General features: G+C 63.9%; 59 protein-coding genes and 1 tRNA gene (1 of these 60 running past the window's edge). 37 read left to right on the forward strand and 23 right to left on the reverse strand.

All coding sequences use genetic code 11. The annotated features are described in order from the left end of the window. Nucleotides 1–155: 155 nt before the first annotated feature. The gene (locus ABIB80_RS27800) at nt 156–926 is read right to left on the reverse strand and encodes a DUF502 domain-containing protein (protein WP_007590844.1); all 771 of its coding nucleotides are present in this window, start codon (nt 924–926) and stop codon (nt 156–158) included. An 88-nt stretch (nt 927–1014) separates the two neighbouring features. After that, nucleotides 1015–2841: a glutamine--fructose-6-phosphate transaminase (isomerizing) gene (gene glmS, locus ABIB80_RS27805; protein WP_007590830.1), complete on the reverse strand. Its 1827-nt coding sequence runs from the start codon at nt 2839–2841 to the stop codon at nt 1015–1017. Between the two features lie 219 nt (nt 2842–3060). Between glmS and ABIB80_RS27810 the strand changes: the two genes are divergently transcribed. Next, nucleotides 3061–3279 carry a hypothetical protein gene (locus ABIB80_RS27810; protein WP_219684135.1) on the forward strand — a complete coding sequence of 73 codons (219 nt, stop codon included), beginning with the start codon at nt 3061–3063 and terminating at the stop codon, nt 3277–3279. A 6-nt stretch (nt 3280–3285) separates the two neighbouring features. Here the strand turns inward: ABIB80_RS27810 and glmU are convergent, their stop codons facing one another. After that, nucleotides 3286–4641 (reverse strand): bifunctional UDP-N-acetylglucosamine diphosphorylase/glucosamine-1-phosphate N-acetyltransferase GlmU, encoded by a 1356-nt coding sequence (gene glmU / locus ABIB80_RS27815; RefSeq protein ID WP_219684137.1) that lies wholly within the window; start codon nt 4639–4641, stop codon nt 3286–3288. Between the two features lie 172 nt (nt 4642–4813). On the opposite strand from glmU, the gene ABIB80_RS27820 reads away from it, so the two are divergent. Beyond that, on the forward strand, nt 4814–6169 hold the full coding sequence (locus ABIB80_RS27820; protein WP_219684139.1) for a hypothetical protein: 1356 nt from the start codon (nt 4814–4816) through the stop codon (nt 6167–6169). 110 nt (nt 6170–6279) lie between these two features. Continuing rightward, nucleotides 6280–6660: a hypothetical protein gene (locus ABIB80_RS27825; protein ID WP_007590823.1), complete on the forward strand. Its 381-nt coding sequence runs from the start codon at nt 6280–6282 to the stop codon at nt 6658–6660. Here ABIB80_RS27825 and ABIB80_RS27830 read toward each other — a convergent pair. Continuing rightward, a complete protein-coding gene (locus tag ABIB80_RS27830) occupies nt 6620–8179 on the reverse strand; it encodes a glycoside hydrolase family 17 protein (protein ID WP_007590821.1) in 1560 nt (519 codons plus the stop codon). The genes ABIB80_RS27825 and ABIB80_RS27830 overlap by 41 nt on opposite strands. Nucleotides 8180–8509: 330 nt before the next feature. Between ABIB80_RS27830 and ABIB80_RS27835 the strand changes: the two genes are divergently transcribed. Together ABIB80_RS27835 and ABIB80_RS27840 are read left to right on the forward strand one after the other, a co-directional pair. Further along, nucleotides 8510–9100 (forward strand): hypothetical protein, encoded by a 591-nt coding sequence (locus ABIB80_RS27835; protein WP_007590816.1) that lies wholly within the window; start codon nt 8510–8512, stop codon nt 9098–9100. A gap of 213 nt (nt 9101–9313) precedes the next feature. Beyond that, nucleotides 9314–11989, forward strand: a complete 2676-nt coding sequence (locus ABIB80_RS27840; RefSeq protein WP_219684140.1) for a glycosyltransferase — start codon at nt 9314–9316, stop codon at nt 11987–11989. Between the two features lie 179 nt (nt 11990–12168). On the opposite strand, the gene ABIB80_RS27845 is transcribed toward ABIB80_RS27840, so the two are convergent. Further along, nucleotides 12169–12303: a hypothetical protein gene (locus tag ABIB80_RS27845; protein ID WP_256375789.1), complete on the reverse strand. Its 135-nt coding sequence runs from the start codon at nt 12301–12303 to the stop codon at nt 12169–12171. 2 nt (nt 12304–12305) lie between these two features. Between ABIB80_RS27845 and ABIB80_RS27850 the strand changes: the two genes are divergently transcribed. The 7 genes from ABIB80_RS27850 (at nt 12306) to ABIB80_RS27880 (ending at nt 16094) form a co-directional block, all read left to right on the forward strand. Then, a tRNA-Lys gene (locus ABIB80_RS27850) sits at nt 12306–12381 on the forward strand. Between the two features lie 190 nt (nt 12382–12571). Further along, nucleotides 12572–13102: a hypothetical protein gene (locus ABIB80_RS27855; RefSeq protein WP_157158530.1), complete on the forward strand. Its 531-nt coding sequence runs from the start codon at nt 12572–12574 to the stop codon at nt 13100–13102. 474 nt (nt 13103–13576) lie between these two features. After that, on the forward strand, nt 13577–13846 hold the full coding sequence (locus ABIB80_RS27860) for a hypothetical protein (protein ID WP_219684141.1): 270 nt from the start codon (nt 13577–13579) through the stop codon (nt 13844–13846). A 900-nt stretch (nt 13847–14746) separates the two neighbouring features. Beyond that, entirely contained in the window at nt 14747–15106 is a 360-nt protein-coding gene (locus tag ABIB80_RS27865) for a hypothetical protein (protein ID WP_219684142.1), read from the forward strand. A 38-nt stretch (nt 15107–15144) separates the two neighbouring features. Beyond that, nucleotides 15145–15603, forward strand: a complete 459-nt coding sequence (locus tag ABIB80_RS27870; RefSeq protein ID WP_245285851.1) for a hypothetical protein — start codon at nt 15145–15147, stop codon at nt 15601–15603. Nucleotides 15604–15650: 47 nt separating this feature from the next. Further along, entirely contained in the window at nt 15651–15842 is a 192-nt protein-coding gene (locus ABIB80_RS27875; RefSeq protein ID WP_007590801.1) for a hypothetical protein, read from the forward strand. Between the two features lie 69 nt (nt 15843–15911). Continuing rightward, complete coding sequence (locus tag ABIB80_RS27880) at nt 15912–16094, forward strand: hypothetical protein (protein WP_157158529.1); 183 nt, start codon at nt 15912–15914, stop codon at nt 16092–16094. Nucleotides 16095–16174: 80 nt separating this feature from the next. Here the strand turns inward: ABIB80_RS27880 and ABIB80_RS27885 are convergent, their stop codons facing one another. Both ABIB80_RS27885 and ABIB80_RS27890 read right to left on the reverse strand, forming a co-directional pair. Further along, nucleotides 16175–16381, reverse strand: a complete 207-nt coding sequence (locus ABIB80_RS27885) for a hypothetical protein (RefSeq protein WP_007590800.1) — start codon at nt 16379–16381, stop codon at nt 16175–16177. A gap of 158 nt (nt 16382–16539) precedes the next feature. Next, the gene (locus ABIB80_RS27890; protein WP_219684143.1) at nt 16540–17202 is read right to left on the reverse strand and encodes a hypothetical protein; all 663 of its coding nucleotides are present in this window, start codon (nt 17200–17202) and stop codon (nt 16540–16542) included. A gap of 486 nt (nt 17203–17688) precedes the next feature. Between ABIB80_RS27890 and ABIB80_RS27895 the strand changes: the two genes are divergently transcribed. The 4 genes from ABIB80_RS27895 to ABIB80_RS27910 all read left to right on the forward strand — a co-directional run bounded on the left by ABIB80_RS27895 (nt 17689) and on the right by ABIB80_RS27910 (nt 19170). Further along, entirely contained in the window at nt 17689–17859 is a 171-nt protein-coding gene (locus ABIB80_RS27895) for a hypothetical protein (RefSeq protein ID WP_007590796.1), read from the forward strand. A 309-nt stretch (nt 17860–18168) separates the two neighbouring features. Continuing rightward, a complete protein-coding gene (locus tag ABIB80_RS27900; RefSeq protein WP_007590794.1) occupies nt 18169–18411 on the forward strand; it encodes a hypothetical protein in 243 nt (80 codons plus the stop codon). Nucleotides 18412–18545: 134 nt separating this feature from the next. Beyond that, nucleotides 18546–18773 (forward strand): hypothetical protein, encoded by a 228-nt coding sequence (locus tag ABIB80_RS27905; RefSeq protein ID WP_354128853.1) that lies wholly within the window; start codon nt 18546–18548, stop codon nt 18771–18773. A gap of 106 nt (nt 18774–18879) precedes the next feature. Further along, entirely contained in the window at nt 18880–19170 is a 291-nt protein-coding gene (locus ABIB80_RS27910) for a Zn-ribbon domain-containing protein (protein WP_219684144.1), read from the forward strand. 1 nt (nt 19171) lies between these two features. On the opposite strand, the gene ABIB80_RS27915 is transcribed toward ABIB80_RS27910, so the two are convergent. Both ABIB80_RS27915 and ABIB80_RS27920 read right to left on the reverse strand, forming a co-directional pair. Next, nucleotides 19172–19558 (reverse strand): NUDIX hydrolase, encoded by a 387-nt coding sequence (locus ABIB80_RS27915; RefSeq protein ID WP_219684146.1) that lies wholly within the window; start codon nt 19556–19558, stop codon nt 19172–19174. A 145-nt stretch (nt 19559–19703) separates the two neighbouring features. Continuing rightward, a complete protein-coding gene (locus ABIB80_RS27920; protein WP_354128844.1) occupies nt 19704–20813 on the reverse strand; it encodes an AI-2E family transporter in 1110 nt (369 codons plus the stop codon). Nucleotides 20814–20954: 141 nt separating this feature from the next. Between ABIB80_RS27920 and ABIB80_RS27925 the strand changes: the two genes are divergently transcribed. Both ABIB80_RS27925 and ABIB80_RS27930 read left to right on the forward strand, forming a co-directional pair. Next, nucleotides 20955–21173: a hypothetical protein gene (locus tag ABIB80_RS27925; RefSeq protein WP_007590776.1), complete on the forward strand. Its 219-nt coding sequence runs from the start codon at nt 20955–20957 to the stop codon at nt 21171–21173. 84 nt (nt 21174–21257) lie between these two features. Then, entirely contained in the window at nt 21258–21485 is a 228-nt protein-coding gene (locus ABIB80_RS27930) for a hypothetical protein (RefSeq protein WP_007590775.1), read from the forward strand. A 74-nt stretch (nt 21486–21559) separates the two neighbouring features. Here the strand turns inward: ABIB80_RS27930 and dapD are convergent, their stop codons facing one another. After that, a complete protein-coding gene (dapD, locus tag ABIB80_RS27935; RefSeq protein WP_007590771.1) occupies nt 21560–22531 on the reverse strand; it encodes a 2,3,4,5-tetrahydropyridine-2,6-dicarboxylate N-succinyltransferase in 972 nt (323 codons plus the stop codon). Nucleotides 22532–22714: 183 nt separating this feature from the next. Between dapD and ABIB80_RS27940 the strand changes: the two genes are divergently transcribed. Both ABIB80_RS27940 and ABIB80_RS27945 read left to right on the forward strand, forming a co-directional pair. Then, entirely contained in the window at nt 22715–24763 is a 2049-nt protein-coding gene (locus ABIB80_RS27940; protein ID WP_219684151.1) for an acetoacetate--CoA ligase, read from the forward strand. A 93-nt stretch (nt 24764–24856) separates the two neighbouring features. Beyond that, nucleotides 24857–25159, forward strand: coding sequence for a hypothetical protein (locus ABIB80_RS27945; RefSeq protein ID WP_007590765.1), 303 nt, complete (start codon nt 24857–24859; stop codon nt 25157–25159). Nucleotides 25160–25162: 3 nt separating this feature from the next. Here the strand turns inward: ABIB80_RS27945 and ABIB80_RS27950 are convergent, their stop codons facing one another. Then, nucleotides 25163–25399 (reverse strand): hypothetical protein, encoded by a 237-nt coding sequence (locus tag ABIB80_RS27950; RefSeq protein WP_026233472.1) that lies wholly within the window; start codon nt 25397–25399, stop codon nt 25163–25165. Between the two features lie 338 nt (nt 25400–25737). Further along, entirely contained in the window at nt 25738–26025 is a 288-nt protein-coding gene (locus ABIB80_RS27955; protein WP_007590763.1) for a hypothetical protein, read from the reverse strand. Nucleotides 26026–26215: 190 nt separating this feature from the next. Here ABIB80_RS27955 and ABIB80_RS27960 point away from each other — a divergent pair, with 190 nt between their 5' ends. The 3 genes from ABIB80_RS27960 to ABIB80_RS27970 all read left to right on the forward strand — a co-directional run bounded on the left by ABIB80_RS27960 (nt 26216) and on the right by ABIB80_RS27970 (nt 27850). After that, on the forward strand, nt 26216–26803 hold the full coding sequence (locus ABIB80_RS27960; protein ID WP_007590762.1) for a formyltransferase family protein: 588 nt from the start codon (nt 26216–26218) through the stop codon (nt 26801–26803). Nucleotides 26804–27015: 212 nt separating this feature from the next. After that, complete coding sequence (locus ABIB80_RS27965; protein WP_007590760.1) at nt 27016–27360, forward strand: hypothetical protein; 345 nt, start codon at nt 27016–27018, stop codon at nt 27358–27360. After that, complete coding sequence (locus ABIB80_RS27970) at nt 27305–27850, forward strand: hypothetical protein (protein WP_007590758.1); 546 nt, start codon at nt 27305–27307, stop codon at nt 27848–27850. Before ABIB80_RS27965 ends, ABIB80_RS27970 begins: the two co-directional genes overlap by 56 nt. Before the next feature lie 52 nt (nt 27851–27902). Here the strand turns inward: ABIB80_RS27970 and ABIB80_RS27975 are convergent, their stop codons facing one another. Continuing rightward, a complete protein-coding gene (locus ABIB80_RS27975; RefSeq protein WP_219684152.1) occupies nt 27903–28301 on the reverse strand; it encodes a RidA family protein in 399 nt (132 codons plus the stop codon). A gap of 151 nt (nt 28302–28452) precedes the next feature. On the opposite strand from ABIB80_RS27975, the gene ABIB80_RS27980 reads away from it, so the two are divergent. Together ABIB80_RS27980 and ABIB80_RS27985 are read left to right on the forward strand one after the other, a co-directional pair. Then, complete coding sequence (locus tag ABIB80_RS27980) at nt 28453–29328, forward strand: DMT family transporter (RefSeq protein ID WP_007590753.1); 876 nt, start codon at nt 28453–28455, stop codon at nt 29326–29328. A 218-nt stretch (nt 29329–29546) separates the two neighbouring features. Beyond that, entirely contained in the window at nt 29547–30977 is a 1431-nt protein-coding gene (locus tag ABIB80_RS27985; RefSeq protein WP_007590751.1) for a caspase family protein, read from the forward strand. 75 nt (nt 30978–31052) lie between these two features. On the opposite strand, the gene ABIB80_RS27990 is transcribed toward ABIB80_RS27985, so the two are convergent. Beyond that, nucleotides 31053–31295: a BrnA antitoxin family protein gene (locus ABIB80_RS27990; protein WP_007590749.1), complete on the reverse strand. Its 243-nt coding sequence runs from the start codon at nt 31293–31295 to the stop codon at nt 31053–31055. Nucleotides 31296–31298: 3 nt separating this feature from the next. After that, nucleotides 31299–32276 carry a cysteine synthase A gene (gene cysK / locus ABIB80_RS27995; RefSeq protein WP_007590747.1) on the reverse strand — a complete coding sequence of 326 codons (978 nt, stop codon included), beginning with the start codon at nt 32274–32276 and terminating at the stop codon, nt 31299–31301. Between the two features lie 223 nt (nt 32277–32499). Here cysK and ABIB80_RS28000 point away from each other — a divergent pair, with 223 nt between their 5' ends. After that, a complete protein-coding gene (locus ABIB80_RS28000; protein ID WP_007590746.1) occupies nt 32500–32718 on the forward strand; it encodes a hypothetical protein in 219 nt (72 codons plus the stop codon). 33 nt (nt 32719–32751) lie between these two features. Here the strand turns inward: ABIB80_RS28000 and tgt are convergent, their stop codons facing one another. Further along, entirely contained in the window at nt 32752–33900 is a 1149-nt protein-coding gene (tgt, locus tag ABIB80_RS28005) for a tRNA guanosine(34) transglycosylase Tgt (protein WP_007590745.1), read from the reverse strand. Between the two features lie 205 nt (nt 33901–34105). Here tgt and ABIB80_RS28010 point away from each other — a divergent pair, with 205 nt between their 5' ends. From ABIB80_RS28010 to ABIB80_RS28025, 4 genes are all read left to right on the forward strand, one after another. Further along, nucleotides 34106–35314 (forward strand): patatin-like phospholipase family protein, encoded by a 1209-nt coding sequence (locus ABIB80_RS28010; protein WP_051058392.1) that lies wholly within the window; start codon nt 34106–34108, stop codon nt 35312–35314. A 134-nt stretch (nt 35315–35448) separates the two neighbouring features. After that, the gene (locus tag ABIB80_RS28015) at nt 35449–36195 is read left to right on the forward strand and encodes a TetR/AcrR family transcriptional regulator (RefSeq protein WP_007590740.1); all 747 of its coding nucleotides are present in this window, start codon (nt 35449–35451) and stop codon (nt 36193–36195) included. Nucleotides 36196–36443: 248 nt separating this feature from the next. Beyond that, on the forward strand, nt 36444–37046 hold the full coding sequence (locus tag ABIB80_RS28020) for a PepSY domain-containing protein (RefSeq protein ID WP_007590739.1): 603 nt from the start codon (nt 36444–36446) through the stop codon (nt 37044–37046). A gap of 220 nt (nt 37047–37266) precedes the next feature. Beyond that, on the forward strand, nt 37267–38304 hold the full coding sequence (locus ABIB80_RS28025; RefSeq protein ID WP_035992631.1) for an aspartate-semialdehyde dehydrogenase: 1038 nt from the start codon (nt 37267–37269) through the stop codon (nt 38302–38304). 96 nt (nt 38305–38400) lie between these two features. Here ABIB80_RS28025 and queA read toward each other — a convergent pair whose 3' ends face one another. The 5 genes from queA to coaD form a co-directional block, all read right to left on the reverse strand. Beyond that, nucleotides 38401–39471: a tRNA preQ1(34) S-adenosylmethionine ribosyltransferase-isomerase QueA gene (gene queA / locus ABIB80_RS28030; RefSeq protein ID WP_007590737.1), complete on the reverse strand. Its 1071-nt coding sequence runs from the start codon at nt 39469–39471 to the stop codon at nt 38401–38403. A 141-nt stretch (nt 39472–39612) separates the two neighbouring features. Then, on the reverse strand, nt 39613–40077 hold the full coding sequence (locus ABIB80_RS28035) for a peptidylprolyl isomerase (protein ID WP_007590736.1): 465 nt from the start codon (nt 40075–40077) through the stop codon (nt 39613–39615). Further along, a complete protein-coding gene (locus tag ABIB80_RS28040; RefSeq protein ID WP_007590735.1) occupies nt 40074–40499 on the reverse strand; it encodes a UCP034077 family protein in 426 nt (141 codons plus the stop codon). The genes ABIB80_RS28035 and ABIB80_RS28040 overlap by 4 nt, the downstream gene beginning before the upstream one ends. Before the next feature lie 8 nt (nt 40500–40507). Next, the gene (locus tag ABIB80_RS28045) at nt 40508–41071 is read right to left on the reverse strand and encodes a peptidylprolyl isomerase (protein ID WP_007590733.1); all 564 of its coding nucleotides are present in this window, start codon (nt 41069–41071) and stop codon (nt 40508–40510) included. Nucleotides 41072–41112: 41 nt separating this feature from the next. Beyond that, entirely contained in the window at nt 41113–41607 is a 495-nt protein-coding gene (gene coaD / locus ABIB80_RS28050; protein WP_007590732.1) for a pantetheine-phosphate adenylyltransferase, read from the reverse strand. Nucleotides 41608–41855: 248 nt separating this feature from the next. Between coaD and ABIB80_RS28055 the strand changes: the two genes are divergently transcribed. Together ABIB80_RS28055 and ABIB80_RS28060 are read left to right on the forward strand one after the other, a co-directional pair. After that, on the forward strand, nt 41856–42113 hold the full coding sequence (locus tag ABIB80_RS28055) for a hypothetical protein (RefSeq protein ID WP_007590731.1): 258 nt from the start codon (nt 41856–41858) through the stop codon (nt 42111–42113). 199 nt (nt 42114–42312) lie between these two features. Beyond that, nucleotides 42313–44166, forward strand: a complete 1854-nt coding sequence (locus ABIB80_RS28060; RefSeq protein ID WP_051058391.1) for a potassium transporter Kup — start codon at nt 42313–42315, stop codon at nt 44164–44166. 137 nt (nt 44167–44303) lie between these two features. On the opposite strand, the gene gyrA is transcribed toward ABIB80_RS28060, so the two are convergent. Beyond that, nucleotides 44304–47048 carry a DNA gyrase subunit A gene (gene gyrA, locus ABIB80_RS28065; RefSeq protein ID WP_007590727.1) on the reverse strand — a complete coding sequence of 915 codons (2745 nt, stop codon included), beginning with the start codon at nt 47046–47048 and terminating at the stop codon, nt 44304–44306. Nucleotides 47049–47420: 372 nt separating this feature from the next. Next, nucleotides 47421–47918: a single-stranded DNA-binding protein gene (locus tag ABIB80_RS28070; RefSeq protein WP_007590726.1), complete on the reverse strand. Its 498-nt coding sequence runs from the start codon at nt 47916–47918 to the stop codon at nt 47421–47423. A gap of 459 nt (nt 47919–48377) precedes the next feature. Here ABIB80_RS28070 and ABIB80_RS28075 point away from each other — a divergent pair, with 459 nt between their 5' ends. The 5 genes from ABIB80_RS28075 to ABIB80_RS28095 all read left to right on the forward strand — a co-directional run. Further along, nucleotides 48378–49160, forward strand: a complete 783-nt coding sequence (locus ABIB80_RS28075; protein WP_007590725.1) for an outer membrane protein — start codon at nt 48378–48380, stop codon at nt 49158–49160. Between the two features lie 227 nt (nt 49161–49387). Continuing rightward, nucleotides 49388–50077 carry an outer membrane protein gene (locus ABIB80_RS28080; protein ID WP_035992628.1) on the forward strand — a complete coding sequence of 230 codons (690 nt, stop codon included), beginning with the start codon at nt 49388–49390 and terminating at the stop codon, nt 50075–50077. Nucleotides 50078–50355: 278 nt separating this feature from the next. Beyond that, nucleotides 50356–53337 (forward strand): excinuclease ABC subunit UvrA, encoded by a 2982-nt coding sequence (gene uvrA, locus ABIB80_RS28085; RefSeq protein ID WP_219685492.1) that lies wholly within the window; start codon nt 50356–50358, stop codon nt 53335–53337. A 47-nt stretch (nt 53338–53384) separates the two neighbouring features. After that, nucleotides 53385–53948, forward strand: a complete 564-nt coding sequence (locus ABIB80_RS28090) for a DinB family protein (RefSeq protein WP_007590721.1) — start codon at nt 53385–53387, stop codon at nt 53946–53948. Nucleotides 53949–53966: 18 nt separating this feature from the next. Beyond that, nucleotides 53967–54524, forward strand: partial view of an HAD family hydrolase gene (locus ABIB80_RS28095; protein ID WP_007590720.1) — the 5' portion only. 117 nt of this gene lie beyond the right edge of the window; the window shows 558 of its 675 coding nt (coding positions 1–558); its start codon is at nt 53967–53969; the stop codon falls past the right edge of the window.

Consider the following 54524-nt stretch of genomic DNA (forward strand, 5'->3'; position numbering starts at 1 on the left):
GCACCATCAGAGGCCGGACAGATGGCAGCATCCGACTACGTGCCGATCTTCCTCAAAAATCGCTTGCATCTCGCGGGGCGTCCACAGATGAGTACACGCCCTGGCAGGGATGCGAACGCCCGCGTGAACGGCGGCCATCTCGCAAAGGAATGGCCCTACTCCACCTTCGCAGGCTGGGGCTGGAGCGCCGAGGCGTTGGCAATACGCGCGGCATTCGCCATGCCCGCCAGCGCCGCTGCCTTCTTCGAATCGGGCGCCGAGCCGGGCTGCACCACGCCGGCCGACATGATCAGCGTCGCGGCGTCCTCGGTGCTCATGTCGACCTCGACGATCTTGCTCTTGGGCACGTAGAAGAAGAAGCCCGTCGTCGGGTTAGGCGAGCAAGGCAGGAACACCGAGACGTGCTCCTCCTGACCCGGCAGGCTGCGGGAGACGTCCTCGTTCGGCGCTTGCGAGATCAGCACGATCGACCACATGCCCGGCGAGGGAAACTCGACCAGGCCGACCTTGCGGAAGCTCGAGCCCTTGCCCGAGAACAGCGTCTCGAACACCTGCTTCAGGCCGCGGTAGATGGCGCGCACCGCCGGAATGCGGCCGAGGAAGGTCTCGCCGACATCGACCAGTGTCCGGCCGATCAGATTGGCGGCGAGGAAGCCGACCAGCGTCAACGTGAAAAATGCGACGATCAGCCCCCAGCCGGGAATGACGTACGGCATGTAGGTTTCAGGCCGATAGGCCAGCGGCACGAACGGTCGCACCACGCCATCAACCCAGGTGACGAACCACCAAACCAGATAAAAGGTGATCGCAACCGGTCCCGTCACCACGAGACCGGTGAGGAAATAATTGCGGAAGCGGCCTATCAGGCCTGTATGCGGCTCCGGCACGGGATCAAGAGGCGCTGGCGCGTCGTCACGGGGGTTCATTCGGGTTCCAGGTCGGTCGCTTCGTTCAAGCTAGGTTCTTCTAGCAGGTTTTGGAAGACCACGAAGCGTTCCGGCCCGACCCTTCTGCCTATTCCACGGTCACGGATTTCGCGAGATTGCGCGGCTGGTCGACGTCGGTCCCCATGATGACCGCCGTATGATAGGCGAGCAGCTGAACGGGGACGGCATAGACCATCGGCGTGAACGCCGCCGCCATATCAGGCATGACGATCGTGACGAGGGACTCGACGGTCGCCTCCGCCGCGCCTTTTGCGTCGGTCATCAGGATGATCTTGCCGCCGCGGGCGGCGACCTCCTGCATGTTGGAAACAGTCTTTTCGAACACCCGGTCGTAGGGCGCGATGACCACGACCGGCATGGTCTCGTCGATCAACGCGATCGGGCCGTGCTTGAGCTCGCCGGCGGCATAGCCCTCGGCGTGGATGTAGGAGATCTCCTTCAGCTTCAGCGCGCCTTCGAGCGCGAGCGGGAAGCTGGTGCCGCGACCGAGATAGAGCACGTCACGCGATTTCGCGATCTCGCGCGCGAGCTTCTCGATCTGGAGCTCGGTGGTCAGCGCATCCGACATCAAACGCGGGACCTCGACGAGCCCGTGGACGAGCTTGGTCTCGTCCTCGTCGGACAGTTCGCCGCGGGCCTTGCCGGCCGCGATCGCAAGATTTGCCAGCACCATGAGCTGGCAGGTGAAGGCCTTGGTCGAGGCGACGCCGATCTCGGGGCCGGCCAGCGTTGGCAGCACGGTTTCGCTCTCGCGCGCGATCGTCGAGGTCGGCACGTTGACGACGGCCACCGTGTGCACGCCTTCGGCCTTGGCGTAGCGCAGCGCGGCCAGGGTGTCGGCGGTTTCGCCCGACTGCGAAATGAAGATGGCGAGATCTCCCTTGCGCAACGGCGCCTCGCGGTAGCGGAATTCGGAGGCGACATCGACCTCGACCGGCACGCGCGCGAAACGCTCGAACCAGTATTTTGCGACGAACCCGGCGTAGCTCGCGGTGCCGCAGGCCGTGATGTTGATGCGCTGGATGTTCTTGAAGTCGAACGGCAGCTTGACCGGCAGGGAGACCCGCTCGGTCGCCATGTCGACATAGCGTGCCAGCGTGTGGCCGACCACTTCCGGCTGCTCGTGGATCTCCTTGGCCATGAAGTGGCGGTAATTGGCCTTGTCGACCAGCGAGGTCGAGGCGGCGTGCTTGGTCTTCTCGCGCTGGACGGCGTGGCCGTCCTTGTCGAAGATCGCAGCGCTCGTATGGGTCAGCACGACCCAGTCGCCGTCCTCGAGATAGCTGATCGTGTCGGTGAACGGCCCAAGCGCGATGGCGTCGGAGCCGAGATACATCTCGCCGTCACCATAGCCGATCGCGAGCGGCGGACCGTTGCGGGCGCCGATCATCAAATCGTCCTCGCCGGCGAAGATGAAGCCGAGCGCGAACGCGCCGCGCAGACGCGCCAGCGTCAATTTCACCGCTTCCACCGGCTTGTTGCCGCGCGTGAGCAGATCGTCGACGAGATGCAGCACGATCTCGGTGTCGGTCTGGGTGTGGAACACCGTGCCTTTCGTCTCGAGCTCCTCGCGCAGCTCGCGGAAATTCTCGATGATGCCGTTGTGAACGACGGCGACACGCTCGGTCGCATGCGGATGGGCATTGTTGACGGTCGGCTTGCCGTGGGTGGCCCAGCGGGTGTGACCGATTCCGGTCGTGCCCTTGAGCGGCTCGGCTTCCAGCCGCTTCTCCAGATTCTTCAGCTTGCCCTCGGCGCGGCGGCGCTCGAGATGCTTGCCTTCGAGCGTGGCGACGCCTGCGGAATCATAGCCGCGATATTCAAGACGTTTGAGCGAATCCACCAATTGCTCTGCAACCGGCTCGCGCCCGAGAATGCCGACAATCCCGCACATGCGGATCAATATCCCCCAAATCGTCGAAAAATCGCCTAAACGACGCGCTCGGTTTTTAGCGAAGTTCCTAAGGAACCAGATACTCAATAATTATTGCTGATTGAGACAGCACCGACGGCAACGAGCCTCGCCTGCGTCGAACTGGCTGGGCCTTAAACCGCGCGCGTTAACTAGTTGTCAACGAATTTGGCCAACCCTTGCGTACCAGGGAGACAGGCCATGAAAGGCTCATCCGACCGCAAAAGTCGGTCATCGATGTCGGTGCGCGCCAGCGAGACCACCGGCACGCACCTTGCGCACTGGCCGCCGCCCCAGCGCGGCAAGGAAAGCAAGCCCGTCATCATCAAGCACGTCGCCGGCGAGCCGGCAAAGCGTGCCAAGCCGCGCGGCTGGCGCCTGACGCGGGCGATCTTCTCGGAATTTGCCGACGACGAATAGCGGCGCTCATTTCGCCGGCTTGTTCCCTCGCGTCTTCATCTCGCGATAGCGCGCCGCACCACCTTCGCGGATGGTCTGCGGACTGCGCTCCAGCGCCATCGCGTCATCAGGCACGTCGCGCGTGATCACCGAGCCCGAGCCGATATAGGCGCCGTTGCCGATGGTCACCGGCGCGACCAGCGAGGAGTTGGTGCCGACGAAGGCGCCCTGCCCGATGATCGTCTTGTGCTTCTTGAAGCCGTCGTAGTTGCAGGTGATGGTGCCGGCGCCGATGTTGGAATTGGCGCCGATGGTGGCGTCGCCGATGTAGGAGAGATGGTTGACCTTGACGCCGGCCTCCAGCGTCGCGGCCTTGGTCTCCACGAAATTGCCGATGCGCGCGCCGTCGCCGAGCGAGGTGCCGGGCCGCAGCCGCGCATAGGGGCCGATGGAGACCTTCTTGCCGAGCGTGGTCTCGACGATGTGCGAGAAGGAATGGACCACCGTGCCGTCGCCGATCGAAACGCCGGGCCCGATCACCACGAAGGGTTCGATCGTCACGTCCTTGCCGAACACGGTATCCGCGGCGAGATAGACGGTTTCGGGCGCGATCAGCGTGACGCCGGCCTCCATAGCCGCTTTCCGCAACCGCGCCTGCATCACGCTTTCGGCCTCGGCGAGCTGCGCCTTGGTGTTGATGCCGCGCACTTCGTCCTCGCTGGTTTCGATCACCACGGCATCCCATCCCTGTTCGCTGACAATGCCGACCACATCGGTCAGATAATATTCGCCCTTGGAGTTCGCATTGCCGATCTTGTCGAGGATGGCGAGCGCGCGGCGGCCGTCGATCGCCATGACCCCGGCATTGCAGAGGTCGATCCTGCGCTCCTCGGCGCTGGCATCGGCCTGCTCGCGGATCGCGACCAGGCGGTCGCCCTCGACGATGAAGCGGCCATAGCCGGTGGGATCGGCGGCGCGGAAGCCGAGCGCCGCAATCGCCGCGCCTTTGGCCAGCGGCGCGCGCAGCCGCGCAAAGGTCTCGGCCGAGATCAGCGGCGTGTCGCCGAACGCAATCAGCAAATCATCCACGCCCCGCGCAATGGCATCGCGCGCCGCCAGCACCGCATGTGCGGTGCCGAGCCGTTCCTGTTGCACGAAGGTGAGCGCGTCGGGGCGGATGCGCTTTGCTTCGTCCGCCACCGCCTGATGGTCGGGTCCGATCACGACCGCGAGCGAGGTGCCGGTTCCCCTGGGCGCCGCGGCGAGCACGTGGGCGAGCAGGCTCTGGTGCGCGACCGGATGCAGCACTTTCGGCAGGTGTGAGCGCATACGCGTGCCTTCGCCGGCGGCGAGCACGATCGTGAGGCTGGAACGGGCGGTCATCGAAATCCTGTCAATCGGCCGAATCAATCGGCGCCAGCGGCGACGGCCGCCCTCATGAGCTATCGCCTTGCTACCCCCGCAAACGCCCGGAGTTCAAGTGCGACACGCTTTTCCTGTTAATGTTCCCTGATTGATTCGGGGAAGCCGGACAGGGGTTGGGCACTTAACGTTCATGGCAAAGGATTCCGACCCACTGGCGGATGCCTTCGGCGCCAAGGAGACCGGCGGGCTGTTCTCCGGACTTGTGGCCGAGGAGAGTTCGTTCGATCGCGGCATGATGTGGCGGCTGGGCTCATGGGGCGTGGCGGCCGTCGGCGCCGTGGTGATTGCCGTGTTCGCCAACCAGGCCCAGCTCGGCTGGCGGCGCGACCAGGTCGCGTCCGCCGATCTCGCGCGCCAGGCCGACCGGCTCCAGATCCTGACCAAGGAGAGCCAGAACGAGGCCCGCCGGCTCGCCTCCGCCATCGAGACGCTGAACACCGATCGCGACCGGCTCTATTCGCGCGTCACCGTGCTGGAGCAAGGGCTCGATTCCGTCACCGGCGCCATCGCCAAGCAGACGACAACGCCGCCGCAGGCATCCGTCGCGAAGCCGCAGGACGCGCCAGCTTTGATCGGGCCGCCGGCGCCCGGCATCGCGCCGGTCGCCTCGACACCAGCTCCGGCCAACGACAAGCCGCGCACCGAGGCCGCAAGGGAGCCGTCGAGCCCGGCGCCACAGAGCGCAGCGGCGGCCTCGCTGGTCGCGCAGTTGCCGGCGACAAATTCGGCACTGCCGATGCTTCCGTTGGTCCCGTCCAAATCGATCATGGCGCCGCCCGATCCGGCCGCCCCGAAACTGGTTCAGCCCGAATCCACTGAGAAGACCACTGAGAAGATCGCTGAGAAGGCTGCCGAGAAGAAGCCCGATCCGGCGCCCGCGCCCATCGAAGTCGCCGCTGCACCCACCAAGCCGCCGGAGGCTGCCGAAAGCGAGGCTCCCGCGATCGCGGTCCAGCAGACGCGCTTTGCGATTGATCTCGGTGGCGCCAACTCGCTCGACGGACTGCGCGCTCTGTGGCGCGGGCTCACCAAATCCAATCCCGAGATCGCAGCGCTGCGGCCGATCATCATGATCAAGGAAGGCAACACCGGCCTCGGCATGCAGCTCCGCCTCGGTGCCGGCCCGCTGATCAATGCAGCGGCTGCGGCAAAACTCTGCGCCGGCCTCGCCGAGAACGACCGCCACTGCGAGACCACCGTGTTCGACGGCCAGCGGCTGTCGATGCGCGGCGGCCAGGAAAAACAAGAGAAGACTCAGGATCGAGTTCAGGAGAAGAACTCCGACAAGACCCAGGACTCGGTGCCGCAAGCCGAGACCGCGCCCGCGCCCGCCGCCAAGCCCGACAAGCATCGCCGCAGCTATTCCTCGAAACGCTCGTCGAAGCGCGAGGAACCCGCGCCTGCTCCTGCGGCGCCGCCGGCCGCACAGCCGAAGCCGGAGACGGCGTCGGCGGGATCGACGCTGTCGTCGTTCTTCAGAAGATAGCTTACCTCGCGGCAATTCATCAGCTCAATGGGTGACGGATCTCACGCAGGGCGCGAGAAACTTGCGCCTTCCCTGTTGCCCGTCCGCGCCATCCCGACCATATTGCCGCCATGACAAAAAAGCCCTTCCGCCTCACGCCCTACCAGGTGCAGTTCCTGATCGTCGTCGGCTTCGCATCCGTCGGCTATGCGCTCTATCTGCGCTACCTCGGAATCGAAAACTCGCAGGTCGGTCTCGCCTGCGACGCCGGGCTTCAGACCCTGATCTGCAAGGCGCGCTCGGTCTCGACCGTGCTGTTCAAGAATTCGGTATTCGGCATCGTCGCGCTGGTGGTGGCCACGCTGAACCTGATGCGGCCGTCGATCGTGCTGCTCACCGTCGGCATCATCGCCGCCGGTCTCGGCATCGTGCTCTACAATGTCGTGCTGTCGGGCCTGGCGATCGGACTGTTCATTCTTGGATTTGCTCGGCCCGCGCCCGCCACAGCGTGAGCGCGAACAAGAGATACATCGCGCAGGTCCACAGCGACTGCCAATTGTCGCGGCCCTCGTTGAAGAGCACATAGGCCGCCGACAGCGTCAGCACGCCGGCGAAGACCGATTCCGCGATCGGACGCTGGCCAATCTGCGGCCGGTTCAGCATCAACAGCGCGAACGGCACCACCGCCATCGTCAGCGAGGCGTAGGGGAAGTCGTGGTAGCGCGGGTCGAACACGAAGCCGAGCGCGGTCTGCGCCGCGATCACCGCGGCCACCGCCAGCGTCAGACCCAGCACGGCGGTGAGCTTCGACCATTTCCGGCCCTCGCGCGGACCGAGCAGATCGAGGAAGGTCGGAAGGCTGCGGCCGATCACCATCGCCTGCGCGCAGAAGATCGGCGACAGGATGCCGGCCGCGAGCAGCGTGCCCCAGAGCAGCCAGCCGCCGATGCCGTAGCTCTCGTAGTACATCTTGTCGGCGCCGATCCCGAGCAGGATGCCTGCCGAGGTCGCCGAGATCGCCACACCGAGCCAAGCCGAGAAACGCGGCGTCCAGGGCCTGCGCCGCAACGTCAGGCCGGCCACCGCGAACACCAGCACGCAGAGGCCCATGCCGGCGCCCATGTACCATTTCCAGTAAGGGAAATTGCTGATCGGCTGGCCCGGCGGATATTTCAGGTTCCGGCGCACCGAGTCATAGAGGCCCCAATAGCCGCCGACGGTGCCTTCCAGCTTGCGCTTCCAAGGCTGGTCGTAGGACTCGATCAGATTGACGCGGAATTTCTGCGCTTTCGCCAGACTCAGGATCTCGGAGACGACGCGCGCCTGGTTGGTGCGCGAAGGCAGCGCGCCCTCGCGCATGCGCCCTTCGCTCGGCCAGCCGGTTTCACCGATCAGGATCTCCTTGCCGGGAAATGCGACCGCCATGCGCTCGCGGATCTGTTCGACATGGGAGGCGGCAAACTTCGCCTTGACCGGGAAGTCCTCCCAATAGGGAAGGATGTGGATCGTGACGAAGTCGACGGCGTCATAGATCTCGCGATTCCTGAGCCAGAACTCCCAGACATCGGCATAGGTGACGGGCACGCTGACCTGCGCCTTCACCGAGCGGATGATGGAGACGAGGTCCGCGGTCGTCATCTCGCCGCGCAGCAGCACTTCGTTGCCGACGATGATGCTGGTGATGGTTCCGGGGAAATCCTTGGAAAGGCGAATGGCGAGCGCGGCCTGCTCGAAATTCTTGGTGCGGTTGCTGGAGAGCCAGATCCCCTGGAGCACTTTCAGTCCACCGATCCGGGCCGCGATCGCCGGCACCTGGTCGAGCCCGTTCTCCATCGAATAGGTGCGGACGCAGTCGGTGATCTCCTTGAGCTGGCGCAGGTCCTGCTCAATCTGGTCGGCCTCGATATGGGTCCACGCGTTCAGCGGCGACTGCTCGCCGCGGAACGGCGCGTAGGAGACGCACTGGACCTTGTCGGCGGGATCGATCGGGGCGCGCGCGAGCGAGATCGGCGTGGCAAGCCACCACCACACGGCAGCGATCGCACCCAGTGAAACGAGCAGAAGCGCCAGTGGCGTACGAAGAGAAATCGGTTCCGTCCTCCGCGAAGGGCAGTCGATTACCTGCTAGCACGCCGTCTGCCAAGGGGGTGACTCCGTTATGGATACATCCCTCCCCTGAGGAATTTACCTGCGGCCGTTCGACCGAGGCCTAGGATCGTGACTTTGCTGGACAAAATTCCAGATTCAGGCCATGGACTCGGGAGGACTTTTCCGCCGCATTGGAGACCCATTTGGACGCCATCACGCAGGCGCGTCCGCGAAGGTCCTGACGCGGACGGTCAGTGATATATTGGGGAATTCATGCGGCAACGGGTGTTCGAGTTACGAAATGCGGTCCTGCGGCAGCTCGCCGCCACCTTGGCCGTTTCTTCCCTTGTCATCCTGATGGGTATCGGCGCGGCCTCCGCCCAGAGCGGCACGCCCGCCCCCGACCAGAGCAAGGCAGCCGCCCAGCCCGCCGACGCGGCCAAGGATGCCGCCCAGAACCAGCGCCGCACCGACGAGTTCGCCGAAGCAGCCCAAGTCATCAGCGGCCCGGCCGGCAACCCCGAATGCGTCTGGCTCGGCCGGCGCGTGGTGCGGCTGATGTGGCGGGATGACCTCGATACCGCATTCCGCCATCTCGACTTGTACGACCGCTTCGGCTGCCCCGGCGGCCATATCCAGGCCGCGTTCCGCTGCCTGACCCGCTTCGGCGGCCAGATCGATCCCAAAGTCGCCGAGACCCTGGACAGCCGTGTGCACGCTTGCTGGATCAACCCGGCGTCGCAGCCGCAGCAGGCGGCGGCCGCAGCCTCCCAGCCGGCCGCGCCGGCATCGGGCAATGCGCAGCCGCAGCCGGCCGCGAGCCCCTCGCCGGCGGCAAGCCCGTCACCGGCGCCCCCGAAATAGCCGCGATTGTTTCAGCCTCCGTTCAGGAACGATCGGCGATAGAGGCAATTGGCACTGCTGCGAATTTGAAATGTGCATGCCCTCATACGGTCATGAGGCGATGACAGTTGTGAAACCGCGCGGCAGAGGTATGCTCCATTTGCCGCGGACTTGGTCGGATCTCGGGGTCGGATCCGCTTCCCTGCCCCCTCAGCCCCTTTTGGTTTAGCCGCGATGCGGGTTGTCGCCGCCGTTCTGTTGCTTGTGTCCGCGCTCCACGCCGGCCTCTGGGGGGTCTTGCGTGACAAGGAACCCGCGCCCGACTTCAAGGGCTTGCTGCCCAGCGTCTCCTATGCGCCGTTCGAGGGCTCGGCTCACCCCGATATCGACAACATTCCGACGGTGGAGAAAATCCGCGCCGACCTGAAGACGCTGTCGACGATGACGCGCGCGATCCGTCTCTATTCGTCCACGGGCGGCGTGGAACTGGTGCCGCCGATCGCGGCCGAGTTCGGCCTCAAGGTCACCGTCGGCGCCTGGATCGACAAGGACAAGGATCGCAACGAGCGCGAGATCAAGGCCGCCATCGAGCTCGCCCGCAAGAACAGCAACGTCAACGGCGTCGTCGTCGGCAACGAGGTGATCTACCGCGGCGAGCAGAAGGTCGAAGACCTCATCGAGATGATCAAGAAGGTCAAGGGCGCGGTCCGCGTGCCCGTCACGACCGGTGAAATCTGGAACATCTGGCGCGACAATCCCGACCTCGGCTCCAATGTCGACTTCATCGCCGCCCACGTGCTGCCCTACTGGGAGAACTTCCGCTCGGACCAGGCGGTCGACCAGGCCGTCGACCGCTACAATCTGTTGCGCAACCTGTTCCCCGGCAAGCGCATCGTGATCGCCGAATTTGGCTGGCCGAGCGCGGGTTACAATTTGCGCAACGCCGACCCCGGTCCGTTCCAGCAGGCACTGACCTTGCGCAACTTCGTCAGCCGCGCCGACGCCATCGGCATGGAATACAACATTGTCGAAGCCATCGATCAGCCCTGGAAATACTTCGAAGGCGGCGTCGGTCCGTACTGGGGCATCCTCAACGCCAGCCGCGAGCCGAAATTCGCATGGACCGGGCCGGTGGAGAATCCCGACTATTGGAAGCTGATGGGTGTGGCGCTCCTGGTCGGTATCCTGCTGTCGCTGCCGATCCTGCGGCTGCAGCAGCCGACGGCGAAGCAGGCGTTCCTGCTGTCGGCCACCGCCAACGGCGTCGGCGCCTGGGCCGCCACCGTGTTCGCGTTCTGGAACGGGCACTATTTCATCTTCGGCTCGGCCTTCGCGCTCACGCTCGGCATGATCCTGCTTGTTCCCCTTGTGCTGATCGCGATGGCGCGCATCGACGAGATCGCCGCCGTCGCCTTCGGCCGGCCGCCGCAGCGCCTGCTCGCGAAGGACAAGCCAGTCGAGAACGTACCGGAGAATTACTTTCCAAAAGTCTCGATCCACATCCCCGCTTATTTCGAGCCGGTCGAGATGCTCAAGCAGACGCTCGATGCGCTGTCGCGGCTGAACTATCCAAACTACGAATGCGTCGTCATCATCAACAACACGCCGGACCCTGCGTTCTGGCAGCCGATCCAGGATCATTGCCGCGCGCTCGGTGAACGCTTCAAGTTCATCAACGCCGAGAAGGTGCAGGGCTTCAAGGCCGGTGCGCTGCGCATCGCGATGGACCGCACCGCCGTCGACGCCGAGATCATCGGCATCCTCGATGCCGACTACGTCGTCGATCCCGACTGGCTGAAGGACCTCGTGCCGGCGTTCGCCGATCCCAGTGTCGGCCTGGTGCAGGCGCCGCAGGAACATCGCGACGGCGATCTGTCGATCATGCACTACATCATGAACGGCGAATATGCCGGCTTCTTCGACATCGGCATGGTCCAGCGCAACGAGACCAACGCCATCATCGTGCACGGCACGATGTGCCTGATCCGCCGCGCCGCGATGGACATGGCCGGCGGCTGGTCGTCCGACACGATCTGCGAGGACAGCGACCTCGGCCTTTCGATTCAGCAGTTCGGCTGGACCACGCACTACACCAACCACCGCTACGGCCAGGGCCTGCTGCCCGACACCTACGAGGCCTTCAAGAAGCAGCGTCACCGCTGGGCCTATGGCGGTCTCCAGATCGTCAAGAAGCACTGGCGGAACTTCCTGCCGGGACGGAGCCGGCTGACGCCCGACCAGAAGCGCGAATATGGCCTCGGCTGGCTGAACTGGCTGGGTGCCGAAAGCCTCGGCGTGGTCGTGGCACTGCTCAACCTCGTCTGGGTGCCGATCGTCGCCTTCGCCGACATCGCCATTCCCGACAAGATCCTGACGCTGCCGATCATCGGCGCCTTCATCGTCTCGCTCGCGCACTTCTTGTCGATGTACCGCGCGCGCGTCGCGATCAAGCCCGGCCAGATGCTGGGTGCGATGATCGCCGCGATGAGCGTGCAGTGGACAGTGTCCCGCGCCGTCGCGCAGGGACTGATCACCGAGCACATCGCGTTCGCGCGCACCTCCAAGGGCGGCCTGTCCAGGATGTCGATCGAGTTCCAGGCGTTCTGGGAGGCCGTGATCGGCGCCCTGCTCCTGATCGGCGCCGGCGTGCTGGTGGCCTCCAACAGCTATCGCCAGATCACCGAGATCTACATCTTCGCTGGCGTACTGGTGCTGCAGAGCCTGCCGTTCCTGGCTGCGGTCGCCATCGCCATCCTCGAGCTCAGCCGCATCAACTCGTTCCAGTTCTGGCGCGACAGCGCGATCCGCACCGCCGAGCTGATCGGCCTGCGCCCGGTCGCGCTGCCGACCCCCGCCGGCACGCCGCAGCAAGTGCCGGTGCCGAGCGAGGTCCGGCGGGAAGCGAACTGACGGGGCTCCGAACGCGGCATCCGGCCCATGGGCGGACGTCGCGGGTTCTTCGGCGTGGATGGCGGCCCGCCATCTCGGTTGAAAATCCCGGCTCAAGCATTGGAAACGGCGAGCGAATTCCCGCTGTTGCCTTCAACTTCGGCAGCCACCCGAGCTATTGACCTCCGCGCCCCATCCCCCTACACAGCGCGGGCCGAAAGCATGATCCGGAAACAGCCGGTTTTTCCGCAACGCTTGCGTCGATGTGGCGGCAAGACATGCTTTTCCAAATGACCGAAGACGATGGCGATCTCTTCAAAGCCATCAGCGGCCATGGGAGCGCGTAGCTCAGCCGGTAGAGCACGTGACTTTTAATCACGGGGTCCTGGGTTCGAGCCCCAGCGCGCTCACCAACAGATACTCCGCTTTAAAATTTTCGGTTTTATCGGAGCCTTGCTCATGCGGGGCGCATTCCGGGCCACTTGGACCCTTTTGCCGCCATAGGAAAATAGGGCTGCCGAGCACGTGCAGCGTGCGCCTCCATCGTGCCACTATCGACTCCTTGATTCGGAGTGAGTCTAGATGGCGAGTAGAAGCGTCGAGTTGGCCGTGTTCTGGCTGCCGCTCCTTGCGGGTATCCTACTTAGCGGGATTGCCGGCAGTGCTTGGTACGGCGGCGACAAAATTCCAGCAATTTGGATCGCTTTCTTCGGAGTGGTCTGTCTATTGCTGACCGCTGCTCTCCAAATACAAAACTTCGCGTATGCCAACCTGCTGCAACCAGAAATCGATATCGAAGCACCGACCCAACGAACAATTTTGACGTGGAATCCGCCTACCAGCTTTTTCATCAACTCCCGTCCCGAGAACAAAGCGCCGCCCGGAAGAGACAGCTCCGAGTCCCCGGCGATCATTTTCGAGAACAGGAGCAACGTCATCGGGCAGGACGCGTCCAATGTTGCGCCCGCTCAGCTCAATCAGCGCGTCGACACGATCTGGCGAATAGCCGGTGCGTCCGCGCTCAAAATTGGTCGTGAAGGCGCACATCTGATCTTCCAGCACCGCGAACCCGCCAACGTGATAAACCTGCACTTAGGAAACGTGCGGCGGGGGCGGTGGTTGGTTCTTGCCTGAACCACGCCAATTCATAGCGTTTAGCTCCTTTTAGCCGCCGGCAGTCAATGTCCAGCCATCACGCTCATTGCGTATCAGCTTTTGCTGTTCGAGCTTCTGCGCCAGACGGTACACGTCCAATTTCCGATAGTCCCCGGTACTCCACCGGACATGCGCAGCCGTCTAAAGGGAACTACCCTGCCGGCTTTTGGACCATTTCGGATGACGCGCAGCAAGGAGCGGGGCAGCCCACCGATCCTCATTTGCCGCAAATGCAGGGGGCGAATGGACTACCTCGCGACGCTGCCTGCGATTGTGAACCTACCGGCAGTGTATGCTTACAGGTGCCTCCCCTGCCTGAGAGTTGACACCGTCGCTCTGGAGTAGCCCGCATCGAGCGCCGAGGCTTATCCACACCCACGACCCGCAGTAGCTCGCCGCCGACCGACGCCCCTACCAATCGATAATTTGCAGCCTGCATCGAGGCGCGTTTTGATGGGGCATGCCTCGCTCCGCCGTCATAGCGCCACTCATTTCAGTCGCCGCCCGGTCAAGATCACTTTCGGCGAGCTGCGCGAGATGGGCATAAGCGGCGTCATGGTCTGGTGCCACTGCGGCCATCACGTCGCGGTCAGCGCCGATCGCTGGCCCGACGAACTGCGGCTTTCTGATCTTGAACGGCGGTTTATCTGCCAAGTCTGCGGTAGTCGCGGCGCCGATGTGCGGCCTGACTTCGCCCCTCCCAAAATGGGCACCAACGTATGAGGCCCGCCAGGCTTAGCCGGCGGGCCCTTTGATGGCTCACTGAGGAGGCTTCTTCGTTGCGGTCGGTGGCTTCGCTGTGCCACTGCTGGGGGTATCATAATGCGCCGAGTTACGTCCGCCCCCAGGCTTCCCATTCATTTTGCCCGCCGATGTTGGAGACGTCATAAAGCCGGCGGCGATCATCGCGCCGCCGAACGCAACAATCACAAACAAAGCAGTAGCTCTTACGATTTCGGCGCGTTCTCCGGCCTGTCGTTCCCCCGTGTAGGCCGGGACTTCGCCTCCTGCCAGTGGAGTGAACCTTTATGTAGCCGGCTCAGACAAATGAATGTCCGGGATTTTGCTGATCCCTCTCGGGGCTGGAACGCCGCCGCCTGCGCTTCATTTCAAGCGGGCGGCGTTTTCATGAGGAAAGCCTATGGTACGCGCGCACCCCCAGCTTTGGTGCGGAATTCAGTATCTATTCTGACTGAACAAGCGCCTAGTCATTCGATCACCGGCCCATCACGGCATCTATCGGTGACTGAGAGCTGCTCGTGCTCCCGCCCTACGCGGAGCCACCCTATGCCAACCAGAAAAAAACAAACCATTCCCCTGACAACGCGACTTGCTCAATTGGCGGAGGAAGCCCGCCGCCGCGCCGAGGCGGCTCCGCTCGGAGCGAAGCGCGAAACTCTCCTGAAAGCGGCGCGCATAAGCGAAACCGCCCTCCAGCTCCAGCAATGGATTAGCTCACCTGGATTGAGAGCACCGAGCTAACGGGAAGGGCCGCCCGGTGGGCGGCCTCTTTTCTTTGCCTCACTGTGACGGCTTGGCTGGCCCCCGACCCGCCAAGGCGCACGGCCGACGGCCGGAACGATCCGCCAGCAGCGCAATTGCTCCCTGAGTAGGAGTTGCGTCATGCGTCATGCGCCGTCGATCGTGCCGCTGGATAGGCTCGACCGGGAGATTTACCTTGTGCTGGAAGACTTGGGCGCGCGCGCCGGCTGCTCCTGGCGGGAGACCGACGAGCAGGACACCGACGTCGAGGCCATCATCCGCGACCTGCTCTCCGGGCAGTACGCCTATCCGGTCCATATCGTCGCCTTCAACGCGATCGAGGGCCGGGCTCGCGATGCGACCAGCGAGATCGCTGACGAGCTGGCCGAGCGCGTCACAGGGCGCGCCGAGATCACGCCGGCCTTGCAGGCCTTCATCCGGGCCAATGCTTCCCGACCGTTTGCTGTACAACTGGCGCTCCCTCTACGGGGCGCCGCCTGACTTCAAATCTGTGATCGACATGTTGCGTGGGGACTGCGGTGACAGTGATCAAGCAGGCACAGTTATCGGAAGTTCGCCCTTCCCCTCCGCCTGATTTTTTGGTACCAAATAAAATGAAACCAGCAAAAAAGATTCGTGCCAAAAAGCATCGCGGCCGCCCCGCTACTGGTCAGGGCGTCCAGATCGGCACGCGCTGGCCGGAGGCGACTGTCGTTCAGATCGACGCATGGGCGTCGCGGCAGGAAGACACTCCGGCTCGCTCTGAATCCATCCGTCGGCTGGTCGATATTGGCTTGGGCAAACCCGCCCCCGCCCTCGCGGTTACGTCTGCCGCCAAGGCCTCGTCCGAGCGGGCTCGGGAAATGGCGGGTAAAGCGATCGACAAGCTCAAAGACAACAAAGCGAGCCCGGATGACCAGGCCAGCCGCAAGCGGCGGCTCGTCAAGGGACCCGAGGAATTCCAGAACGTTCGACGCGATCGGCCAAATCGAAAATGATTTGACCGGCGCCCGCTTGGTCAATCTCGCCTCAAGGCAAAAAGCAAATGATCAAACCCAAACGGTCGGCCGAGCAACAAATCGCGGACGAAGCCGATCGAAGGACCCTCAATCCGATAGCATCGAGACAGACAATAGCGGACAGTCAAGCCACTCCGGAGTTTCAGGAAAACCTCAAACGCCTGAAGTCCGAGCGGCTGGAGCGTGAGGCTCGACTGAATCCGAAGCGCAAGGTCTGATTTGAGCTTGTCGAGCTTTCGCCTCGCCTGGTTGGGCCGGTCAGGCCAACGGGCCGCGTTGGATGGAGGGTGCAGAAGGTCGTGGAAATGTTGAATCGACGGTGGATGATCTTCCTGCTGGTTTCCGTGGTGATCGTTTGCTCGATCTTCGCAGGCGCTCGGTACTATCTCAGCAAATGCCATGGCATGGATGCGTGCGCGGCCGCCGAAGCCGAGAGCCATGAGCGAGACAAGCCGGCCGAGCCACAATAGTTTTCGGATAAAAGCCCGCTGCGAAGACGGACGACCCCAACGGCGAGCTCGCGAATGAAAGTCAGGACCGCGACGACGGACTACACCACGCCGCCGAAGTCGATGCCTTCCTTGGCAAGCGCCTCAGCTTCCTCGGCGGACGTTGTCGGCTTCGTATCGAGGTAGGGGCGCTCGGACGCTGGCAAAATCGTGCGGAGGTTCTGGCCGTCTGTCCGCGTGATGCGAGCAACCCAGCGCTTGGGCCCGTGCTCAAGCCGTTCGATATGGTACTGCTTGTACGTAATCATGACCGTCGGACGCAACTGACGCTGACACAGGCTTTATTCTATCCAACCAGGCATCGCCGCACAACGGCCGCTTAAACTGGGTTAGGGCCCGCCAGCCCGTCAACGCGAACCCGGCCGCGATGGCGCACACAGCCCCAGATGATTTGCCTGACCTACCTTCAGCTCTCCGGAGCTGACACCGTAGCCGGCGTGCTCAGCGGAGCTCCTCCCACCGAAACTGGCCCGATAGATTTCGACTGCCGGGCGATCCGCTTACGGATCGCGGCGGACAGTCCGTAGCGCGCATGCGCTCGTCGAACGGAGGACGTGACGTCCGACATCATGGCATTTTGCAGCGAGTCGATCTTCGCAATCAGTGTGGACAGCTGCGAAGATACCTTCCTCACATCGACCCGTTCGTCCGTGATGCTCTGTCGCAGCGAAAGCAGCACCATCGAATCCGCCTGCAGCACAGCCGCGTTTTGTTGCAATGCCTGGTTGCTCTCCTGCAGCGAAGCCGTGTGTTGCTGCTGGGTCGACTGAATATCCTTCAAGGCAGCGACAACCGGATCCGGCTTTGGCGCTGAAGCCTCTTGCCGCGGTAGCAACTCAGCCAGGCTGCTCAGATTGAGCGACGGCAAGCCGGACGGCCATGTGTAGATCGCCGCCGCGCCGTTGATGGCCAGCGCACACACCGACAGCGTCATAACCGACGTCCGGCTGGACCGCTTGACGGGTTCTGGAGCGTCCAAGCTTGCGGGTTCGTCGGCGGCGATGGCCGCAGCCAGTGCGGCAGGGTCGAGCTGTTCGACAAGGCCTTGCGTTTCGAAAGTCGCGGTCATGGCATTGACCCCAAATGAGCGAGCAACAGGAAGCCGTCGCCGGAACGTCCTCGCGACGGCTCCCTTACGCAGCACCCATCTACAACTGTCTAAAATTGTCGGCTTTTCAGCTTAATTTCACGTTAGCGGCCGCGGCCTGCCGCAGACCCCGCCGCCCCGGCCGACTACGGGGTCGTGCGACAGACATAACTCGCAGGCCGATGCGAGAGCTCCTCCCGAGCCCGGGACGCCGCCTCGGCCCGAAGCGGATTTTCCGAAGTTGGCACACTACGCCTGTTTTGCCCGACGCGTCAACCGGCGTCTCCGCCGGATGCAAGACCGCCGTGTGCCAAAAAGAAAGCGTTGCGCCAGCAGGACTTAGCTACTGTGCATGGGGTTGTTTTCGCGATTTTGGCCAGCGTGTGTTCGTGCGCCGGCCCCTGCCCCAAAAGCCGCGAGACAACCCGCTCAAAAAGTGTAGGATTCGACAAAACAGGGAGGAGCGGCATGTTTGAAATCAGCGGTTTCGACACGGCAGGAATCGTCAGCCTCAAGCGGCTGTCACTCACCGCCGCCCTCAAGAAGGCCAAGGAACTTATCGCCGACGGGTGCTGGGGCGTTCAGGTGATTGGTCCAGGGGGCCAAGTCTACACCTCGTTCGAGGAGCAAGCCGCGTAGTCCGCCCGCCTTGGGCATCATTCGGAAAGCACCCGACCGACCGCGCGTCGCGCGCTCTGGCGGTTGCAACGATCGACGTGAAAACCCCAGCGCCTGGTGGAGCGCTGGGGCGTTTTCAAAATATCAATTGGTGAAGCAATGAGGCCTTCGTAGCAGCGATCTCGGCCATCGCTTGTGAACTGCTTCACACGTCCTTCGATCTTTCCACACCTTGACGAGGCTCAACTGCCGCACGCCGTGCCGTTGCCAATCAACTCGTTTGGGAGCACGCTCTCTCCAGGCGCGCAGACGCCACTCAGGGAGAAAGCCATGAAGGACACGGGCCTGGATCATCGCCACCGCGACAAGGATGGCGCGATCAGCAAGAAGCACGGCAACACGCTGGTCGGTACGTTGCGCAAGATCTACGGCAAGGGTTTTGCTGCCGGTTATCCGGATACGACTGAACTCAGCGAGGTCCTGCACCAGCTGAACGAGACATCGCTCAGCCAGTTGCGACGCGATCACGACACCGGGCATCTCGGCCACAAGATCGACCACGTCCCGAAGTGAGGGACTTCACGGGTCCCAACTTCAGGTAGATGAAATCAACTTCGCTGCCGGTGGTCTCGCCGAACTTGCCGTTTGAGCTCTCGCAGCCCGAGCGCTAGGATGAGCCTTTTACGGAGGCTCATTTGAAACAGTTCATGATCATCACCGCCATTGCACTCGCCCTGACGACTCCCGCCCGCTCGCAGGCTCTCGTCGATCCCAACAAGGTTGCTCCCGAATATCGCGAGGCGGCCGAGAAGCGGAGGGCCGAGCAGATGCGGCAGCGCGAATGTGCGCTGAAGGCGGATCTCGAGAAGGTGCTGCCCAGGGATCGCACCGTCTATCTCAACCATTGCCTGGACACGATAGCGGCCAAGCAATAGGCGGCTGTTTCAAGCGGCTTGAGGTCGCCGACGCGTTCAAGCTTTCTTCAGACATTTGGGATCACCTGACGATCCATTTCCATCAGTCATTGTCGATCGACCGCGCATGAGTTTCGTCCAGATTCAGTGCACGCGCTGCAAGACCGTGTTCCGCGACCGCGCGGGACGGTTGCAGGACGGCTATTCCAGGCAATGTCCGAGCTGCGAGGTGGTGCTGTTCTTCGCGGAGGATTCGCCGAACCCTCAGGTCAAGCAGGCCATGAAGCGCGCGCGCCAGGCTCGCAAGGAGCAGCGCGAAACCGAAATGGCCAGGATCTCCGCGCCGCAAGCGCGCGCCAATTTTTCGCGGGCCCACACCGGGCGGATACAGCTCTCATCGGAGGACGACGGGGACTAGCTCACCCGCGCTTCCGCGGAAACAGGCGGTCGCGGATGTAGCGCGAGGTCGGCGTCAGGCGGATGCCGCGCGGCTTCTGCCAGACGGCGCGATCAATCTCGTGCTTGTCGCCGATCGCGAGCCTGCCCTTGGCGCCCTTGGCGATGAAGATCGCGTCGCTCATCTTGCGGCCGGAGCGCTTGTTCCTGGTCGTCACTTCCTTCCAGAGGCTGATCCGGCCGAGCTTCAGCTTGGGCAGCTCTTCCTTGATTTCCCGCCGCAGGCAGTCCTTGTCGGATTCGCGCGCCCGCTTGCGGCCGCCCGGAAACATCCACAGGCCGTCCGACCGCCGTCTGACCAACAAGACCTTGCCGCGCTTGGCGGCAACCAGTTTGGAAGACTTCGCCATGTCCGCCGTAATCGAAAATAGAATCGAGCCCATGGTAACTTGTCTAGTCCGATAGACAAGTTCGGGATCGATCTTGATCATATGGGGCAACGCCGCCAGGTCTGATTGAACCCGGCAGGCCGATCCCGCCGTTCGAGGCGCCGGATCAGCCCTCGCCCGCCGCCGTCCCCGCCCTCGACCCCGCCTCTGCCCGGTCCTCCGTCCTGATCCAGGCCATCATCATCTCCCAGGCCACCGACAGGATGATGGGGCCGATGAACAGCCCGACGATGCCGTGGGCGAGCGTGCCGCCAATCACGCCGACGAAGATGACGATGGTCGGCGTGGTCAGGCCGCGCCCCATCACCAGCGGCTTCAACATGGTGTCGAGGAAGCCGACGACGACGAGAAACACGGTGAGCAGCAGCGCGGTAGTGACGTCCTTGGCGGTCCAGATCCAGATGATCACCGGCAGCAGCACCAGGAAGGCGCCGATCTGCACGATCGAGAGCAGCAGCACGATGAAGGCGAGCAGGCCTGCGCTCGGCACCGCGGCAAGCTTGAAGCCGATGCCGGCGAGCAATGCCTGCACGATCGCGACGCCGATCACGCCTTGCGCCACGGCGCGGATGGTCGCGCCCGCGAGCCCCAGGAAATGCTCGCTCTGTTCGGGCACGATGCGAAACAGGAAACCGCGGCCGGCCGCAACCAGCCTCGGCCCGTGCGGAAACAGGAAGCCGGCCACGAATACCGAGACCAAGAACTGGAGCGTGCCGACGCCTGCATCGCCCGCGAGCGACAAGAGCGGTCCCGCCAGCGGCTGGAGATACGGCGCCACCTCGCGCAGCACCGCGCGGATGTTGTTGTAGGCCTGCTCCCAGAGCTCGAATAGCCAGGGGCCAACGACCGGCCACGACTTCAGCTGCTCCGGCGCCGATTGAAGCGCGAGGTCGCCGGTGCCGAGCTGGTGCGCCAGTTCGCGCACGCCGTCCACTGCACTGATGCCGAGCCAGGTCGCAGGACCGATGACGATGCCGAGCGTGATCAGGGTCAGGATCGCCGCTGCGGTCTTGGGCCGGCCGCCCAGGATCTTCGCGACCCAGCTGAAGGCCGGGTAGAAGGCAACCGCGAGCACGCCGCTCCAGGCAAGGATCGGCACGAAGGGGCGGATGATCAGGAAGGTCCAGATGATCAGCAGGCCGAGCAGGCCGACGCGGATCACGAGCTGGATGATGTCCTCGCCCGTCAGGAGCTGACGCAGACTTTTCACGGGCACGGCTTTCCTTGCGGCATTGACGCGGGTTCCGGCACTTGCGCGGCCCAGCGTTATTGCCAGCCGCGCACCCGGCGTCAAGACGACCGAGCCGGCCCGAGCCGGTGATTAGGAACGCATCGGGCCATTCGGCATTCCGAGACGATGGCACGCCGCCCCAGAGAGCCCGTCGCACATGCGGGAATTCACCGCGGCATCCACTTTTCCCTGAAGCCAAACGCCGCACCGGGCTATTGGCGCTACGCCTATGCCGTCGGCGACAGGGCCCGCTCCGGGCGCGTGCAAGGCAGGCTGCCGTTGCTCGCCATCAGGCGCGTACAGATGCGCATCGACCGCGACATGCGGAGCATTAACGACGGTTAACCGGATTTCGTCCAACCGGTTTACGCCGATGCAAAGGCGCGCACCTACGCTTCCATCGAGGTCCCCCAAACCACTTTCGGTGCAATGGCCAATACCATCTGGACGATCGAAGAATTCACCTGCGCGGGTTGCGGCATGAACTACACCGCGACAAGGGAGGAGCACGCAGAAGTGCATTCCGGCAGCTTCAAGTGCAGGATCTGCAGCGGCGTGGTGCACACCTGGTCCGGCAAGCACCATTTCTTCGGCTGGGAAGCGGTGAAGACCAAGCCACCCGTGTTCGGAAGGCGCTGGGCCGGGGTGCCGTGGTAGGCCAACCGACGAAGCGGGCAAGCTGAGGCTGTTCTGCGACGGCGGCCAGGGAGCAACGCTGCGGCCGTCGTGGCCTAGCTGTGAAGTTGCGCGTTGAGGCCCTCCCAATTTGGCGTACGTTTGGTTGCCTCGATCGCACCGCTCTGGGAATTACGACGAAACAGAAGGCCCTTCTGGCCTGATAGTTCTCTGGCTTTCAGGATTCGGCCATCTTCCAGAAGGATGCGCGCCCCCGCCGTGACATAACAGCCGGCTTCGACGATACAATCGTCACCCAATGAAATGCCGATGCCGGCGTTGGCTCCGATCAGGCAGCGCTCACCAACTGTGACCCTCTCTTTCCCTCCTCCGGACAGAGTGCCCATGATCGATGCTCCGCCGCCAACGTCGCTGCCGCTTCCCACAACCACACCGGCGCTAATGCGGCCCTCGACCATGCAGGGGCCGAGCGTACCGGCGTTGAAATTGCAAAAGCCCTCATGCATGACGGTTGTGCCCGGCGCCAGGTAGGCTCCGAGCCTTACACGGTCCGCATCTGCAATTCTCACGTCCGCAGGCGTCACATAATCCGTCATGCGCGGAAACTTATCGATGCCTGCCACCTCAAACGCGAGGGCACGCTTTCGCGCCACCATTCGCGCTTCCGGGACACGAGAGCATTCACAGGGACCGAGTGTCGTCCAGGCAACGTTGGGCAAAAGACCGAAAATTCCTTCAAGATTCAGGCAATGGGGCTGGACGAGCCGGTGGCTCAGGAGATGAAGTCGAAGATACGCGTCGTGCACATCAGTCGGCGCAGATGCAAGAGAGTGAATTTCTGTACGAATGGAAACGATCTCGACATCGCGGATATCATCGTGTCGCGCATATCCGTCCGCCGATGCACCCAACGATCTGACGATCTCGTCGCTCGTCAGCCGTACCGTCACGGCCTTGTCGGCCGCCACAACCAGGCGCAGCCGAGGAAACCAGGAATCCAGCACGCGACCATCAGCGCCAACCGTCGCAAATCCCTCACCACTCGCGCCCCTCAGCTCCATCGTCATTTGAATGTCTCACACTATGATCCCAGACGCAGTGCATACGCGTTCCCGGCGAAATGGCAACTTCTGGTGGCTCAAAGGCGATCGCCCGGATTTGGCGAGCCAGACGCGGCTGCGCGAACTGCGACTTCTACTTCGTTCCATCGCCGGCTACACTCCTCTCCCTGCAATCAAAATCGATCCGCAATGACCTCACCCTTCGTTCCCCAGATCGCCCTCTACCGCAACTGGCTCGCCGAGCAGCGCGGCCTCACCTTCGCGACCTACGAAGACATGCGACAATGGTCGGTGCGCGATCTCGACGGGTTCTGGCACAGCATCTGGGACTATTACGATCTGCAATCGCCCACGCCGTTTGCGGCGGTGATCACCGAGCGCAAGATGCCCGGCGCGATCTGGTTTCCTGGCGCCCAGGTCAACTATGCCCGGCAGGTGTTCCGCCATGTGGATGCGGCTGACGCCGCCGGCCTGCCCGCGATCGTCAGCTGCGGCGAGGACGGCAAGCTTTACGAGACGAGCTGGCCGGAGCTGCGGCGCAAGGCGGCCGCGCTCGCGCTGCACCTGAAAGCAAAAGGCATCAAGCCCGGCGACCGCGTCGCCGCCTATCTGCCCAACATCCCCGAGACCATCATCGCATTCCTGGCGAGCGCCAGCATCGGCGCGGTCTGGAGCGTGTGCGCGCCCGATATGGCCGCGCCTGCCGTGATCGACCGCTTCAAGCAGATCGAACCCAAAGTGCTGATTGCCTGCGACGCCGTCACCTATGCCGGCCGCCGGCACGATCGCAAAGACGTCCTCGCCGAGCTGCGGCGATCGCTGCCGACGGTCGAGCACGTCATCCTGCACAGCGAGGCCGTCGCGCCCGCAGCGGCGGACGCCCTGCTCTCCGAGATCGTCGCAACAACGGGCGCGGAGATCGACGCGTTCGAGCCGGTCTGGCTGCCGTTCGATCATCCGCTCTGGATCGTCTATTCCAGCGGTACCACCGGCCTGCCGAAGCCGATCGTGCACGGCCATGGCGGCATCGTCATCGTGGTGCTGGCGCTGCTGGGATTGCACAACGATCTCGGCTGCTCATACCACGAGAACTCGTTCGGCGAGCGCTATCACTGGTACTCTTCGACCGGCTGGATCATGTGGAACAGCCAGGTCGGCGGCCTGCTCAGCGGCACCACCTGCTGCATCTTCGACGGCAGCCCCGGCGGCGCCAGAGACAAGCCGGACTGGACCACACTGTGGCGCTTCGTCGCGCAGTCGAAAGCGACCTTCTTCGGTGCGGGCGCCGCGTTCTTCGCCAACTGCGTCAAGGCCGAGATCGATCTCGCCGCCGCCGGTGATCTCTCACAGCTTCGATGTCTCGGCTCGACCGGCTCTCCGCTGAGCGCCGACACGCAAGCGTGGTTCAACGACCGCTTCGCGGCGCTCTCGAAAGCCAACGGCAGCAAGGCGCAGGCCGATATCTGGTGGGCCAACATCTCCGGCGGCACCGATTTCGCCGGCGCCTTCATTGGCGGAAATCGCGAACTGCCGCAGACGCCGGGCGCGATGCAGTGCCGTCTGCTGGGTGCTGCCGTGGAAGCCTTCGACGAACAGGGCCGCGCCGTCATCGGCGAGGTCGGCGAGCTCGTCTGCACCGAGCCGATGCCGTCGATGCCGCTCTATTTCTGGAACGACAAGGGCGATGCGCGCTATCGGGCGAGCTATTTCGAGACCTATCCGGACAATTTCGACGGCAGCGGCCGCGGGCCGGTGTGGCGGCATGGCGACTGGCTCAAGGTCGACCCGGACGGCTCCTGCATCATCTATGGCCGCAGCGATGCCACCATCAACCGGCATGGCCTGCGCATGGGCACGAGCGAACTCTATTCCGCGATCGAGGCCCTGCCCGAGGTGCTGGATTCCCTCGTCGTCGATCTCGAATATCTCGGCCGTGACAGCTACATGCCGCTGTTCGTGGTGCTGCGCGAAGGCGTCGCCTTCGACGGCGCAATGCAGGCGAAGATCAACAAGGCGATCGAGGCCGGCCTCTCGCGCCGTTTCCTGCCCAACGAGATTCTTGCGGTCGCCGAAATTCCGCGCACGCTCTCGGGCAAGAAGCAGGAACTGCCGATCAAGAAGCTGCTGCTCGGCCAGCCCGTCGAGAAGGTCATCAACCGGGAGGCGATGGCCAATCCCGCCTGCCTCGACTGGTATCTCGCCTTCGCACGCGACTATGTGGCGCGGACCGAGACTTGAGGGGGAGATCGCCCCAATTGCGCCGATGCCGTTTGGACTCCGTTCACCGATCGCCGCTAGAGCAGGATGGATCTTCCGCAACGAACGCGCGCCATGGCCGACCTCAACGCCGTCCTCACCAGGCTCAACGACCGTTTGCTCCGCCTCGAGGGCGAGCTGTTCGTGCTGCGCTCGCTGGCCCGCGCGACGCTGACGGCGGGCGATGACCACGCGGCGCGAATGCGCAAGCTGGTCGAGGCCGCAAAGGTCGCGCTCGACGACGAGGCCACGCGCCCCCTCGACAAGCCGACGCGCAAATATGTCGATGCGGCGACCGCGCTGGTAGAGGAATTGCTGGTCGAGCCGACCTCGGCGCGGCCGTTGTTCACCGTCATCGACGGCGGCCGGCGCGACTGAGCGTCAAACTGGCCGGCCGTCATCCGTCGCTGCGATATCGCCCGACTTGAGCCGGCTGAGGCCGGCTTCGATGATCGCGATCTCCTCGTCGATCTGGCCGATCGGCAGGCTGAAATCGTAGCCGGATCTGCTCTTCAGATCGACCGCAAGCCGCTGTCTGTGCATCATCAGCTCGTCGAGGCCGCGCCGGTTCTTCAGTCGGACATAGACGTCGACGATCTGCTCAATCGCGCTCGGCATGAAATAGGTCCCGGCGAAAAAGCCCGCACGGCGCACCCACGCCGGCGGGACAATCTCGGTGTCGCGGTACGCAATACAAATCCGCGACGGATTCGTCGATACGCCAAGCTGGTTGAGATCATGTTACCGTCAGATGATTTCGTGATGGCCGAGCACGAAAAAGCCGCTGGCAATTACGCCAGCGGCCAAATCCGGGTTCGAAAACGGATGCGGGTTGAAATGTCGCCAGCCCCGGTGGGTCCACGTTCTACCGGCAAATCCTGGATCACTCTGCTAAAAACGAAACACAGGAACCGGCCTATCTCCACTTGCCGCCCGACCGTGGTGGCGCGGCCACGCTAGTCCGAAACGCAAAAATATTTGCGCGGCAGCCTACGGTAGGCGCTGTAGCGGTAATGCGGCCGGTACGCGTAGCCGCGATAGAGTGCCGGCGGCTCCTGGCCGTAATAGGCGCCGTGATCAAAATTGATGACCGGCCCTTCCGCGCAGCGATAGGTGTCCCAGGTCGGGCCGATGAACGGTGCCACCCCAACCTCGGGCGGAACCGCCGGATAGGGTGGTCCGCCAGCGCGCGCCGCAACGGTTACGACCGGGGCCGCGAGAAGGACAAACCACGCGCTCCGCATGCGTTCGCTCCGAGCCGATGCCATGCGCGCATGGAAGCACCGGACCGGCCGACGCCGCAATCGCGGAGTTGATCGCGCACCCCTCGCCCGGTGCATTGTTGATAACCGGCGCAAACCCGGCGCGGGTGGTGACAGGACCTCCGGACGTGTTATCGGGAGATGACGCAGTTGCGAGACGGATCGGACACCCATGCGCATTACCCTCGTCGGCTCCCGCCATTTCGGCGTGACCACCCTGAACATGCTCCGGGAGCACGGTGTCTCGATCGTGCGGGTCGTGGTGGCCGACGCCGAGGATCGTCTCGCCGCGACAGCGAAGGCGGCAGGCATCGGGGTCGTGGTCCAGGCCAACCCCAAACTGGTGGTGGCCTCCGAGATCGCCCCCGACACCGATCTGATCGTCACCGCGCACAGCCACGCCCGGATCGGCAAGGACGCGCTCGAGGCCGCGAAGCTGGGCGGGATCGGCTATCATCCCTCGCTGCTGCCGCGTCACCGCGGCAAGGCGGCCGTGGAATGGACCATCAAGGAAGGCGATCCGATCGCCGGCGGCACGATCTATCACCTCGCCGACCGCATGGACGCCGGCGCCATCGCGGCCCAGGAGTGGTGCTTCGTCAAGAAGGGCGAGACGGCGCGGGAGCTATGGGAGCGCGCGCTGGCCCCGCTCGGGCTCAAATTGCTGGCCGACGTGATCGATTACGCCAAGGTCCACAAGGCGCTGCCGTCCAAGACTCAGGACGAGCAGTTCGCGACCTCGGCGCCAAGTCTTTCCTAAAGCCCCTTTCCTAAGCCCCTTTCCTGAGTCGCTGTCCTGACGTTTACCCTTAACGTGAGGGCTCGTTGATTCTGCTTCCAAAATTGCAGCCGGAAACCCAAATAAACCATTGTTCCCACAGGAACAATTTTCGATTTGGCACCGCACCAAATTTCCGTCACATTTGGCCCGAATAAGGGTCAGCATATCAGACAAATTCAAGGACGGATTTTATGCGTTTTGCTCGCATTGCGGCGTTCTGTGCCGCTTCAGTTTTCACCCTCGCCGCGCCCGCTTTCGCCCAGACTCCCTATGACGGCAACTGGCAGGTCACCATCGTGACCAAGAGCGGTTCCTGTGAGCCGACTGCAAGCTCCTTGCTGACGGTTGCCGACGGCAAGATCACCGCGCCGGGCGCTAACGTTTCCGGCACCATCGGCAGCGGGGGACTTGTGAAAGTTTCGATCAATGGTGCATATGCCAACGGTCAACTCAGCGGCAACGCCGGATCGGGGAAGTGGAATGGAGCATCTGCAGGCATACCGTGCAGCGGGCGGTGGGAAGCATCGCGCCAATAGAAAAATCGTGACGAACGGTCTGGGCCGGCGGTTGCTGATCGCGGCCGCCGTTATGTTTGCGGCCGGAATTGCCAACTCCGAGAGCAAGGCCCAGTCCGGCCCGTTCGCCCCGCTGGCCGGCAGCTGGAGCGGCTCAGGCACGGTCACTCTGGATGACGGCTCGACCGAGCGGATCCGCTGCCGGGCCAAATACGCTCCGATCGGACCGACTATGGAGTTGTCGCTGACCTGCGCCAGCGACGCCTACAAGTTCAACCTCGGCGCCAACGTCAGGGCTGAAGGCAGCGCCATCGCGGGCAGCTGGTCCGAGGCCAGCCGCAATATCAGCGGCTCCCTTTCCGGCCGCGGCGCCGGCGGAAACTATGAGCTGCTCGCCTCCACCGCCGGCTTCAACGCCAACATCTCGCTCAAGACATCCGGCAACAAGCAGAACGTCACGATGCGCGCCGACAGCCAGTTCCGCGGCGCCAACATCTCGCTCTCGCGCTAAGCCGATACGAGTAGATTGACAATCGACCCGGCGATCTCGCCGGGTCGATTTTTTATGTGCCCGGCACGAACGCCGTGACCTCGATCTCGACCTTGGCCCGGTCGTCCACGAGACCGCCGATGTAGAGCAAGGTCGAGGGCGGGAAATTGCGCCCCAGCGTTTCCTTCCAGGCCGTGCCGATGCCGGCCCCGGCTGCCTCATATTCGCTGCGGCTGGTCAGGTACCAGGTCAGACGAACGATATGCTCGGGGCCGGCGCCGGCCTCGCCCAGGAGCTTGATGATCCGCTTCAACGCGGTCCCGACCTGCGCTGCCATGTCAGGCGCGTAATTGCCGGTCTCGTCGCCGCCGGTCTGCCCGGCCAGCATCACCCAGCGGCCCGGTCCCTCGACCACGACACCATGGGAAAAGCCGCGCGGTTTTTTCCACTCGGCCGGCTGCAAGATGTCCATGAGCGAATATCTCCCGATTGTTCTCGTTGTTCACTGATGCCTTAGCACGCCGCCATGCATCGCTGCACCGGCAGATTTGGCCGTTGCAAATGGCGACGATGTCGCTGATACCGGCTCTCCCTCAGGACCCTCGCCTCCCACACCTGCGCCGATGAACACGACACCGTCCAAAACGATGGCTGCCCTGTGGATGGCCGGCTGGCTTTCGCTGATGCTGGTCATGGCGGTCGCTGGGCGCGAGACCACGCGCGAGCTGAACGTCTTCGAGATTATGGAAGTGCGCTCGGTGATCGGGTTCACGCTTCTGCTGCCGATCATCTACCGGGCCGGTGGCTTCAAGGCGGTCGCGACCAAACGCCTGCCCCAGCACCTCGCACGCAACGGGGTCCATTATTTCGCACAGCTCGGCTGGTTCTACGCACTGACGCTGATCGGGATCGGCCAGGTCGTCGCGATCGAATTCACCATGCCGATCTGGACGGCGCTGCTGGCCGCAACATTCCTGTCCGAGCGCATGACCGTCTGGAAGGTATCCGCGATCGTACTCGGCATCGTCGGCGTGGTCATGATCGTGCGGCCCGCCACCGGCGAGATCAATCCGGGCCAGCTGATCGCACTGGGAGCCGCGATCGGCTTCAGCATTTCCATGATATTGGCGAAATCGCTGACCCGGACCGAAAGCGCATTATCGATCCTGTTCTGGATGATCGTCGTGCAGATGGTCGTGGGCCTGCTTCCGACGCTCTATGTCTGGACCTGGCCGTCAACCTCCCTGTGGGGTTGGCTGTTCGTCATCGGGGTCTGCGGCACATTCTCGCACTATTGCCTCGCCAGCGCGCTCCGGTACGCGGATGCGACCATTGTGGTGCCGATGGACTTTCTGCGGGTTCCACTCACGGCGACCGTCGGTTGGCTGCTCTATTCCGAGCGGCTCGATGCCTGGACCGTGCTCGGCGCGGCGCTGATCCTCTGCGGCAATCTCCTGAATTTGAAGCCGGCTTCGCCGGTTCCTGTCCGCGCGCGCTGAACCTCCCGACGCCTCGTGCGACAAAACCAAGTGGCCGTGTGATTTGGATCACGTTGGAGGGGCTTTCCATCGTGCACATTCTGCCACACAGCAGCGGGTTGAACGCGACGAACTGCCGTTTGGTGGTGCCAAGTCTTGGTGGCGCCAAGTCGGGCAATTCGTGTAAGTTCGTTGCCAATTTGTTGCTGCCTGCAATTCGATTCTGTTGGGGATTTCAGATGCGCACTCTCACCCTCCTCGCGTCGCTGATGTGCATGGCACTGTCGGTCAGTGCCGCGAAGGCCGACCGCCGTGTGGCTTTCGTCGTCGGCAACGGCACCTACAAGAACGTCGCACAATTGCCGAACCCGCCGATCGACGCCAAGGCGATGGCGGCAACGCTGCGCAATGTCGGCTTCGAGGTGATCGAAGGTTCGAACCTCTCGCGCGATCAGATGACGGAGAAGCTGCTGGACTTCGGCCGCAAGGCGCAGGGCTCCGATGTCGCAGTGTTCTATTATGCCGGTCACGGCATCGCGGTCGGCGGCTCCAACTATCTTCTGCCTGTCGATGCCGACATCAAGTCGGAGATGGACGTCAAGCTCGGTGCTGCCATCAACATCGATCTGACGCTCGAGCAGACCATGGGCGACGCCAAGGTCAAGCTGGTCTTCCTTGACGCCTGCCGCGACAATCCGTTCGCCGCCAAGATCAAGTCGAACTCCGCGACCCGCAGCGTCAACGTGCAGAGCGGTCTTGCCGAGATGAAGTCCGGCGAAGGCACGCTAATCGCGTTCGCCACCGGCCCGGGCCAGACCGCGCTCGACGGCCAGGAGGGCAACAACAGCCCGTTCACCCGTGCGCTGATCGACAACATCACCAAGCCCGGTGTCGAGATCCAGCAGGCGATGACGTCGGTCCGCGCCCAGGTCAACGAGGAGACCCACAAGGGTCAGCTGCCCTGGGGCCACACCAATTTGACCGGCGCGGTCTATCTCAACCAGGCTCCGACGACCCAGGTCGCCAATGCCGCACCGACGGCTGCTGGCAGCGCGCCAATGGCGACCGGCGGCAGCTCGGACGGCATCGAGCTCGAATACTGGCGCTCGGTGAAGGAGAGCAACAAGCCGGAAGAGCTCAACGCCTACCTCTCCGCCTACCCCAACGGTCAGTTCAAGGCGCTGGCGCTGGCACGCCTCGCGGCCATCAAGAGCGGCCCCTCGACCGCGACGCGTACCCTCACCGCTGGCGTCGATCCCGCGACCTTCACCGATGAGGCCACCCAGCTTACCGAGGACCAGATCGGCCTCGACAAGAACCTGCGCCGCGACGTTCAGCGTCGCCTCGGCGGGCTCGGCTTCGACAACAAACAGACAGGCGTGTTCAGCGAGGAGACCCGGTCGGTGCTCAAGCGGTGGCAGGCGGCGCGCGGCTATCCCGCGTCGGGTTACCTGAACAAACTCCAGCACAAGGCTCTGCTTTCGGAGGTTGTGGCCGGCCCGCCGACCGCGAGCGACAACAGCCAGAAGGCAGCCCGCCGGGCCGCCGCCCCCGCGGCCAGCAGCGCGCCCGCACCGGCTCCCCATCGCAGCAGCGGCGGCGATCCTGCCGGAGCAGCCTTCGTCGGCGGTGTCGTCGGCGGCATGATGGGCGGCATGTTCCGCCGCTGAGGCGACGCCAATCGCAGATACAAAAGCCCGGCTCGCGCCGGGCTTTTTCGTTGCGAGTCCCTCAGCCTTTGGTGCCTACTTCCCCGCGGCCTTTCGCAGGGCCTCGTTGATGCGGTCCTGCCAGCCGGGACCGCCGGCCTGGAAATGCTCCAGCACGTCCTGGTCGATGCGCAGCGTGACCTGCTCCTTGACCCCCGGCGCCACGTTCTGTTTTGGCGGTGCTGCGGCGATCTTCGCCGTCACCTTCTTGAACGCCGCCTCGGCCTCCGTCCTGGCGTCGCCCAACGTCCGCGGCCGCCTCGGTGGTTGATCCGCCATGTCCTAGATTCCTTCAAACAGAGCCGTCGAAAGATACCGCTCGGAGAAGGACGGCACTATAGCCAGGATGGTCTTTCCCGCAGCTTCCGGCCGCCTGCCGATCTCGAGGGCCGCGGCGATCGCGGCGCCCGACGAGATGCCGCCCGGAATGCCCTCATGCCGCGCCAGCGCCCGCGAGGTCTCGATCGCCGTCGTCGAGTTGATCTTCACGATCTCGTCGATCACCGAGCGGTCGAGGATGTCAGGGACGAAGCCCGCACCGATGCCCTGGATCTTGTGTGGCGTGTGCTGGCCGCCCGACAGCACCGGGCTCTCCTCCGGCTCGACCGCGATCACGCGCAGCGAGGGCCTGCGCGGCTTCAGCACCTGGCCGACGCCGGTGATGGTGCCGCCGGTGCCGACGCCGGCGACGAAGAAGTCGATGTTGCCGCCGGTGTCGTTCCAGATCTCCTCCGCGGTGGTGCGGCGGTGCACCTCGGGATTGGCGAGATTCTTGAACTGCTGCGGCATCACCGAATTCGGCGTCGTCTTCAACAGCTCTTCGGCTGTCGCAATCGCGCCCTTCATGCCTTGCGCGGCGGGTGTCAGCACCAGTTCCGCGCCCAGAAAGGCCAGCATCTTGCGCCGTTCGATCGACATCGACTCCGGCATGACCAGCTTGAGCCTATAACCGCGCGACGCCGCGACGAAGGCCAGCGCGATTCCGGTATTGCCGGAGGTGGGTTCGATCAGCACGGTGTCGGGCTTGACGATGCCGGCCTTCTCCATCGCGATGATCATGGCCGCGCCGATGCGATCCTTCACGCTTGCGGCGGGATTGAAATATTCAAGCTTTGCCAAAATGGTCGCGTTCACGCCGTGCATGGCCGGTAACTGGCGCAAGCGCACGATCGGCGTGTCGCCAAAAGCATCGACGATCGAGTCATAGATCCGGCCGCGGCCGGGTTGGTGCGCTGCACCCGTGGTGGACGATGCGTCCATGATGAACTCCCTGTGGCGACGATTTGTGCTTCTGTTGCAGCTCTTGCGCAGTTAGAGACAGCCTGCGGCGACACGCAAGCGACATTGCGGCACATGTTAAGTACGCTGCATCGCAAAATCACGTGAGCAGTAATTATCAGAAAACCAGCGCATTTGTGTTGCGACCTCGTCAACTGATTCTGCTTATGTTAGACTTAGGTCTCAAAGCAGAGAGGTCACCACGATGTCAGCAGTCGCTGAAGTGTTGTCGACCGTCGCATCGAACCGCGCTCCGCGGTGCAGTGAGTTGCCCACCTGTCCCGTCTGCGCCGACTCCATGGTCGCCGCCGAAGGTTCTGCGTATGTGTCGGAACACCTGATCAGCTATCTCTGGACCTGCGACAATTGCGGCTACGGCTTCGTGACCAAGCACGCCGTCAAGCAGCGCATTCTCTGCAACTGACGTTTCCTCTGCATCCGACCTTGCGCAATTGACCTAGCGCGGGGCGATATCGCCCCTCGCCCAGTCATCGCGCGTACGCCGATAGAACTCCTCGAACGTGCCCTGTGCGACCGCGTCCCTGATGCCCTGCATCAGGAACTGGTAGTAAGCGATATTGATCTCGGACAGCAGCATCGCGCCCAGCGTCTCGCCCGCCTTGACGAGATGATGCAAATAGGCGCGCACGTAGCTGCGCGCCGACGGCCAGGAGCTCTCTTCGTCGAGCGGACGGGGATCGTCGGCGTGGCGCGCGTTGCGCAAATTCACCTGGCCAAAGCGTGTGAAGGCAACGCCATGACGGCCATTGCGCGTCGGCATCACGCAATCAAACATGTCGATGCCGCGCTTGACTGCCTCGAGGATGTCGTCGGGTGTGCCGACGCCCATCAAATAGCGCGGCCGCTCTTTCGGCAGCAGCGGCGCTGTCTCGTCGATCATCGCCAGCATCACGGCCTGCGGCTCGCCGACGGCGAGACCGCCAATGGCATAACCATGGAAACCGATCTCGACGAGGCCTTGGGCGCTGGCATGACGAAGCTGGGGTATGTCGCCGCCCTGCACGATGCCGAACAGCATGTAGCCCTCGGGCGCGCTCTCGAAGGCGCGCTTGCTTCGCTCGGCCCAGCGCAGCGACAATTGCATCGCGCGGTCGATGTCGGCGCGCTCGGCGGGCAGTCGCACGCATTCGTCCATCTGCATGGCGATGTCGGAGCCGAGCAAACGCTGCACCTCGATCGAGCGCTCCGGCGACAGCTCGACCTTGGCGCCGTCGATATGCGAACGGAAGGTCACGGCCTGCTCGCTGACCTTGCGCAGATCCGCCAGCGACATCACCTGGAAGCCGCCGGAATCCGTCAGCATCGGCCCGTTCCAGCCGGTGAATGTCTGCAGGCCACCAAGTGCCGCGATCCGCTCGGCACCGGGACGCAGCATCAGATGATAAGTGTTGCCGAGCACGATGTCGGCACCGGCCTCACGCACCTCGCGCCAGTGCATGCCCTTCATCGCGCCAGCGGTACCGACCGGCATGAAGGCGGGCGTGCGCACCACGCCGTGCGGCGTAGTCAGGCGCCCGGTGCGCGCGGCGCCATCGGTGGCGAGCAGTTCGAAATGATTGGGCAGACCGGTGTCAGGACGATTCATGACGGTGCTTATTGCGTGTCGGAGCAGGCCGATCAACCCGCCCAGGCGATGCCTCGGCCAGCTTATGCATCAGACTGGGACAACGGACACCAATATTGGGGACACGGAATTGTGCGGCGGCGGCGCTTGTTAAACAAAACGATACAGTGTAGTTTTACCCTGGGGGCTGGACGAGCTGCCGCGGCAATGTTGCCGGCGGCGGTAGATGCGTGATCGCCAGCCACCGCCAATGCCCTTCCCTTCAAGTTCGACTGTTCCGTCCGCCCGTTCGCATGGCTGGACAAGGCAGACCGGCGCCCGCCTGTTCGGATTGCTGGTCTTGACGTGCAGCCTTGCGCTCGGCGCCTGCACCTCCCTGCCCCGCACGCCCTATACGGCCACCGAAGCCAGCACGTCGCGCGTCCTCGATATCGACGGCCTCCGGCGCTACGCCGACGAACCCATCACGAAATTCAGCTTCGAGAAGGACACCAGCACCGCAACGAAGTCCTACCTGGCGCTGTCAGGCGGCGGTGCCGATGGCGCCTATGGTGTCGGCGTGCTGAACGGCTGGACCGCGGCCAGAACCCGTCCCACCTTCTCGGTCGTCTCGGGCGTGAGCACCGGCGGCCTGATCGCGCCCTTTGCGTTTCTCGGCTCGCGATATGACGACACGCTGAAGGAGGTCTACACCAGCGGTGTCGCGGAGAGCCTGTTGAGCGATCCCAGCATCATGCGCGTGCTGTTCGGATCCGGCCTGTTCGGCAACACGCGGCTGCGCGAGCTCGTCGCCCGCTATGTCGGGCCCGAGATCATGGCGCAGGTCGCCCGTGAAAACGCCAGGGGCCGAAGGCTGCTGGTGGTGACCACCGATCTCGACACCCAGCGGACCGCGATCTGGGACATGGGCAAGATCGCCGCGGTCGGCACGCCCGAGGCGCTCAAGCTGTTTCGCGACGTGATGGCGGCCTCCGCCAGCATCCCCCTGGTGTTTCCGCCGATCATGATCGACGCCGAAGGCGAGGGCCGCAGGTTTCAGGAGATGCATGTCGACGGCGGCGTGACCGCCCCGGTGCTGACGCTGCCGGAAGCCCTGCTGTTCCAGGGCAGTCGCCTTCCCGGCCCTGCGAAGCTGGACATCTACATCCTCGTCAACAAGAAGATCGAACGCAATTTCGAGCTTGTCTCCAACAGCACCATCGACGTCGCCTCACGCAGCCTGTCGTCGATCACCCAGTCGCAGACCCGTTCGATCATCTTCTCGACTTATGATTTTGCCAGGCGCAACCGCCTGGGCTTCCATCTCTCCTACATCGCGCGCGACTATCCGGCGGCTCCCTCGGAAGGGTTCGACACCGCCTATATGCGGGCGCTGTATCAGTACGGATATGAGAAGGCGGCGTCTGGCCAAGCCTGGACTTCGACGCTTCCGTGAGCGCTCGCCGAGGAACGGGGCCGTGCCGGGACGGTTGACGATGAGGCCCATTCGGCCAGATTAGCCATGACGCACCCGTTGCTGCGCGTTATAGAGCAATCACGGATGTCACGACCGCGCAGGAATCATTGGGCATGGGATTGACTGCGACCAGGACAAGACCGGCAGCTCAGCGGCGCGAGGTGCCGAAATCGCGCGGCGGCCGGCCGACGAAGAGCGCCGCGATCGAGCGCGATCAGCGGCTGATCGAGGTCGCCACCCGCCTGTTCCTGGATCGCGGCTTTGACGCGACCTCGCTCGATGCAGTCGCTGAAGCCGCGCGAGTGAGCAAGCCCACCGTCTATGCCCGTTACGGCGACAAGCGCGGATTGTTCGCCGCCGTGCTGCGGCGCGAGATCGCGCGATGGCTTGCACCGCTATCCGCGGCCGCCGAGACGCAGCTCGGCAGCGCCTCGGATATCTCGGTCGAACAGCGGCTGGTCGAGATCGGGCGCGAGATGCTGACATTCACCTGCGGTCCCGATGCCGTCGCCTTCAGCCGCATGATGACGTCGCAGGCCATCAACTTCCCCGAGATCGCCAAGCTCGGCAAGGAGGAAGGCTGGCTCAAGGCCGTCGCCACCACGGCACGCTTCTTCGACCATCTGGTGGCGCAAGGCGCACTCAACATGGAAGACACCACGATCGCAGCCGAGGTGTTTCTCGATGTCGTCGTGGGACACACCCACCGCATGGCGACCTTCGGAACGACGCTCGAGCTGAAAGACGCCGAAAAGCGTATGCGGGTTGCCATCAAGCTGTTCCTGGCCGGAGCGCTTGGCCCCCCGGACCGCCTCCAGGACGCCGCCAAGACCACGCGGCGGCGGCGCCCATCCCGCTGACAATTCCGTGAGATTGCGATCTTTCCAGTGAATCCCGCGCCCGCGCCGTTGACCAAAACAAAACGATACGGTATGGTTTAGTTATAGGGCGATGCGGATCGCTTTTTCACCAGCCCCAAGAGGTCCGCACCGCCTCGATCGCCGCGGCGGTACAGCCCGTCACGACGCTCAGCGGCCGACCGATGCCCAAGGTCGGCCGCAAATTCTTTACGATCATCCGGCACACTCGCTGGCCGAGGGTTTCGAGCATGACGACAGCCAAACGACGTATCTCGGGATTGCTCGCGATCGCCCTGTCCGCACTCCTCCTCGCGGCGCCGGTGCGGGCGATCGTGAGCACGGGCACGCCGACCGCCCTTCACAGCGACACAGATGGTGACGCTGAGGCCGACCGCCAAGCGGTCAGTCGCGAGATCGAGCGCTTCCGCAGCTCGTCGATCTCGATCAACCAGGCCATGGCGATTGCGGAAGCCCGCCACGCCGGTGCCACCACGGCGGATGTGAGTTTCGACGGAGCCTCCGGTGTGCCGGTCTACCGGGTGAAGACCCTGCACAACGACCGGATCTGGCGCCACACCATCAATGCGGCGACTGGTGAGCTCGTCGGCGGCGAAGCCGCCCTCCCTCTCGCCGAGCTCGACCTCGACGACCGCAGCAACCTCGCAGCGCTCGGTGCCATCAAGCATCGGCTTGCGGATGCCGTGCACGTCGCCGAACGCGCGGCCTCAGGCAAGGCGATCAGCGGCGGGCTGGTGCGCGAACGCGGCCGGCTGAATTTCGCGATCGTCGTCATCAGTGGCGACAACCTCAAGGAGGTCATCCTCGAACCGCCGGGCGCCCGGACTAAATAGCGGCAGCCCCAATCCCGCCGAAAAGCCATTGACGGGCGCAAAACTCTCCCGCATAAGCTCCCGCCATGTTCACGACCACCAAACGCACGACGAAAACCACCACGGCCTTCGGGGCCCGGGGAGGCGTGCGCGTGTAGTCGTCGACTAGAACGCAATCCACTCTACCGAAGCCCCGCCCTCGTTGGTCCGGGGCTTTTTTGTTGTCTGAATTCTCAAATCAATGGAGGACACAGTGAGTAACGATCCCGTCGTCGCGATTGTCGGCGTCACCGGTGCGGTGGGCGCCGAATTCATTGCCACCATGGACAAGCGCGGCTTTCGCGTCGGCAAGCTCAAGGCGCTCGCCAGCGCCCGCTCGGCCGGCAAGACGGTGTCGTTCCGCGGGCAAGACGTCGTCATCGAGGAGCTGACCGAACGCGCCTTCGAAGGCGTCGACATCGCCCTGTTCTCCGCCGGCGGCAGCATCTCCAAGAAGTACGCGCCGATCGCCGTCAAGGCGGGGGCCGTCGTCGTCGACAACTCCTCCGCCTTCCGGATGGACCCGAACGTGCCGCTGGTAATCCCCGAGATCAATGCGAACCGCATCCGCGACCACAAGGGCATCATCGCCAACCCGAACTGCGCCGCCATCACGGCGCTGGTGCCGCTATGGCCGATCCACCAGACCAACCGCATCAGGCGCGTGATCATCTCGACCTACCAGGCCGCCTCCGGCGCCGGCGCCGCCGCCATGGACGAGCTGGTCGAGTCCACCCGCGCCAACCTCAACGGCCAGGTTTATACGCCGAAAGTGATGCCGCATCCCTACGCCTTCAACCTCTTCAACCACAACACGGCGATCGACCCCGACACCGGCTACAACGACGAAGAGACCAAGGTCATCAACGAAACCCGCAAGATCTTCGAGGACGACAAGATCGCGATCGGCGTCACCTGCGTCCGTGTGCCGGTGCTGCGGGCTCATTGCGAAGCCATCACCTTCGAATGCGAGAAGCCGATCAGCGAGGATCAGGTCCGTGCCATCATGGCGCGAGCGCCCGGCGTCAAGGTCGTCGACGACCGTGCCAAGAACTACTTCCCGATGCCGATCGACGCCACGGGCCAGGACGACGTCCTGGTCGGCCGCATCCGCAAGGACCTCAGCGACCCCTCCGGACATTCGATCTCGATGTTCGTGGCAGCGGACCAGTTGCTCAAGGGCGCTGCGCTCAATGCAGTGCAGATCGCGGAGCTCTTGCCGCAGCGGGTGATGGCGTAACGGGAGGTGCGTAGGGTGGGTTAGCGACAGCGTAACCCACCACTGTCTCTACCGCGTAAACAGAAGCGGTGGGTTACGCCTTACGGCTAACCCACCCTACGGCGCCCGAAACAACAAACACGCATCGCCATAGGAATAGAACCGATAGCCGGTCGCGATCGCATGCGCATAGGCCTGCCGCATCGCATCGAGCCCGGAGAACGCCGACACCAGCATGAACAGTGTCGACTTCGGCAAATGGAAATTGGTCAGCAGAACATCGACGGCGCGGAAGCGATAGCCCGGGGTGATGAAGATCGACGTCTCGGCGGCGAACGGCTCAAGGGTGCCGTCCTCGCTGGCTGCGCTTTCGAGCAGGCGCAACGACGTGGTGCCAACCGCGATGATGCGGCCGCCGGTCTTGCGCGCGGTGTTGAGCCGCTCCGCCGTCTCGGCCGAGAGCGTGCCCCACTCGGCGTGCATCTTGTGGCCTTCGGTGTCGTCCACTTTCACCGGCAGGAAGGTCCCTGCCCCGACATGCAGCGTGACGCGGTTGATGCCGACGCCGCGCGCGTGCAGCGCCTGCTCCAGCGCGGGCGTGAAATGCAGGCCGGCTGTCGGCGCGGCAACGGCGCCTTCGTTCGCCGCGAACATGGTCTGGTAGTCGGCGAGATCCTGATCGTCGGGCGTGCGTTTCGAGGCGATGTAGGGTGGCAGCGGCGGGCTGCCGAGATCGGCGATGGCCTGATCCAGCGTCGGACCGTGGAACGAAAATGACAGCGTCACCTCGCCTTCCGCGCCCTTGGCCTCGACCTCGGCGTCGAGATGGCCAAGCAGGCAGACCTTGCCCTCATTGCCGAAGCGGATGCGGTCGCCGGCTGCGAGTTTCTTGGCGGGCTTCACCAGCGCCTGCCAGCGCGAGCCGTCGAGGCGCTTGATCAGCGTCGCCTCGATCTTCGGCTCGGTCTCGCGGCCGATGCGACGGCCCTTCAATTGCGCCGCGATCACCTTGGTGTCGTTGACGACGAGCTGGTCGCCCGGCTTCAGCCATTGCGGCAGATCGGCGATGACCTGGTCGCGGAGCGTGCCGGGATCGACGACCAGCATCTTCGCGGAGTCGCGCGGGCTCGCCGGGCGCAATGCGATGCGCTCGGCGGGCAGGTCGAAATCGAAGAGATCGGTGCGCATCTCGGGCTCACGGCCGTACAGTCACTCCTCATCCTGAGGAGCGCGGAACGCGCATCTCGAAGGATGAAGGCCCTGCTGCTGCAGCTCGGCCTTCATGGTTCGAGACGGCGCTACGCGCCTCCTCACCATGAGGAGAAACGCCTACTCCGCGTCAGCCGCCATCCGCGCCTTGACGATCTTGTCGGGGTTCTGCACGGGTTCGCCGCGCTTGATCTTGTCGACGTTCTCCATGCCCTCGGTAACCTTGCCCCACACCGTGTACTGGTTGTCGAGGAAGCGGGCGTCGTCGAACACGATAAAGAACTGGCTATCGCCGGAATCCGGGCTGGCGGCGCGCGCCATCGAGGTGGTGCCGCGCACATGCGGCTCCTTGTTGAACTCGGCCTTCAGCTTCTTGCCGGAGCCGCCGGTGCCGGTGCCCTGCGGGCAGCCGGTCTGCGCCATGAAGCCGTCGATCACGCGATGGAACACGATGCCGTCGTAGAAGCCCTCGCGCACGAGCTCCTTGATGCGCGCGACGTGGCCGGGCGCCAGATCAGGCCGCATCTCGATGGTAACGGGGCCCTGGGTGGTCTCGAGGATCAGTGTGTTTTCGGTGGCGCTCATGCTCGTCTCTCTTGGGTTGGGGGTGAAGTCCTGTCAGGTGAAGATTTACGGTTGCGAAACTGGATCGCGAATGGACGCCCTGCAGCGGCGCCGGCCATCGCATCGGTAAATGGCATCGGCGTGCAACGTTGCAATGCCTCCATCACCGCGACCCGGTATTGCAGCCGGTCCTCGTCGGAAGCCTCCGCGGATTCATAGGTAATCCTCGGGTGGCCCAGAATGTTTCCAGCCCGGTTAAAGCTCACGACGACGGTGATGTCGATCGGGCGGGCCTTGGCGGCGGGCGGCGGCTTCCAGCAGGTGCGCAGATGCCGGAAGATGTCCTGGATGGTGTTGACCTGTGCGTCCTCGGCGATTGCGCCGGGGACGCCGAGCAGCAGCACCGCGGCAACCAGCAGGAGCTTGCCACAGGCGCGCGCCATCGCCTCTCCTACTTGATGTCGGAAGCGACCTGCACCTTCACCATCTTGTCGGGATCGGTGACGGTGCCGCCGCTTGATCCGGGAGGCGCCTTCTTCAGCTTGTCGACGACGTCCATGCCCTGCACGACCTCGCCGATCACGGTGTACTGGTTGTCGAGGCTGCCGCCGTCGGCGAACATGATGAAGAACTGCGAATTGGCGGTGTCGACGCTGTCGCCGCGCCGGGCCATGCCGACGATGCCACGCGCAAAATGCACCTTGGAGAATTCCTGCTTCAGGTTCGGATATTTCGAGCCGCCGGTGCCGTTGAAGTTCTGACCGTCGCCGGTCTGCGCCATGAAGCCGTCCATGACGCGGTGGAACGGCACATTGTTGTAATAGCCCTCGCGCGCGAGCTGTTTGATGCGTTCGGCGTGCTGGGGCGCGAGGTCCGGCCTGAGCTTGATGACGATGCGGCCCTTGGTGGAGTCGATGACGATGGCGTTGGCCTTGTCGAGGCCGGCCGGCAAGGCTTGCGCGAAGGCCGGCACCGCGAACAGAACCGCGGCAAGAACTGCGAGAATTCGGATCATGATAACTCCGGATCAGAGATGAGAAAGGAAACGCGCCGTTATCAGGCGAATTTTGCCTTGAGCTGGGCCGCAACCAGCGGCGGGACGAAGGCCGAGACGTCCCCGCCCATGGCAGCGATCTGGCGCACCAAAGTGGCGGTGATCGGGCGGACCATGGGAGAAGCCGGCAGGAAGACCGTATGCACCTCGGGCGCCATGGCCTCGTTCATGCCGGCGAGCTGCATCTCGTAGTCGAGATCGGTGCCGTCGCGCAGGCCCCGAATCATGATCGTCGCACCGTACTTGCGCGCCGATGTCACCGACAGGTCGTCAAACGTCACCGCTTCGAGCACGCAGCCGGCCTGGGCCGCCACCGGCCCGCAGACGTCATGGAGCATCTTCAACCGCTCCTCGGTCGAGAACAGCGGCTTCTTGCCGGGATGCACCCCGATCGCCACAACGAGCCTGTCGCACAGCGACACGCTGTGCCGGACCACGTCCAGATGGCCGTTGGTGATGGGGTCGAAGGAACCTGGATAGAAGGCAATGCGCGGCATGGCCAACGTCCTACCGCGCCCGGCCCGGCCCGGCAAGCCGGTCAGGTTCCCTGGCGGTTTTTCCGCAAAACCGTGTCGGAATGGGCCGAATTGTTTCGTCCTGAGGGCGGCCACGAAACAAAACGGAGCGCGAACGAAACCATTTCCCGGGTTCGCGAAGACGTCCGGAAACTGGCCATGGTTACTAATCCGGCCAACGAACGACGGGCCGCACACTGGGCGTAGCGGCCGCATCACAGGGGACTGTCATGATCAAAGCTCTTTCGGCGATCGCCATCTCTGGGTGTGTTGCTGCCGCTCTCACCCTCCTGCCCGGCTTCGCCCCCACCGTCGAAGCGAGCGTGCCGCAACCGCTCGCCAAGAGCGACCGGCTCGACATCCGCACCATCGGCAAGGACTGCTCGCAGCAGGCCTGGCCGAATTTCGAGGCGTCCTGCCTTCGCCAGGCCGGCACCAAAGCCGACATCCGCGAGGCTCGCCTCGTGACCGCAAACCGCACTCCGTAGCGGCGTCTGTCAGTTTCGCGTCAGGTAGCGACAAATCCCATAGATAAACCCCATGGATATTTGCGACGTCCCGTCGCAGACTGCCCGATGCTCGCGCCCGCCGGAATGACCCGTCGGCCGCGATCCCATCGAGGGGTCGCCATTGTCCAGTACGCCTGCAGTCGCCTCCGGCCATCAACCTGATCCACTGCCGCTTGCAATGACCATGGGCGCCCTCGGGGTGGTCTATGGCGATATCGGCACCAGTCCCCTCTACGCCCTCAAGGAAGCCGCCAAGGCCGCCGCCCACGGCGGCACATTGACGAACGATGCCGTTCTGGGCGTTGCCTCGTTGATCCTCTGGGCGCTGTTGCTGATCATCTCGCTGAAATATGCGCTGTTGATTTTGCGCGCTGACAACCGCGGCGAAGGCGGCATCGTCGCCCTGCTGGCCTTGCTGCATGCCCGCAACGCCCAACCCGGTACTTGGCGCGCGCATCTGCTGGTCGTCGGCCTCGTCGGCGCCGCCCTGCTCTACGGCGACGGGGCGATCACGCCGGCGATCTCGGTGCTGTCAGCCATCGAAGGTCTGAAGGTCGACGCACCCTCGCTCGCGCCGGCGGTGGTGCCCGTGACCGTCGTCATCCTGATCGGACTGTTCATGATGCAGAAGCAGGGCACCGGCTTCATCGGCCGCATCTTCGGACCGGTGATGCTGGCCTGGTTCTTCGTGCTGGCAGCGCTCGGCATCCACGGCATCGTCAAGGCGCCGGCGGTGCTGGCGGCGCTGAGCCCGCTCTATGCGTTCGACTTCCTGATCCACCAGGATTTTCATGTCTCCTTCGCGATCCTGGGGGCCGCCTTCCTCGCGGTGACCGGCGGCGAAGCCATGTATGCTGACATGGGGCATTTCGGCCGCCTGCCGATCCGGCTGGCCTGGTTCGCGATCTGCCTGCCCGCGCTGGTGCTGAACTATTTCGGCCAGGCCGCGCTGCTGATCACCGACCCCTCCATGATCGAGAATCCGTTCTTCCAACTCTGCCCCGACGCCCTGCACTATCCGCTGGTCGCGTTCTCGGCGGTCGCGACCGTGATCGCCTCGCAGGCCATCATCTCGGGCGTGTTCTCGCTGACGCAGCAGTCGATTCAGCTCGGTTTCCTGCCGCGCATGCAGATCCGTCACACCACGAGCGCAGCGATCGGCCAGATCTACGTGCCGTTGGTGAACTGGCTGCTCGCCGCCGCAACGCTCGGCGCCGTGCTGAGCTTCGGCAGCTCGGAGGCGCTGGCCGGCGCCTACGGCATCGCGGTGTCGCTGTTGATGGCGATCACCACGCTGCTCGCTGCCCTGGTCGCGATCCAGTGGGGCTATTCGCCGTGGCTGGTGGTGGCCGTGAACGGCTTCTTCTTCGTGATCGACGTGATCTTCTTCTCGGCCAATTCGATCAAGCTGTTCGAGGGCGGCTGGTTTCCGCTGATGCTCGCGGGCTTCGTCGCTTTCCTGATGCTGACCTGGCGCAGCGGCGTGAAGCTCGTCGAAGCGGCACGCGCGAAGCTGCGCCAGCCCGAGGAGGATCTGATCGAAACCGCGGTCAACAAGTGCAGCGCCAGGCTGCCCGGCACCGCCGTGTTCCTGGCGTCGGCGCCGCGCGGCGTGCCGCTGGCGCTGACCCAGTTCGTCAAGCACAACCACGTGCTGCACGAGCGCATCGTCCTGGTCACCGTGCTGATCGAGGAGCTTCCTCACATCGACGACGAAGACCGCATCGAGGTGATCGAAATCATTCCCGGCATTACCCGCGTCGTTCTGCATTACGGGTTCATGCAGAACCCGACGATCTACGAAGGGCTGACCTTCGCCTGCCGCCACGGCAAGCTGCCCGGCATCGACCTCTCCGACATCACCTATTACGTCGGCCGCGAGACCATCATCCCGCGCGAGGACGTGCCGGGCATGTGGGTCTGGCGCGAAACCGTGTTCGCCTTCCTGCAGCGCAACGCCGAACGCTCCGCCGCGTTCTTCGGCGTGCCGACCAAGCAGGTGGTGGAGTTCGGCACGGAGCTGGAGATTTAGCGCAATTCGTAGCCCGGATGGAGCGACTTGTCCGCCGTAGCTCGGAGAGCGAAGGCGGAAGTGCAATCCGGGACAGCCGTTCGAATGAAGAACCCGGATTTCGCTTGCGCTCCATCCGGGCTACGAGGGGTGACGCATCACTCCCCGTTCGACTCCCCATTCGCCCCGTTTCCGCTCTCGGCCTCTTCCGTGATGTGCTCGACCGAGACGACGTGTTCGTCCTCGGCGGTGTCGAACACGATCACGCCCTGGGTTGAGCGGCCGGCCACGCGGATGCCTTCGACCGGGCAGCGGATCAGCTGGCCCTTGTCGGTGACCAGCATGATTTGATCGGCGTCTTCCACGGGGAACGACGCCACCAGGTTGCCGTTGCGGTTGTTGACGCTCATGGCCACGATGCCTTTGCCGCCGCGGCCCGTGGTGCGGTACTCGTAGGACGAGGTCCGCTTGCCGTAGCCGTTGACGGAGACGGTCAGCACGACCTGCTCGGCCGCCGACATTTCGACATAGCGCTCCTGAGCCAGCTGGAAGCTGCCGGAGGTCTCCTCGGCCTCGGCGTCCGCCGCCGGCTCCTCGGCCGCAGCTTCGCCGGCAACCGCACGACGCATCTTCAGATACGCCGAGCGCTCGTCGGACGTCGTCTCGACGTGGCGCAGGATCGCTAGCGAAATCACCTTGTCGCCCTCGGCAAGCGCAATGCCGCGCACGCCCATCGAGGTGCGCCCGGTGAACACGCGCACGTCGGTCACGGGGAAGCGGATGCACTGGCCGCCGGCGCCGGTCAAAAGCACGTCGTCGTGCTCGGTGCAGATCTGCACGTCGACGATAGCTTCGTTGTCGTCGAGCTTCATCGCGATGATGCCGGAGCGGCGGACGTCGACGAAGTCGGACAGCTTGTTGCGCCGGACGTTGCCGCCTGTCGTGGCGAACATCACGTCGAGATTGCCCCAGGTGGACTCGTCCTCCGGCAGCGGCATGATGGTGGTGATGCGCTCGCCCTGCTCCAGCGGCAGGATGTTGATCAGCGCCTTGCCGCGCGCGTTCGGCGCGGCCATCGGCAGGCGCCAGACCTTGATCTTGTAGACCTGGCCGCGCGAGGAGAAGAACAGCATCGGAGTATGCGTGGACGCCACGAACAGCCGGCTGACAAAATCCTCGTCGCGGGTCTGCATGCCGGCGCGGCCCTTGCCGCCGCGGCGCTGGGCACGGTAGGCCGACAGCGGCACGCGCTTGACGTAGCCGGCGTGCGAGACGGTGACGACCATGTCCTCGCGCTGGATCAGGTCCTCGTCCTCGACCTCGCCTTCCTGCTCGATGATGACGGTGCGGCGCGGGGTCGCGAACTCGGCCTTCACCTCGGCGAGCTCGGACTTGATGATTTCAAGCACGCGGTCGCGCGAGCGCAGGATGTCGAGATAGTCGGCGATTTCGCCGGCGAGCTTGTCGAGTTCCTCGCGGATTTCGTCACGGCCGAGTGCGGTGAGGCGTTGCAGGCGCAAATCGAGAATGGCCCTCGCCTGCTCCATCGACAGCCGGATCGTACCGTTCTCGCTGATGCGGTGGCGCGGATCGTCGATCAGCGTCAGCATGTCCTCGACGTCCCGGGCCGGCCAGTCGCGCGACATCAGGGTGTCGCGGGCGGTGGTCGGGTCGGGCGAGGTCCGGATGACGCGGATCATCTCGTCGATATTGGCGACCGCGATCGCCAGACCGACCAGGATATGGGCGCGATCACGGGCCTTGGCGAGCAGGAACTTGGTGCGCCGCGTGACGACGCGCTCGCGGAAGTCGACGAAGATCGCCAGCAGGTCCTTCAGATGCATGATCCGCGGACGGCCGCTGTCGAGCGCCACCATGTTGACGCCGAAGCTCGTCTGCAGCGGCGTGAACCTGTAGAGCTGATTCAGCACCACATCCGGCACGGCGTCGCGCTTCAGTTCGATGACGACGCGGTAGCCGTCGCGATCCGATTCGTCGCGCAGGTCGCCGATGCCTTCGATCTTCTTTTCCTTGACCAGCTCGGCGATGCGCTCGACCATCGTCGCCTTGTTCACCTGGTAGGGAATTTCGCTGATGATGATCGCCTCGCGCTCCTTGCGGATGGTCTCGATCGCGACCTTGCCGCGCATCATGACCGAGCCGCGCCCGAGGTGATAGGCGGCGCGGATGCCCTGCCGTCCGAGGATGACGCCGCCGGTCGGGAAATCCGGTCCCGGCACGATGTTGATGAGCTCGTCGATGGTGAGCGCGGGGTTGTCGATCAGCGCGACGCAGGCGTCGATGACTTCGCCGAGATTGTGCGGCGGGATGTTGGTCGCCATGCCGACTGCGATGCCGCCGGCGCCGTTGACGAGCAGGTTCGGGAACTTGGCCGGCAAGACCGACGGTTCGGTCTCGTTGTTGTCGTAGTTCGGCTGGAAGTCGACCGTGTCCTTGTCGATGTCGGCCAGCAGAGCCAGCGCCACCTTCGTCAATCGGGCTTCAGTATAACGATAGGCAGCCGGAGGATCGCCGTCGACCGAGCCGAAATTGCCCTGACCGTCGATCAGCGGCACGCGCATGGAGAAGTCCTGCGCCATCCGGACCATGGCGTCGTAGATCGACTGGTCGCCATGCGGATGATATTTACCGATGACGTCACCGACCACGCGGGCGGACTTGACGTACTTCTTGTCCGGCGTGTGCCCCTGCTCGTTCATCGAGTACAGGATGCGCCGATGCACCGGCTTCAGGCCGTCGCGGGCGTCAGGCAGCGCACGCGCCACAATCACGCTCATGGCGTAGTCGAGATAGGACTTCTTCATCTCCTCGAAGATGGAGACGGGGCGAATATCCGAGGGTTGCGCCGGCTGGTCGCCGGGCTTGTCGTCGTCGTCAGCCAAGGGGAAATCCGATGAGGTTTTATCTGGGAATCATATAGCGCATCGAGCCTCTGATAACCACCCTCGCGGGGATCTGGGAAGCGCTTTTTCCGCCTATTTTTCCAACAACTTAAGCCCTTGCGAGCGGTGCCTCGGGCAGCCCCCGCATCGGCCTTGCAAAATCGCCGGTAACACGTGGAAAACCGACCGGCGAGCTTGCCCCGTCAGCGCGTTTGCCAAGCCGCAATCCGAGCTCACCCCAAACATGAAGCGGGCCCGGAAATCCCGAGCCCGTCCTGCCGATTAGTGGGATTTTTTGACACGAGATGAGAAGCGCCGCCCACGCGGCCGGCGCCTCCGCATCGATATGCCTCGTTCTCAGAACGGAATCGCTCAGAACGGGATGTCGTCGTCCATGTCGCTGTTGCGGCCACCGCCGCCGGCGGCAACGGGTCGCCGCGGCGCGCTGCTGACCGGACCGGAGGAGCCGAAATCGCCGCCCGGCTCGTCGCCGAAGCTGCCGCCTCCCCCGCCGCCACTACGGCCGTCCAGCATCGTCAGGGTGGAGTTGAAGCCCTGCAGCACGACTTCGGTCGAGTACTTTTCAACACCGCTCTGGTCGGTCCATTTGCGGGTCTGGAGCGCACCCTCGACGTAAATCTTGGCGCCCTTCTTCAGATACTGTTCGGCGACCTTGCAGAGCCCTTCATTGAAGATCACGACGCGGTGCCACTCGGTCTTTTCCTTGCGCTCGCCGGTCGCCTTGTCGCGCCAGGTCTCCGAGGTGGCGACGCTCAGATTGGCGATCGGCCGCCCGTCCTGGGTGCGGCGGATTTCAGGATCCTTGCCGAGATTTCCAACCAGAATGACCTTGTTGACGCTTCCCGCCATCTCCGCTCTCCGCTCCGAATGCCACTGAATTCAAGAAGGCCGGTCCGCTCCCCGCGCTCCACCGTGCCTGTTGAGGCGACCCTATACGCTCGCCGAACGCTTGCGGACGACGATCAGTCCGTCGCCCCTCCGGTTATCCCCACATATAGCATCGACCTCCGGCATGTTCCAGATTTGTTCTTGGCGAACTTCCGCATCGAATATGTGGCGTCGATCGGCCAATGTACTGCGGGAAGGCACGCGTCGATTGGAACCTTTGTAGGTTCCCAAAAGCGAAGGAAAGAACTTAACATTCAGCAAGTTGTGGGTCCTCGCACGGCCCCGTTCTTGTTGCATTTCGGAGACGGACTTTGCCGCTCCGCAGAGCTACGGTTTCCTCGGACTTAAATCATATGGGCCCTCGTGCCTGATCAACCGCTTCGGGGAAGAAAGAAGCGGACGAACCTGGGGAGACTGGCAATGAATAAGCTTCTTATTGGTGCAATCAGTGCAGTGGCGATGGGCCTGTCGGCTCCCGCGAGCGCGGCGGATCTTGCCGCGCGTCCCTACACCAAGGCTCCGGCGCCGGCGATTGCCACCATCTACGATTGGAGCGGCTTCTACATCGGCATCAACGGCGGCGGTGGCTCGAGCCACACGTGCTGGGACTTCGTCACGCCCGCGACCGGCGTTTTGGTCGGGGAAGGCTGCCATAACGCGGTCGGCGGCACGGTCGGTGGCCAGATCGGCTATCGCTGGCAGTCCACCAATTGGGTGTTCGGCCTCGAAGGCCAAGGCAACTGGGCCGACTTCCGGGGCGACAACGTGAGCACACTTTTCCCCGGCACCGCCCTGGTCACGGGTGATCGCAACCGTTCCCGCATCGACTCTTTCGGGCTCATCACCGGTCAGATCGGTTACGCCTGGAACAACGTGCTGCTTTACGTGAAGGGCGGCGCCGCCGTCGTCGGCGACAAATACGACATCTACGCTGCGGCGGGCACGCCCGGCGCGGGCGCGCTGCTGGCCTCGGCGCGGGAGACTCGCTGGGGTGGCACGGTCGGGGCCGGTCTGGAGTTCGGCTTCGCTCCCAACTGGTCGCTGGGCTTTGAATACGACCACATCTTCCTTGGCGATCGCACGATCGGCTTCACAACGCCCGCGGGTGCGGTTTTCGGCAGCGACCGGATTCGCCAGGACGTCGACATGGGCCTCGTCCGCTTGAACTATCGCTGGGGCGGTCCGGTCATCGCAAAGTACTGATCGCGCTGGAATAGAGCACTTCGAAGGCCGGCCTCGTGCCGGCCTTTTGCTGTGCGGTTCTGCGATATCAATAGGTCAATAGCCGTTCCGTTTTCCGATCGCTGTTGCTTTTCAGTGACACAACTTGCGGCTTCACCGGTGTATGGACGATATCAGTTGGACCACGGCGTCCGATGCTCTTCCGGAACAGGGAGGGACAACAGAAACTGGGACTGGGATTACTGAAGATGAAAAAGATTTGGTTGGCTTCGGCCTGTTTGTTCGCACTCGCTGCCCCGGCTTCGGCCGCTGATCTGGCGGCGCGCCCCTACACCAAGGCTCCGGTGGCCATGGCTTCGGTCTACAACTGGACCGGCTTCTACCTCGGTATCGTCGGTGGCGGCGCCTGGGAAAATTCCTCGACCGACCCGAAGATGAAGGGCGGCTTCGTCGGCGGTACTGCCGGCTACAACTGGCAGACCGGCAATGTCGTGTTCGGCATCGAGGCCGATGGTTCCTGGGCTGACGTCAGCGCGTCGGTCACCGGCCCCGTTGCCGTCCCCGGCTTCGGCCTCGTCAGCACCACCCTCAGCTCGAAGACCGATGCGATGGGCACCGTGCGCGGCCGCATCGGCTACGCCGTCAACAACGTCCTGTTCTACGGCACCGGTGGTTACGCCTGGATCGACAACAAGCTCAGCATCAGCGCGCTCGGCGTGACCGCTTCCGACAGCAAGTGGCACTCCGGCTGGACCGTCGGTGCGGGCGTCGAAGCGTTCTTCGCTCCGCAGTGGTCGGTCAAGGGCGAGTACCTCTTTCGCAGCCTCGGCGGCGAGACCTACTTCTCGGGCGCCCTGCCCACCGGCACGCTCGAGTTTCACACCGTGCAGGTCGGCGTGAACTATCACTTCGGGGGCCCGATCGTCGCGAAGTACTGATCTTCGCTATCGACGCCATCGTGTTACGAAAGGCCGGCCTCGCGCCGGCCTTTTTGTTTGAACGGGACCGGTCACGCGCAGTTCCGCAAGCCGTGCTCCTGCCAGATGCCGCCAGCGCGCCAACAATCCGTTGACGATTCGCAAACGCCACTGGAAATCCGTCCCTGTTCTTCCTACGTTCGCTTACTTACCCATCGGCGCCGATCCCGGTTCCGGGCGATGCGCGCCTTTCAAGTTGGCGCGATCGCGCGCTTTTGGATTCCCTGAGGACCACCAGGATGGATGAAGTGATCAAGGCGAAGCGCCAACAACAGAACGCGGGAGCACACCTGCGCGCGATTACGATCCGTGGCGCGCGCGAGCACAACCTCAAGAACGTCGACGTCGAAATTCCCCGCGACAAGCTCGTCGTGTTCACGGGGCTGTCAGGCTCCGGCAAATCCTCCCTCGCGTTCGACACCATCTATGCCGAGGGCCAGCGCCGCTACGTCGAATCGCTGTCGGCCTATGCCCGCCAGTTCCTGGAGATGATGCAGAAGCCCGACGTCGACCAGATCGACGGCCTGTCGCCGGCGATCTCGATCGAACAGAAGACGACGTCGAAGAACCCGCGCTCCACCGTCGGCACGGTGACCGAAATCTACGACTATATGCGCCTGCTGTGGGCGCGCGTCGGCGTGCCCTATTCGCCCGCCACCGGCCTGCCGATCGAGAGCCAGACCGTCTCGCAGATGGTCGATCGCGTGCTGGCGCTGCCGGAGAGCTCGCGGCTCTATCTGCTTGCGCCAGTCGTGCGCGGCCGCAAGGGCGAGTACCGCAAAGAGCTCGCCGAATGGCTCAAGAAGGGCTTTCAGCGCGTCAAGATCGACGGCGCCTTCCATGAGCTCGCGGAAGCGCCTGTTCTCGACAAGAAATTCCCGCACGATATCGACGTCGTCGTCGATCGTATCGTGGTGCGCCCCGACATCGGCCAACGCCTCGCCGAAAGCTTCGAGACCGCGCTCAAGCTCGCCGAGGGCCTCGCCGTCATCGAATTCGCGGACGCGCCGGCTGCAGCAGCCCCCGCGGAAGAGAAAAAGAAGACGGCCAAGATCCACGACAAGAGCGGACCCGAGCGCATGCTGTTCTCGGAAAAGTTCGCCTGCCCTGTCTCCGGCTTCACCATCCCCGAGATCGAGCCCCGGCTGTTCTCGTTCAACAATCCCTATGGCGCCTGCCCCGCCTGCGGCGGCCTCGGCGTCGAGCAGCATGTCGACGAGGACCTCGTCATCCCCGACAAGGAGCTAGCCATCGGCAAGGGCGCGATCGCGCCCTGGGCCAAGTCCTCGTCGCCCTATTACATTCAGACGTTGACTGCGCTCGGCAAGCATTACAAGTTCACGCTGACCACCAAATGGAAGGATCTGCCCAAGAAGACGCAGAACGCGATCCTCCATGGCTCCGGCGAGGACGAGATCAAGTTCTCCTACGAGGACGGCGTCCGTTCCTATGACACCAAGAAGCCGTTCGAGGGCGTCATCACCAACATCAACCGCCGCTATCGCGAGACCGAGAGCGAGTGGGCGCGCGAGGAGCTGGCGAAGTACTTCCACGACGTGCCCTGCGAGGCGTGCCACGGCTTTCGGCTCAAGCCCGAGGCGCTCTGCGTCAAGATCGGCGGCAAGCATATCGGCGACATCTCCGAGATGTCAGTGAAGGGCGCCGGCGCGTGGTTCGAGACCGTGCCGGAGGCGCTGAACACCCAGCAGAACGAGATCGCCGGCCGCATCCTCAAGGAGATCCGCGAGCGCCTCACCTTCCTGCTCGACGTCGGCCTCAACTATCTCACGCTGTCCCGCTCCTCCGGCACGCTCTCCGGCGGCGAGAGCCAGCGCATCCGCCTGGCCTCGCAGATCGGCTCGGGCCTGACAGGTGTGCTCTATGTGCTCGACGAACCCTCGATCGGCTTGCACCAGCGCGACAACGCGCGCCTGCTCGACACGCTCAAGAGACTTCGCGACCTCGGCAACACCGTGATCGTGGTCGAGCATGACGAGGACGCGATCCTGCTCGCCGACCACGTGCTCGACATCGGCCCCGGTGCCGGCATGCATGGCGGCAACATCATCGCCGAAGGCACGCCCGCCGAGATCATGCGCAACCCCAACTCGCTGACCGGCAAATATCTGACCGGCGAGCTTGAGGTCGAGGTGCCGGAGCGGCGCCCGCCGAACCATCGCCGCACCATCAAGGTGGTCAATGCGCGCGGCAATAACCTCAAGAACGTCACGGCCGAAATCCCGCTCGGCCTGTTCACCTGCGTTACCGGCGTCTCCGGCGGCGGCAAGTCGACGCTGCTGATCGACACGCTGTACAAGGCGATCGCCCGCAAGCTGAACAACGCCAGCGAGGGCGCCGCGCCGCACGACCGCATCGAGGGCCTCGAGCACATCGACAAGATCATCGACATCGACCAGTCGCCGATCGGCCGCACGCCACGCTCCAATCCCGCGACCTATACCGGTGCCTTCACGCCGATCCGCGAATGGTTCGCCGGCCTGCCCGAGTCGAAGGCGCGCGGCTACGAACCCGGCCGCTTCTCCTTCAACGTCAAGGGCGGCCGCTGCGAGGCCTGCCAGGGCGACGGAGTCATCAAGATCGAGATGCACTTCTTGCCCGACGTCTACGTCACCTGCGACGTCTGCAAGGGCAAGCGCTACAACCGCGAGACGCTGGAGGTCCTGTTCAAGGGCAAGAGCATCGCCGACGTGCTCGACATGACCGTCGAGGAAGCGGCCGAGTTCTTCAAGGCGGTCCCGCGGGTGCGCGAGACCTTCCAGACGCTGCATCGCGTCGGCCTCGACTACATCCATGTCGGCCAGCAGGCCACGACGCTCTCGGGCGGCGAAGCTCAGCGCGTCAAGCTCGCAAAGGAGCTGTCAAAGCGCGCCACCGGCCGCACGCTCTACATCCTGGACGAGCCGACCACCGGCCTGCATTTCCACGACGTCAAGAAGCTCCTGGAGGTGCTGCACGAGCTGGTCGCGCAGGGCAACACGGTCGTCGTCATCGAGCACAATCTCGAAGTCATCAAGACCGCCGACTGGGTCATCGACCTCGGCCCCGAAGGCGGCGACGGCGGCGGCGAGATCGTCGCCTGGGGCCCCCCGGAAGACATCGCGAAAGCGCCGCGGAGCTACACGGGGAAGTTTTTGGCACCGGTGCTGGCGAAGGCGCGGAAGCCGAAGCGGAGACGCGCGGCGAGCGAGGCGGCGGAGTAGGTTACGCAGCGGGAGCGTGCCGACACATTGTCTGAGGGAGGTCGCTTTTGCCTGCAGGACTTCTGCAAACCTATCGTGCGTTCGCCCACAATAATGCTTGGGCGAACCACCGGCTGCTCACTGCTTGCGCCGCGCTGTCTCAGGCTGACTTCGAAGCCGCACGAACCGGCTTCTTTCCAAGCCTGCAGCGCACGCTCAACCACATCCATGTCATAGACCTCTTCTATGTCGATGCGCTGGAGGGCGGATGGCTGGGACCGGCGGCTTGGAAGAACCAGGTGCCCCACCTTTCACTTGCCGCGCTGAAGCCCGAGCAAGCCGCGATCGACAAGCGCTTGATTGCCGTCTGCGATGGACTGACGCCCGAGCTTCTCGACGGTCTCGTGCGGATCAACCGCGACACCCGCGTGCAGATCGAACGTCGCGACCGGCTGCTCATGCATCTGTTCCAGCATCAAATTCATCATCGCGGACAAGCCCACGCGATGCTTTCCGAAACGCACGTTACCCCGCCCCAGCTAGACGAGTTCTTCGCCGAGGGAGAGGCGCCGCTCAGGGCCACCGAATTCGACCAACTCGGATGGACCGAGGAAGCGGTGTGGAAAGCCTAGCGGTGTAGCTTCGTCTCCATGCCCTACTCCCTCGCCATCTTCGATCTCGACGGCACGCTGGCTGACAGCTTCCCGTGGTTCCTGCGCACCATCAACGACGTCGCCGACCGCTTCGGCTTCCGCCGCGTCGCCGATGAGGATGTCGAGGGGCTGCGGCATGCTTCGTCGCGCGAGATTCTCAGCCGGCTCGAGGTGCCCTTGTGGAAGCTGCCGGCGATCGCGCGGCATGCGCGGCGGCTGAAGGCTGAGGCGGCCGCCGAGATTTCGCTGTTTTCGGGCGTCGAGACGATGCTGAAAACACTGGCCGGTAACGGCGTGCAGCTCGCACTGGTGACATCGGACAGCGAAGCGAATGCGCGCGAAAAACTCGGCGAGGCCGCCGCGCTGTTCGCGCATTTCGACTGCGCCGCGTCGATCTTTGGCAAGCCTTCGAAATTCCGACGGGTCATCCGCCGCGCCGGCGTGGAGCCGGGCAAGGTCATCGCGATCGGCGACGAGGTGCGCGATATCGAGGCGGCGCGGGCCGTGGGGATCGCCTGCGGCGCGGTGGGCTGGGGTTATGCGGCGCCGGCGGCG

The organism is Bradyrhizobium sp. i1.15.2 (assembly GCF_040548425.1).
In the GTDB taxonomy this organism is placed as follows: domain Bacteria; phylum Pseudomonadota; class Alphaproteobacteria; order Rhizobiales; family Xanthobacteraceae; genus Bradyrhizobium; species Bradyrhizobium canariense.

Bases quoted from the DNA above. Each gene is read 5' to 3' on its own strand.
- ABIB80_RS27800 (WP_007590844.1), bottom strand. From the start codon at position 926: ATGAACCCCCGTGACGACGCGCCAGCGCCTCTTGATCCCGTGCCGGAG.
- glmS (WP_007590830.1), bottom strand. From the start codon at position 2,841: ATGTGCGGGATTGTCGGCATTCTCGGGCGCGAGCCGGTTGCAGAGCAA.
- ABIB80_RS27810 (WP_219684135.1), top strand. From the start codon at position 3,061: ATGAAAGGCTCATCCGACCGCAAAAGTCGGTCATCGATGTCGGTGCGC.
- glmU (WP_219684137.1), bottom strand. From the start codon at position 4,641: ATGACCGCCCGTTCCAGCCTCACGATCGTGCTCGCCGCCGGCGAAGGC.
- ABIB80_RS27820 (WP_219684139.1), top strand. From the start codon at position 4,814: ATGGCAAAGGATTCCGACCCACTGGCGGATGCCTTCGGCGCCAAGGAG.
- ABIB80_RS27825 (WP_007590823.1), top strand. From the start codon at position 6,280: ATGACAAAAAAGCCCTTCCGCCTCACGCCCTACCAGGTGCAGTTCCTG.
- ABIB80_RS27835 (WP_007590816.1), top strand. From the start codon at position 8,510: ATGCGGCAACGGGTGTTCGAGTTACGAAATGCGGTCCTGCGGCAGCTC.
- ABIB80_RS27840 (WP_219684140.1), top strand. From the start codon at position 9,314: ATGCGGGTTGTCGCCGCCGTTCTGTTGCTTGTGTCCGCGCTCCACGCC.
- ABIB80_RS27845 (WP_256375789.1), bottom strand. From the start codon at position 12,303: ATGGCCGCTGATGGCTTTGAAGAGATCGCCATCGTCTTCGGTCATTTG.
- ABIB80_RS27860 (WP_219684141.1), top strand. From the start codon at position 13,577: ATGGGGCATGCCTCGCTCCGCCGTCATAGCGCCACTCATTTCAGTCGC.
- ABIB80_RS27865 (WP_219684142.1), top strand. From the start codon at position 14,747: ATGCGTCATGCGCCGTCGATCGTGCCGCTGGATAGGCTCGACCGGGAG.
- ABIB80_RS27875 (WP_007590801.1), top strand. From the start codon at position 15,651: ATGATCAAACCCAAACGGTCGGCCGAGCAACAAATCGCGGACGAAGCC.
- ABIB80_RS27885 (WP_007590800.1), bottom strand. From the start codon at position 16,381: ATGATTACGTACAAGCAGTACCATATCGAACGGCTTGAGCACGGGCCC.
- ABIB80_RS27890 (WP_219684143.1), bottom strand. From the start codon at position 17,202: ATGACCGCGACTTTCGAAACGCAAGGCCTTGTCGAACAGCTCGACCCT.
- ABIB80_RS27895 (WP_007590796.1), top strand. From the start codon at position 17,689: ATGTTTGAAATCAGCGGTTTCGACACGGCAGGAATCGTCAGCCTCAAG.
- ABIB80_RS27900 (WP_007590794.1), top strand. From the start codon at position 18,169: ATGAAGGACACGGGCCTGGATCATCGCCACCGCGACAAGGATGGCGCG.
- ABIB80_RS27905 (WP_354128853.1), top strand. From the start codon at position 18,546: ATGATCATCACCGCCATTGCACTCGCCCTGACGACTCCCGCCCGCTCG.
- ABIB80_RS27910 (WP_219684144.1), top strand. From the start codon at position 18,880: ATGAGTTTCGTCCAGATTCAGTGCACGCGCTGCAAGACCGTGTTCCGC.
- ABIB80_RS27915 (WP_219684146.1), bottom strand. From the start codon at position 19,558: ATGGCGAAGTCTTCCAAACTGGTTGCCGCCAAGCGCGGCAAGGTCTTG.
- ABIB80_RS27925 (WP_007590776.1), top strand. From the start codon at position 20,955: ATGGCACGCCGCCCCAGAGAGCCCGTCGCACATGCGGGAATTCACCGC.
- ABIB80_RS27930 (WP_007590775.1), top strand. From the start codon at position 21,258: ATGGCCAATACCATCTGGACGATCGAAGAATTCACCTGCGCGGGTTGC.
- dapD (WP_007590771.1), bottom strand. From the start codon at position 22,531: ATGACGATGGAGCTGAGGGGCGCGAGTGGTGAGGGATTTGCGACGGTT.
- ABIB80_RS27940 (WP_219684151.1), top strand. From the start codon at position 22,715: ATGACCTCACCCTTCGTTCCCCAGATCGCCCTCTACCGCAACTGGCTC.
- ABIB80_RS27945 (WP_007590765.1), top strand. From the start codon at position 24,857: ATGGCCGACCTCAACGCCGTCCTCACCAGGCTCAACGACCGTTTGCTC.
- ABIB80_RS27950 (WP_026233472.1), bottom strand. From the start codon at position 25,399: ATGCCGAGCGCGATTGAGCAGATCGTCGACGTCTATGTCCGACTGAAG.
- ABIB80_RS27955 (WP_007590763.1), bottom strand. From the start codon at position 26,025: ATGCGGAGCGCGTGGTTTGTCCTTCTCGCGGCCCCGGTCGTAACCGTT.
- ABIB80_RS27960 (WP_007590762.1), top strand. From the start codon at position 26,216: ATGCGCATTACCCTCGTCGGCTCCCGCCATTTCGGCGTGACCACCCTG.
- ABIB80_RS27965 (WP_007590760.1), top strand. From the start codon at position 27,016: ATGCGTTTTGCTCGCATTGCGGCGTTCTGTGCCGCTTCAGTTTTCACC.
- ABIB80_RS27970 (WP_007590758.1), top strand. From the start codon at position 27,305: ATGGAGCATCTGCAGGCATACCGTGCAGCGGGCGGTGGGAAGCATCGC.
- ABIB80_RS27975 (WP_219684152.1), bottom strand. From the start codon at position 28,301: ATGGACATCTTGCAGCCGGCCGAGTGGAAAAAACCGCGCGGCTTTTCC.
- ABIB80_RS27980 (WP_007590753.1), top strand. From the start codon at position 28,453: ATGAACACGACACCGTCCAAAACGATGGCTGCCCTGTGGATGGCCGGC.
- ABIB80_RS27985 (WP_007590751.1), top strand. From the start codon at position 29,547: ATGCGCACTCTCACCCTCCTCGCGTCGCTGATGTGCATGGCACTGTCG.
- ABIB80_RS27990 (WP_007590749.1), bottom strand. From the start codon at position 31,295: ATGGCGGATCAACCACCGAGGCGGCCGCGGACGTTGGGCGACGCCAGG.
- cysK (WP_007590747.1), bottom strand. From the start codon at position 32,276: ATGGACGCATCGTCCACCACGGGTGCAGCGCACCAACCCGGCCGCGGC.
- ABIB80_RS28000 (WP_007590746.1), top strand. From the start codon at position 32,500: ATGTCAGCAGTCGCTGAAGTGTTGTCGACCGTCGCATCGAACCGCGCT.
- tgt (WP_007590745.1), bottom strand. From the start codon at position 33,900: ATGAATCGTCCTGACACCGGTCTGCCCAATCATTTCGAACTGCTCGCC.
- ABIB80_RS28010 (WP_051058392.1), top strand. From the start codon at position 34,106: ATGCGTGATCGCCAGCCACCGCCAATGCCCTTCCCTTCAAGTTCGACT.
- ABIB80_RS28015 (WP_007590740.1), top strand. From the start codon at position 35,449: ATGGGATTGACTGCGACCAGGACAAGACCGGCAGCTCAGCGGCGCGAG.
- ABIB80_RS28020 (WP_007590739.1), top strand. From the start codon at position 36,444: ATGACGACAGCCAAACGACGTATCTCGGGATTGCTCGCGATCGCCCTG.
- ABIB80_RS28025 (WP_035992631.1), top strand. From the start codon at position 37,267: ATGGAGGACACAGTGAGTAACGATCCCGTCGTCGCGATTGTCGGCGTC.
- queA (WP_007590737.1), bottom strand. From the start codon at position 39,471: ATGCGCACCGATCTCTTCGATTTCGACCTGCCCGCCGAGCGCATCGCA.
- ABIB80_RS28035 (WP_007590736.1), bottom strand. From the start codon at position 40,077: ATGAGCGCCACCGAAAACACACTGATCCTCGAGACCACCCAGGGCCCC.
- ABIB80_RS28040 (WP_007590735.1), bottom strand. From the start codon at position 40,499: ATGGCGCGCGCCTGTGGCAAGCTCCTGCTGGTTGCCGCGGTGCTGCTG.
- ABIB80_RS28045 (WP_007590733.1), bottom strand. From the start codon at position 41,071: ATGATCCGAATTCTCGCAGTTCTTGCCGCGGTTCTGTTCGCGGTGCCG.
- coaD (WP_007590732.1), bottom strand. From the start codon at position 41,607: ATGCCGCGCATTGCCTTCTATCCAGGTTCCTTCGACCCCATCACCAAC.
- ABIB80_RS28055 (WP_007590731.1), top strand. From the start codon at position 41,856: ATGATCAAAGCTCTTTCGGCGATCGCCATCTCTGGGTGTGTTGCTGCC.
- ABIB80_RS28060 (WP_051058391.1), top strand. From the start codon at position 42,313: ATGACCATGGGCGCCCTCGGGGTGGTCTATGGCGATATCGGCACCAGT.
- ABIB80_RS28070 (WP_007590726.1), bottom strand. From the start codon at position 47,918: ATGGCGGGAAGCGTCAACAAGGTCATTCTGGTTGGAAATCTCGGCAAG.
- ABIB80_RS28075 (WP_007590725.1), top strand. From the start codon at position 48,378: ATGAATAAGCTTCTTATTGGTGCAATCAGTGCAGTGGCGATGGGCCTG.
- ABIB80_RS28080 (WP_035992628.1), top strand. From the start codon at position 49,388: ATGAAAAAGATTTGGTTGGCTTCGGCCTGTTTGTTCGCACTCGCTGCC.
- uvrA (WP_219685492.1), top strand. From the start codon at position 50,356: ATGGATGAAGTGATCAAGGCGAAGCGCCAACAACAGAACGCGGGAGCA.